A 45,232-nucleotide genomic window follows, 5' to 3' on the forward strand; every position below is an offset into this window, starting at 1 on the left:
TCTCGCCGCACTCGATCTCGATCTCGATCTTGCGCGGCGCGCGGTACGGCGCACATCGCCGACGCGGTTGAAGCCCGGGCGCGAAGGGATGAACCGAGATTCCATCGAACGATGCAAGCGCCGGGCCGCGTCCGGACCTCACCGTCAGAACGTGAGCACGATCCGTCTCCATGATCCGGCACACCGCGGCCAGCGTCAGCCTCGCTCTGCAGGCGGGGCCGGACCTCAAAGTCGTTTCCGATCAGCTCGGCCACTCCTCCGTCCTGACCGCCGACACCTACATCAGCGTCCTGTCAGCGACCTAGCGCGATATCTCAGCATTCCGAGGCGTGCCGTGCTCCCGGGAAGCGGCTTTCGCCCAGTGGCTGACGACGTGCTCAACGGAGCCTTAGCGTTTCGGCCAGAACCAGAGCGGCGAGTCGAGCAGGCCCTGCCCGGGCAGCACCGTCTCCCCGTTCACCTTTTGCAACTCGACCATCCCCACGTCCCCGCGCAGCTTCGACGCCGCGCGCCCGATGGCCTCGATCAGGCTGCCGGAGTGGGAGACCACAATGATCTGGCTGCGTTCCGACACCGTCGCGATGAGTGCGCCCAGCGGCTCAAGCAGATCCGGGTGCAGGCTGGTCTCCGGCTCGTTGAAGACCAGCAGGTCCGCCGGCCGCGGGGAGAGCAGTGCGGCGACGAGCAGCAGGTAGCGAAGCGTGCCGTCGGACAATTCCGCAGCGCCGAGCGGCCGTAGCAGGCCGCGCTGCCACAACCGGAGCGAGAACCGGCCGTCCGCCTCGACCTCGATCTGCAGGCGGCTGCCCGGGAACGCGCCGTCGAGCGCCTCTTCCAGTTGCGCCCGCCGGCCGGTCGCGACAATGGTCTGCAGCGCCGCGGCCAGATCGGCGCCGTCGTGCGCCAGCACCGGCGTGCGCGTGCCGATCTGCGGAGCCCGGGCCGGGGCGTCAGCGTCGGTGCGGAAGTGGTCGTAGAAACGCCAGGAGCGGATCCGGTCCCGGATGCGGAACAGTTCCGGGGCGGCTTCGGGGTCGGCGAACTCACTGAGCATGCTGTCGAACGGCGCGATCGGATAAGGCTTCGGGGACCACTTCCCGTCGGCCGCGCGGATCTTGACGGCGTTGTTGTGCCGTTCGACGAGCGAACTGGCCGGGCGAAGGACCGGACCGCTCCAGACTGCTTCGGTCTTGATCGCCGGGTCCAGGTTGAACTTGGCTACCTCCGGGTCCCCGCTCGGAATGGGCAATCCCAGGTCGACTGCGTAGCCGAACTCGTCACCGCCGAAACCAAGCCGCAGCCCGATCGGGGCGGTGCGCACCGTGCCCTGAGTCTTGCGGTCCGGCTTGGTGCCCTGCTCCGGTCCGGCCCACAGCGTGGAGCGCAGACCGCCCTCGCGCGCCAGCGCCGCCACCGCTCCATTGCGCGAGACGTCGGCCAACAACCGTACGGCCCGGTACAGACTCGACTTACCGCTACCGTTGGCGCCAGCAACCACGGTCAGCCGGCCGATCGGGATGCACAGGTTGCGCAGGGAGCGGTAGTTCTCCACAGCCAGCGTGGTTATCACGCCCTCGACCGTAGGCGAAGACACAGACAGCCGCCCAGCGACCGTCAAACCAGCAGAACCGGCGGCATCACACTGACCGCGCGGGATGTGCCACCGCACCGGCAATCCGACCGAGCTGCGCCATGACCGCCATGGCAGCCGCACGCCCGACCGAAGTGGCGCGCATCGCTATCGGATCCAGCGGTGGTCCCGTCGGCTGAAGGCGATCACTAAGCCGACGACCACGGCGACGATCACGATGCCGAGCAGCGGCGAGAAGATCGGCAAGGTGCTCTCCTGATCCGGTGGCGGGATGTGCGGGCACTATCACTACGCGGAGCAGTACCGGCCGGCCGTCCAACAGCCGCCCCTGCCGTAGCGCCTCGGGCTCCTGGAGCCAGGCGCAGTGGTCGAGAGCAGGCGCACCGCCGACGCCAGCGGCGTCGCTAGTCTCGGCAACCTGCCGGTGAACCTCGGCCACGAACTGAACGGAAAGCACGTCGCCGTGCACCTGGACGGACACCTGATGCACGTCGTGCACGAGGGGGTGCTGGCCAAGACCCTGCCGGCCCCGATCGACGCAAATCGACGCGCCACAATGCGCGGAGCCAGACAAGGACGCGAACAACAACCCCGGAGGAATTCGACGGCTAGCTCGGGGAAACCGAGTCCGAGCTCCGGCTCCTCCGTAAGCCCCGCAGTCGTGCTGTGAGCTGGCCAAGCGCCGCATAGCGCACCCCCCGGCCGAGCGCCCCTTCACCCGGATCACCACGCTGCAGGAGCAGACCGCACCTGCCGGGGAATTGGCTGGGGGCCTGATAGAAGCTGGCTGGTGCGGGTGAAGGGGCGGCTCGGACGGATGGACTGAAGGTTCCTAAGGCCCCTTATGAGCCCAGGTGGGCCTTCAGATCGCTCGCGTACTTCGCATAACCCGCGGTGTTCGGGTGGAACGAGTCGTTGGCACCGAGGCCGACGATGGTGTTCTCCCACGGATCGGCGGTGCACAGCTCGTGGCCCTTGAACGCGTCGCGCTCGTCGAGGTGGTCGATGCCGGCGTTGTTCGCCGCCGTGACGATGACGTCGTCCAGGTGGTTGAGCGCCGCGCGCAGCAGGTCGAGCTGTTTCTGGCTGGTGATGATCTGCTCGGGCCGAGGCCAGTCCTTGCAGGCGTTCGTGTTCGTGCCTGCATTGCCGGTCGCGGGATAGATCTGCGGGTAGGTCACGGCGACGACCCTGGCGTTAGGGGCGTCCGCCTGGATGTCTGTGTAAAGGCTCGTCAACGAGCCCGCCTGATCGTCGATCAGCTGGCTGAAATTCTCGGTGCCGCCGTTGTAGTCCTTGTTGGTGAGCTTGTCGATGAAGCACGCGTCGATGGCGGAGGTCGTGTTGGTCGGGCCGGTGCCATAGCAGCCGGTGATCAGGTCGGCGAAGTCGACGTTGTTGATGCCCAGGCTGACCGTGACCAGGGTCGTGCCGCTGCCGAGCGCGAGGTCTTGGGCGAGCTCGCCGGCGTCGGGAACGTTCATCGAGTTCACCGGGGTGTCGGCGTTGTAAAACTCCCCAATGACCGCACCCGAGCAGGCGACGTTGTCAACCATGTGGTAGTAGTTTGATATATGAGTGTACTGTCCCGAATATGAGCTGTCGGACCGGTGGCACTGGTTCCCCACCGAGTTGGTCTCGTTGGTGTAGTTCTGGGTACCCTCGCCGGACGACAGGGAGTCGCCCAGATTTACGTAGTGATAGACGGCGCCGCCGGTCAGCGAGATGGACGGGCTGTCGGGGCCGGGGTACGCGCCGCCGTTGAGGTTGATGCGCACGTAGGCGTGCACGTTCGTCGTGGCGGTGAGGTCACCCGTCGGGTTCCCGGTGATGTGCCCGGTGGAGCACGGCATCTGACTGCCGCCGCTCAGCTGGTGGTTGTGGTCGTCCCAGCTCTGCACTTCGAGGCTGCACGTGGTCGGGAATGGCGTGGAGTTGACGTAGATGTCAGGGTAGGCCGTGGTTCCGGTGTGCTGGTCGTTGACGCAGACGCCGATGGAAAAGCCCTGCGTTGTGACCGTATTGCAGCCGCCCTGGCCGGAAACGCCCTGCCGCAGCCGGATCGACGGACTGTTGCCCGCGGCGAAGTGCGCGCCGTTCAGGTCCAGCCGCGCATAGCCGTGCACGGTGGCCGCGGAGGACGGCGCGGCGCTGTTGCCCCTTTAGTGACCTGCGGTGCAGGCGACCTGCTTGTCCGAGTATTGATGGTTGTTGTCGTCCCAGACCTGAATGTGGATGTCGCAGGTCGAGGGGCTCGGCACGTAGTTCACGTACGCGTCCGGGAAGCCGGCGGTTCCGGTATTCCGGTCGCTGATGCAGCTGCCGATGTTGAAGCCCTCGGACCAGGCGGTGGTGCAGCCGCCCTGGCTGGCGTGCGCGGCGGTGGCGCCGAACAGTCCGCTTTCTCACTTCTCGATTCGGTAGTGCAGGTGGGTGACGCCGGGCGCGGGCACGGCTTCGACAAGGCTGAGCCGGATGTGCTCGGGCAGTTCCTGGAAGAGGCGGCGCCCAGCGCCGAGAAGCACGGGAACCTGGTGGAGGATCACCTCGTCGACCAGTCCGGCGCGCAACGCGCCCGTGGTGACGCCGCCGCCCATGAGCGCGATGTCCCGGTCGCCGGCGACGGCGCGGGCATGCTCGACGCCGGTTTCGATGGAGGTGACGAAGGTCTGCTGGTCAGTCGACTCGGGCGGCGGTGGCCGGTGGCTGACCACGATGAGCGGGGCCGTCGGATGCGGACTGCCGGATCCGCCGAATCCGTCGGAATCGTCGTAGGTGTTGCGGCCCGCGACGACGGCGCCGATGCGCTCCGCGATGTCGTCGAAGATCGAGCGGCTCAGCTCGGACAGCTTGAAGCCGCCGAACGTCCGGCTCGGCACGTCGCCGCTGCCATACCAGTCGAACAGGATCCCGCCGTCGCCGAGTCCGCGTTCGGGACCGGGATCGCGGCCGGTGATGAAGCCGTCGACGGAGACCGCCAGTGCGGTGAAGACCTTGTCCATCGTGACATGCCCTTCCGGATTCGCACGCAACCGCTTGATCGCTTCACGTTAAGGCGGCACGTGCGCGGCGGCTTGAACAAATCGTGCGCGCCCGCAGGGGACGGTCTCGCTAGCCTGACCATGTGGACCGCGCGCAGGAGTACGGGGAGCGCTCACCGCTGCCTGCCCTGGCAGCGCGGGTCCGCACGGTCTGGATCCAGCGCACTGGCTCGCAGCCGGTCGTCCAGCGCCATCTGCCTACCGGCGGCGTCGAGTTGCAGTGCCCGCTCGGTCGCACACCACGGATCCTCGGCCCGCTCACCCGTGCGAAGGTCGAGCACCTGCCGCCGGACCTGACGATCGTGGGCGCCCGGTTCTGGCCGGGGGCAGCGTCGCCGCTGCTCGGCGTGCCCGCTGACGAACTGCTCGACCAACTCGTGCCGTTCGACGAGGTGGGAAGCGAAGTGCCGGACCTGGCGGCCCGGCTGGCCGAAGCACCCGGGCCGGACGCGGCGCTGCAAGTCCTGCAGTTCGACCTCGTGCGCCGCCAGACACGCACGCCGCCGCCGGACGCGCTCGTGGCCGAGGCGGTACGGCGGCTGATGCCGTGGCAGCCCACCGGAATCAGGCGGCTGACAGATGACCTGTCGATCTCTGAGAGCCAACTGCGCCGCCGATTCCTGGCCGAGGTCGGTATCGGGCCGAAGACGCTGCAACGCACGCTGCGCTTCCAGGGCTACCTCGCGCTCGCCCAAGCGGCGACGCACGGCATCCGGGTGTCCGACCTGGCGGCGGAGGTGGGTTATGCGGACCATGCACATCTGAGCCGGGAATGCCTGCGGCTGACCGGCCTGACCCCGCGAGAGTTGCTCGGTGGCGCGGTCGACCGCTGCGGCTGCGGGCACGACCACGCGGCGTCATACGGACCGTTCCTATCCGCACGTCCGCGAGCCGCGCTGATGGGCTGACGCGGGGACGGCGACGCCCGACGGCTGACGGCTCACGGCTAAGGACGCACTTTTCGTTCAAGCCGATACGCCCGCCTGGCTCTAGCGTCCGACGCGTGCGCGAATTGTCTTCCTTGCAGGCGGCCCTCGACGGAGAGCTGATCACGCCGGACTCGGTCGGATACGAATCCGCCAGCCGCCCGGCACTGGCCCGATTTCGTGACGTGCGCCCGATCGCCGTCGTCAGATGTGCCTCCGCGCAGGACGTGACGCGCACGCTCGCCTTAGCGCGGCGCACCGGCACACACGTCGTGCCACGCGGCGGCGGCCATTGCTTCGCGGGTCGGTCGTCGACAACGGGTCTCGTCCTCGACCTGAGCCATCTTGACTCCGTGACCATTCAACCCGGCGGCCTGACCAGGAGCGATCCCGCCGCACAGTGCCGGCCGGCTGTGGCCCCACGGTCGGGATCGCCGGCCTCACGCTCGGCGGCGGGCTGGGCCTGATGGGGCGGCTCCATGGCCTGACCTGCGATGCGCTGCGCGGCGCCCAAGTAGTGCTGGCCGACGGCCGGATCGTTGACTGCGACCGGGATCGGGAACCGGAGTTGTTCTGGGCGCTGCGCGGTGCCGGGGGCGGACAGTTCGGCGTGGTCACTTCCCTGCTGTTCGCCACGGTCGCCGAACCCTTAGCCACGCGGTTCGAGGCGCGCTGGTCCGAGGCAGCGGCCGCCGGCGTCGCCGCCGCATGGCAGAGCTGGGCACCCGAGGCCCCGGACGAGGTGGCAGCCAACCTGAGCCTCATCGCCGAGCCGGGCCGCCCGCTACACGTCGTCGTCTTCGGGGCCGCGCTGGGCCAACCCGACCTCGCCCTCGCGTTGCTTGAGAGCCTGGCTGATCGGGTGGGCGCCGAGCCCGAGATACGGCGCGACGTCTTGGCCTGGCGCGACCTGAAGCGATCGTTCGCCGACCACGAGCCGCCCGGTGCAGTGCTGGCAACCAGTCGTTCGGAGTTCTTCTCCCGCCCGATGCCGACTTCAGCGATCGCCGCACTGATCGACGAACTTATGTCCGGCACTCCGGGTCGGCGCGAGCTCAACTTCACCGCCATGGGAGGCGCCTACAACCGCGCGGCGCCCGACGCGACCGCGTTCGTCCACCGCGGCGAGAGGTTCCTGCTGGAGCATGTCGCCCACGACGGCGACCAATGGCTGGACCGATCCTGGGCTCTCGCGCATGCCTTCGGTTCCGGCCGCGTCTACCCGAACTTCCCCGACTCCGCTCTCGATGACTGGGCGAATGCCTACCACGGCGAAAACGCTGAGCGTCTTCGGGCGATCAAACGCAGCTACGACCCTGAGAGGCTCTTCCGCTTCCCACAGGCCGTCTGAAGGCGTACGAAGCCGCGCGGCGGTCGGCACGCCTGCCAGAGCGGTGGTCGCGGCCATCGCGAAGATTGTCGAGGCGATCGGCTCCAGCGGATACCGCTACTTCCGCTCGTACACGGGCACCAGCCTCAGCGGCTCCTGGAGCCCGTAGGCCGCCAGCGAGAGCAACCCCTTCGCCGGCAAGGCCAACAGCGGCGCCACCTGGACCAACGACATCAGCCACGGCGATCTGGTGTGCACCAACCCGACCAGACCATGACCAGCACTGAAGGCGAAGTGACCGCCGCCGGGCGCAAGCGGCGGCAAGAAGCGTCGTCCGGAAGTGTCCGCCCCTCTTGCTTGGACGGTTCCACGCAAGCAGGGGCGGATCATCCCAACAACCAGCCACTCCTCCATCGTCCTGACCGCCGTCACCTACATCAGCGCCACACCGGCCCGCGCACGAATCAGGCCACCACAATCACCAGCGGGCACGAAATCGCCGACCGTGACACCCACCAACAGGCCGACGATCAACAACCACATCGACACCCAGCCCACCGCCGCGCCCCCGATCCGATCCCGGGACTGCCGGGAAGGCGGTTAACGCCGCCTGACACGCCACTCCACCAACAAGCGAGTACGAACGTCGACACGGGCCGAAATGCGGTGCGCCGGATTCGGGCCGGCGCCACGGAAGGCCACAGACAACGCCGGATGGACGGCGAAGCCGTCCGAATCATGCATGATCACGGGACCCAGCGGAGGCCCATCGGCGGGCATTGACTCGCCCAGCGGCGCGAAAGAGCAGGCCAGACAGTGGGGCGCGTGGGACTCGAACCCACAACCTACGGATTAAAAGTCCGCTACTCTGCCATTGAGCTAGCGCCCCTTGGCGCCAAGCGTAGCCAACTCCCAGGGCCGTTGGGTAACGAGTTGCGGACGGCGCGGCAACGTCGCAGATGTGGCGTCGGGCGGCGTAGCGCGGGTGGTGCGGCGTGGCGGCCTTGGCGGGGCGGCGTCGCGGCCGCGGCGGCTGGGCGGCGGCAGCTGCGGTTGGCGAGCAGCACAGGCAAGCGGGGGCCAAGCTTGGGCGCGGTGAGTGTCGTCGGCGTCGTGAGTGCGGTGGGTGTGGTGGGTGCGTGCTGCATGCTGGCCGATCGCGAGTCGCTTGGGGGACTCGTTTGGGCGACTCGCCCGGGTGAGCGGGCCCGATGGGGGTCGTGCAATCGTTTTGCCGAGGCTGGCACCTGTCCCGTATGCTCTACAGGTCCCCAACGGACAGACGTCCGGGGGAAACCGGGCCTCGTAAGAGGGCTCGGCCCCATCGTCTAGCGGCCTAGGACACCGCCCTTTCAAGGCGGCGGCGCGGGTTCGAATCCCGTTGGGGCTACGACCGGAAACGGTTGGGACGGACGGTCATGGCAGCCGCGAGCGGCGTGCTAGGATCGCCGGGCCGAACAAGCAAGGTCCTGTGGAGCAGCTAGGAGTGCTCGTCACCCTGTCAAGGTGAAGGTCGCGGGTTCGAATCCCGTCAGGACCGCTCGGAGCAGCCGGGCGTTGCGGATCATCTCCGTGGCGCCCGTCGGCATCCGGGGCCAGGTAGCTCAGTTGGTACGAGCGACCGCCTGAAAAGCGGTAGGTCGGCGGTTCGACCCCGCCCCTGGCCACAATCCGAACGACACGAGTAGCCCAAGCGTCAAACGCTTGGGCTACTTTGGTGAGTAGGGCGGGGCGGGAACACCACCGGTGAGCTGGCAGTTCATTCTTCCGTTGTACCTCTGAAACGCTCGGGAACCGTGGGCGACACGATCTGACGGTTAGTCACGCTAGAATTCCCGCCCATGACCTCATCGCGTCCGATCGCGAATCAAGCCGGCGATCTTGCTCGCAAGCTCCTCGACGAGGGATTCGCAGTCTGCCGCCTGGACGCCGCCGGACGCCGAAGCGTGAGCGAGTTGTACGCGCTGTCGACGGAATTCTTCCATCAAGACGTGCCGGTGAAATCCCGACATCTCGTGTCGAATCTCAGCAACGGCTATCGGCCGCTCATGAGCTCGCATTCGGGATCACCGGATCGGCCGGATCTGAGCGAATCGTTCTTGTACTGGCCGCATCGGCGAGAAGCGATTCCGTCACACGATCAAATCGCACCATTCCTCGACGCGCTAGAAGCCTATCGGCGGTCCGTCGCGGAGATCACGCATGCCGTGCTCGGGGGCCTGCGCGCGCATTACAACTACTCACACGCGTTGCCTTTTGAGCAGGCGTCGGTCGTGCAGATCAACTCATTCGGGATGCACACCGAAGAGCAGTTGCTCGTGCATAAGCATGAGGACGGCGTCCTGTTCACCATCATCTGGGCGAGCACGGAGGGCCTCGAAGGCTTCGTCGACGGCGAGGTCAAGGCCTTCAAACTCGCTCCGGATGAGGCACTGATCATGCCGGGCAGCGTCCTCACCTGCATGACCGGGGGCGAAATCCAGCCTTTCTACCACCAGGCCCGCAACTTCGGATACACGGAACGCAAGTCGTTCATGTTTTTCGTCTGCCCGGACACCGACGACACCATTCACCCGTTCACCGTCAACGACACGAACCGGGGCTGCGACATCAGGTCGCTGGTGATCAACAATCCGCAGATGTTCGGGCTCGCCGAGGATTTCCTGCAGTAACGCGGCTGGCCTGGCTGACCTGGCCTGGCGTGGTCTCAGGAGACCGGCCAGCGTTCCGCGAACGACTCGATCAGACGGAACCTGTCGATGAGCAGGGCCAGGTCCCGGGCGGCGAACGTGAAACTGCTGGCGATCCACTCTCCGGCCGCGTTATGTCGCGGCTCGAGGCCGCAGCGCTCATCCCAGATGACCATGTTGAGGCGCAGAATCGGCGGCAACTGGTGTTCCGGGACTCGGAGTACCTGCACACCCGCCTGGTGCTGCGCCATGGCGACGACGTCGAGCGGGCCGGTCCAGTCCCGGTAGATGAAGATGCGCTTGATGGTCACGCCCCGCTTCAGCGCCTCGACGTTGAGCCGCCAATAGTTGCGGCTGAGGCTGGGAGAGAGCCACCAAGCGATGTCGTCGCCGGAACTCGTGGCCAAAAGACTCTCCCGCAACTGCTCGGTGAGAGCGTGGACGGGGGAATTCGGCGACTCGTCCGCATCCGGGGTGACATAGTGTCCGCGCTGGAGCTCTTCCAGGCGTATTCGGCAATCCTCGAAGGCCTTTCGAGCGAGATCGACCGCCATCGTCTCGCCGTAGACCTCTTCCACGTAGGTATATGCGCCGATCGCGTGGTCCAGCAGCCCCGGCATCCAGGCGATCGCCTCCATTTTCTCGAACATCCGCTGCTGACGGGTCACGTGCTCTTGTTCCTCGCGCTCGCGCAGCAGCGATTCCACCTGAAGAGTAATCGTGGTTCCACTGAGGCCGGCGAACGTGGCGATCGCCGTGTTCAGGTCGGTCCTGAAATAGAAGAAGGCGCCGAGCACCGTGGAGAGGATCACGCCGATGCCGAGCGTCCACGCCTTCGACCTTCTGAGCTTTCCACGATCCATTCCGCTCCTCTTCACGGTGCGGCAGCCGAACCCTGCGGCGCCCCCTTGTTTTCGTACCCATATTCGAGGTGCGGGGCACGGCCTCGGATCAGTGCTCTGTGCGTGCTGGCTCCGTGGTGGGCATTGCCCCAGGCGGGTGAGAAGAGTCGGGACCGGGCCGGCACGGTTTCCGCTGCTCGCACTGTGCTGGTGTCTGTCTCAGACTCTTTAGTGCTAGTCAGACTTGTTAGTACACATGGGTTGCATTGCGTGACGTGGCGACGCCTCGGCGGTTGCTCAGTGCGGATCCGGTCGCGTCTTCCGAATCGCGGGGACCGGGCCCGTTCACACCGTTCATTCTGGAGGAACCCCCATGCGCAAGCTGTTCGCGTTCGCGACGATCACCGGGGTCGCGCTCGCCACCCCGCTGATGGCCTCTGCCCCGGCGATGGCCGACGACGACGGTCCGCTGATCACCGTTGGCGAGGGCGCGTGCGTGGCCCCGTGGCACTGGGACGGCCCCCTCAACGTCCTGACCCACGACACCTACTACACCGCGTGCAACGCCCAGTCCGTGCACGAGCACAAGCCGGGCGAGATCGCCGGCGTGCTGGACGACTCGTGCATCGCGCCGTGGTACTGGACCGGCCCGGGCGACGTGCTGACCGGCTTCTTCGACGGTCCGGACGCGGGCGAGTACAACGCCTGCAACGGCAGCAACATGCCGTAAGGCAGACGGGACCAGGGCACACGCCCGCACGACGACCTTGGATTGCGGCCCGGCCGTTAATCCAAGGTCGTTTCCGTTTTGGGCACCTATGCTTGACGGGTTATGGCAAGCGCGCGTTCCCTCCCCTCCTCCGTCGCAGATGTAGGCGCAGACGGTGCTGCTTCGAGTACACGCCAAAACGCTTCGAGCGCACTCGACGACCTGCGCGCGCGGCTCGGCGAGGTCTCGCTGCGGGATGAGGTACGGCTGCGCCGCCGCCTGGACGGGGCACGCAAGGCGCGGCGGCCCGAGGCGATAGCCGGGATTCGGGCGCAGATCACGGAGCAGATCGACGCGGCCGCGGCTCGGGTCGAGGCGCGGCGGGCGAACGTGCCGGCGGTCAGCTATCCGGAGCAGTTGCCGGTCAGCCAGAAGAAGGACGAGATCCTGGCCGCGATCCGGGACCACCAGGTGGTGATCATCGCGGGGGAGACCGGCTCCGGAAAGACCACCCAGCTGCCGAAGATCTGCCTTGAGCTGGGACGCGGCGTACGCGGCGTCATCGGGCACACCCAGCCGCGGCGGCTGGCGGCACGCACCGTCGCCGAGCGGATCGCCGAGGAGCTCAAGACGACATTGGGCACGGCGGTCGGCTACAAGGTCCGGTTCACCGACCACAGCAGCGACCAGACCAACATCAAGCTGATGACGGACGGCATCCTGCTGGCCGAGCTGCAACACGACCGCGACCTGCTGCAGTACGACACGCTCATCATCGACGAGGCGCACGAGCGAAGCCTGAACATTGACTTCATCCTCGGGTATCTGAAGCAGCTGCTGCCTCGGCGGCCCGACCTCAAGGTGATCATCACCTCGGCGACGATCGATCCGGAGCGGTTCGCGGAGCACTTTGCGAGCGTGAAGCAGGGGCAGGAGCAAGGACAGGCCGTAAAAGCACCGATCGTCGAAGTGTCGGGGCGGACATACCCCGTCAAGGTGCGCTACCGGCCGATCGTTGACCTCGAGGATCCGGACGGCGACACGGACCGGGACCAGATCCAGGCGATCTGCGACGCAGTCGAGGAGCTCGAGCGCGAGGCGCCGGGCGACGTGCTGGTCTTCCTCAGCGGAGAGCGGGAGATCCGGGACACCGCCGACGCGCTGGGGCGGATGAACCTGCGCAACACCGAGGTGCTGCCGCTGTACGCGCGCCTCTCGACCGCGGAGCAGCACCGGGTCTTCCAGCCGCACGCAGGCCGGCGGATCGTGCTGGCGACGAACGTGGCGGAGACGTCGCTGACGGTACCGGGGATCAAGTACGTGATCGATCCCGGGACCGCGCGGATCTCGCGCTACAGCCACCGGCTCAAGGTGCAGCGACTCCCGATCGAGCCGGTCTCGCAGGCTTCTGCGAACCAGCGCGCGGGGCGGTGCGGACGTACTTCAGATGGCATCTGCATCCGGCTCTACTCGGAGACGGACTTCGCGTCGCGCCCGCAGTTCACCGAGCCTGAGATTCTGCGGACGAACTTGGCGTCGGTGATCTTGCAGATGACCTCGATCGGGCTGGGGGACATCGCGGCATTCCCGTTCGTGGAGGCGCCGGACCGCCGCAACGTGCGCGACGGGATGGACCTGCTACACGAGCTCGGCGCGATCGAGGCGCCCGAGCCCGGAGCGCAGCCGAAGCTCACCGACGTCGGACGCAAACTGGCCCGGCTGCCCGTGGACCCGCGACTGGCGCGTATGGTCATCGAGGCAACGCGCACGGGCTGCGTCAACGAGGTGCTGGTGATTGCGGCCGCGTTGTCCATCCAGGACCCGAGGGAGCGGCCAGCCGACAAGCAGCAGGCTGCGACGCAGTCACACGCCCGCTTCGTGGACAAGGAACAGCAGTCCGACTTCCTGACCTACCTGCGGCTGTGGGACTACCTGCGCGAGAAGCAGCGCGAGCTTTCCTCCAACCAGTTCCGCAAGCTCTGCAAGAACGAGTTCCTGCACTACCTGCGCGTACGCGAATGGCAGGACCTGCATTCGCAGCTGCGACAGGTGGCCAAGGATCTCGGGGCGACGGCCAATTCAGCGGCAGCCGACGCGGAGTTGGTGCATAAGGCCGTACTGAGCGGGTTGTTATCGCACATTGGGACGTTCGAGCCCGAGAAGCGAGAGTACGTCGGGGCGCGTAACGCACGGTTCGCTGTCTTTCCCGGCTCGTCGCTGTTCAAGAAGTCGCCGCGTTGGCTGATGGCGGCGGAGCTCGTCGAGACCTCGCGGCTGTGGGCGCGCATCGCCGCGCGCATCGAGCCCGAGTGGGCCGAGGACCTGGCCGCCCACCTGGTCAAACGCAGCTACAGCGAGCCGCACTGGTCGCGCGATCAGGGCGCGGTGCTCGCCTACGAAAAAGTCACCCTCTACGGGCTGCCGATCGTCGCCCAGCGCCGGGTCAACTACGGTCGCATCGACCCCGAGCTGAGCCGCGAGCTGTTCATCCGGCACGCGCTCGTGCAGGGCGAGTGGCGCACGCACCACGAGTTCTTCGCGCGCAACCGCAAGCTGCTCGAAGAGGTCGAGGAGCTGGAGAACCGGGCCCGGCGGCGTGACATCGCCGTGCACGACGACATCATCTTCGCCTTCTACGACCAGCGGGTGGGCAAGGACGTGGTCTCGGCCGCGCACTTCGACCGCTGGTGGAAGCAGACCAAGCGGGAGAAGCCCGAGCTGCTGGACTTCGACCGGGCGATGCTGGTCAACGAGAGCGCCGGGGCGGTGCTCGAGGAGGATTATCCGGACGTCTGGCGGCAGGGCCGGCTGCGGTTCAAGCTGACCTACCAGTTCGAGCCGGGGGCCGATGCGGACGGTGTCACGGTGCATATCCCGTTGGCGGTGCTGAACCAGGTGGAGCCGGCCGGCTTCGACTGGCAGATCCCGGGCCTGCGCGAGGAACTGGTCACCGAGCTGATCCGCTCGCTGCCCAAGCCGATCCGGCGCAGCTTCGTGCCGGCGCCCAACTACGCCAAGGCGCTGCTCGAGCGGCTGCCGGCGCGCGAGGGCTCGCTGCTGGACGGCCTCGAACGGGAGATGCGCCGGATGGGCGCGCCGGGTCTCGAGCGCTCGGACTGGGACCTGGATCGGGTGCCGGAGCACCTGAAGATGACTTTCCGGGTCGTCGACGAGCGCGGGAAGAAGCTGGCCGAGGACAAGGACCTGGAGGCGCTCAAGCTGCGGCTGAAGGCGAAGGTGCGCGAGTCGATCTCGGCCGCAGCCGACGACCTGGAGCGCACCGGCCTGCGGACCTGGGACTTCGGCACTCTCTCGCGCACCTTCGAGGAGCGGCGGCACGGCGTCGCGATGAAGGCCTATCCGGCGCTGGTGGACGAGGGCGGCTCGGTCGGCATCAAGCTGCTGGACACCGCCGAGGAGCAGGAAGCGGCGATGCGGCTGGGCACGCGCCGGCTGCTCCTGCTGAACGTGGTCTCGCCGACCCGCTCGATGCTCGCGGTGCTGGACAACCGGGAGAAGCTGGCGCTGGGCACGAACCCGTACGGGCCGGTGCCGAAGCTGTTCGAGGATTGCGTGGCGTGCGCGGCCGATTATCTGATCGATCGACACGGCGGACCGGCCTGGGACGCCGAGGGCTTCGCACAGCTGCGCGACAAGGTGCGCGCGGAACTGGCCGAGACCGCGGAGAGTGTGGTCAAGCTCGCGGCGCAGATCCTGGCCGCGTCTCACGAGTTGGACCGGCGGTTGCGCGGCGCGGCGAGCCTGTCGTTGCTTCCGTCGCTCAACGATGCGCGCGGTCAGCTGGCCCGCCTGGTACGGCCCGGGTTCATCTCGGAGACCGGTTACGAGCAGCTGGCTCAGTTACCGCGCTACCTGCGCGCCCTTAGCTATCGGCTGGACAAGATGGCCGACGATCCGTACCGCGATCAGGCCAATCTGGCGAAGATGCAGCAACTCGAGGAGGAGTACGAGGCGGCGCTGGCCCGGGTACCGCGCGGACGCCGTCCCGACGCACAACTGCTGCAGGCGCGCTGGATGCTTGAGGAGTTGCGGGTAAGCCTGTTCGCACAGCAGTTGGGGACGGCTTACCCGGTCTCGGAGAAGCGCGTGCGCAAGGCGCTGGGTTCCTGACGATCGCCGCCCTCCGCTTCCCCCAGCACCGGCGTCGTGGCAGCGCGAAGCCGGCCCGCGCGGTGTCTCCCGCGCGGACCGGCTTTGTCTTTCCCGTGTGTAGCCGGTGCTCCCGTAGCGGCTTTCAGCCCTCGGTGCGCTGCGCCGGGATGCCGGCCAGCAGCGCCCGAACCTCGGCCTCACGGTAACGGCGGTGCCCGCCGAGCGTGCGGATCGAGGTGAGCTTGCCGGCCTTCGCCCAGCGGGTCACCGTCTTCGGGTCCACCCGGAACATCGTCGCGACCTCAGCCGGGGTCAGCAGCGGCTCCGCCTCAGGCGTACGCGCGGTCATGAACGGCCTCCTCCAAGTGAACGGGACGCTCCACGCGCCCCGATTCGGTTGGATCCTCCCCGATGGCCCGTCATGCCCGTGCTGTCCGCTTTTGGGCGTGTCGGTGATCGGACGAACGTCTTGTCGTTCAAGAACTAGAACTACACCATCCGGAGCGGTTTGGCGGCGAAGTCTATGAAATCGATACACAGGACCCACAACTTCGCCGAAACGCCCGAGCCTGTCATTTGCGGACAGTAGCGACACGGTGACGGGTCGTCACGCGCAGTACTCCCGTGCGAATCCCCAGCCCCGAACCGGACAAGTCATGACAGGATATGGATCCGCACGGCCTGGGGGAAGCCCCGGTGCGCACCGAACGGCTCAAGCGGCTCTACGCTGGGCGCAGGCTTGACTGCGCACTCGAAAAGGAGTCCCGAGCAGTGACCAACACCGTCGCCACAAGCGCCCCGGTAACCACGCCTTCCCCCTCACCCTTCCAGACCGACGGTCCCGAGCAGGTCGTGTACTGCCACGACGAACCCAGCGGGCTGCGTGCGATCATCGCGATCCACTCGACCGCGCTCGGCCCGGCCCTCGGCGGAACCCGCTTCTACCCGTACCCGAACGAGGCCGAAGCCCTGGCCGACGTGCTGAACCTGGCCCGCGGCATGGCCTACAAGAACGCCCTGGCCGGCCTGGACCTCGGCGGCGGCAAGGCGGTGATCATCGGGAACCCGGCCACCGACAAGACCGAGGCGCTGCTGCGCGCCTACGGCCGTTTCGTGCAGTCCCTCGGCGGCCGCTACTACACCGCCTGCGACGTCGGCACCTACGTCCCGGACATGGACCTGGTCGCCCGCGAGTGCGACTTCGTGACCGGCCGCTCGCCGGAGAACGGCGGCGCCGGCGACTCGTCGATCCTGACCGCGTTCGGCGTCTTCCAGGGCATGCGCGCCTGCGCCCAGGCCACCTGGAACGAGCCGACGCTGGCGGACCGCCGGGTCGGAATCGCCGGGGTGGGCAAGGTCGGTAGGCATCTGATCGCCCACCTGCTCGAGGACGGGGCGCGGATCACGGTCACCGACGTGAACTCGGCCGCGCTCGACTGGGTCCGCCGCAACCACCCCGAGGTCAAGATCGTCGACTCCACCGACGAGCTGATCAGGGCGGGTATCGACGTCTACGCGCCGTGCGCGCTCGGCGGTGCGCTGGACGACGAGACAGTCGCCGCCCTGTCCGCGTCGATCGTCTGCGGGGCCGCGAACAACCAGCTGGCGCACCCCGGCATCGACAAGGCGCTCGCCGACCGCGGGGTCCTGTACGCCCCGGACTACCTGGTCAACGCCGGCGGCGTGATCCAGGTCGGCGACGAGGCGGCGCACCTGCACCGCGGCGGCTTCTCCTTCGAACGCGCGCGCAAGCGGGCCGAGGGGATCTTCGACACGATGCTGAACATCCTGAAGCTGTCGGGTGAAGAGGGCGTGCCGCCGGCCGCGGCCGCCGACCGGCTCGCCGAGAACCGGATGCGGAACGTGTCGCGACTGCGCGGAATCCTCCTGCCGGAAGCGGCGCACGCGCGCCGCAGCTAGCCGGAATGGGCGGTTTGCGTGCATCGGGCCGCGGCCCACTCGGCCGAGGCCCGATGACCGCTGGGTGACCGCCGAGACACCGTTCGTGCGCGGCGCCGGACCGGGCGATCCTCGGATCCGGCGCCCCCGCGGCTTCGCGGGACGTAGTCGGACGCCGCAGCGTCCGTGTGCCAAATCGACCTGATACGCCGCCGCACTGTATCCTCGTGCGAGGTGTCCCTTCCCCGCTGATTCAAATCGCGGCTCGCGTGGCGTACCGATCCGGCGGGGAACCAGGTACCTTTGACTTTGTGACCGGTCCCGCGATCCCCACCGAGGCGCCGGTCGCAGAAGTGACTGCTGTCATTGATCATGTGTCGAGACCCGGGGCCGAGAGCGCCCCGTCGTTGAGGGGGTCGAGCCAATGGGGCGCGGCCGGGCCAAGGCCAAGCAGACGAGGGTCGCCCGCCAGCTGAAGTACAGCGGCGGTGCGACGGATTTGGATCGTTTGCGGTCTGAACTGGGCGTCGGGGATTCGCGGAGGAACGGCGCCGAGGAGCACGACCTCGACGAGCGCTACGCGACCTGGGCGGACCAGGACGACGAAGACGACGACGAGGAAGCGGAAGAGGACGAGGAGGACGAGAGTCCTTACCGGCCTCAGGGGAGCAACGGCAGCCGTCATCGCGCCGGTTAGTCGACCTTCAAGGCGCTCGACTCGAGTCGAGCGCCTGCTTTTTGCTCAGAACCCGCGCTTCTAGGCACCGTTCCGGTTGCCGTCCCGGCGGTCAGATGACCGCCGTTACCGCACCGCCATGTTCGCCGTACGGCTGGAGCGATACGCGTGCGTTAGATCGGTCACATCGCGGATCGGATCTGAGGCGGGGTCAGCTCGCGTAGTTGCCGTTCAGGGCGGCGCTTCCCGGTGCGTCAGCGCTGCCACCCCGCTCGATTACACCGAGCAGCCAAGCGTCCTGTTCCAGATCCCGCAGCGCTGCCAGCGTCGCGTCCGCCGTGTCGGCCGGGACGACTGCGACCATGCCGACACCCATGTTCAAGGTGCGCTCCAGTTCCTCGCCGGCCATCTGCCCGACCGCGCCGACCAGCTCGAATACCGGGGCCGGGCGCCAGGTCGAGCGGTCGAGCCGGGCGTGCAGGCCGGCCGGGATCACCCGGGCCAGGTTCGCGGCCAGGCCGCCGCCGGTGATGTGCGCGTAGGCGTGCACTTCGACCCGCCGGGCGAGTTCCAGGCAGGTCAGCGCGTAGATCCTGGTCGGCTCCAGCAGTTCCTCGCCGAGGGTCCGGCCGAACTCGGGCACCTGGCGGTCCAGTGACCAGCCGGCCTGGTTCAGCAGCACGTGCCGGACCAAGGAGTATCCGTTCGAGTGCAGCCCCGAGGAGGCCAGCGCGATCACCGCATCGCCCTCCCGGATGCGCTCGGGGCCGAGCAGCGCGTCCGCCTCGACGACGCCCGTGGCAGCGCCCGCGACGTCGTACTCATCGGGGTCGAGCAGACCGGGGTGCTCGGCGGTCTCCCCGCCGACCAGTGCGCAGCCCGCCTGCACACACGCCTCTGCGATACCGCGGACGATCGCTGCGATCCGCTCGGGCACGACTTTGCCGGTGGCGATGTAGTCGGTCATGAACAGCGGCTCGGCGCCGCACACCACCAGGTCGTCCACGACCATGCCGACCAGGTCGAAGCCGATGGTGTGGTGCACGTCCATCCGCTGCGCGATGGCCACCTTGGTGCCGACGCCGTCGGTGGAGGTGGCCAGCAGCGGCCGCCGGTACGCCGTCAGCTTCGAGGCGTCGAACAGGCCGGCGAAGCCGCCGAGACCGCCGAGCACCTCGGGCCGGGTCGCCTTGGCGACCCACTGCTTCATCAGCTCGACCGCGCGGTCGCCGGCCTCGATGTCGACGCCGGCCGCCGCGTAGGTGGCGCCGCCGGGACGGGGGTTGTCGGTCACGGTGGTTCCTTCGTCGGCCGCGAACGGCGCGGTCACGGTCAGGGGGCGGGCGGCGCGAGCCGCGGATCGGTGTGTGAGCGGGCGGGTGTCGGGCGGCCGCGGTCAGGGCCGGGCGAGGGCGGAGGCCGCCGCGGCGGGGACCTCGAGCAGGTGCTTGCCGAGCTGTTCCGGGTTGGGCAGCTCGACCGGGTAGACGCCGTCGAAGCAGGCGCGGCACAGGCGTTCGGTCGGGATCGTGGTCGCCTCGACCATGCCCTCGATGGAGATGTAGCCGAGCGAGTCGGCGCCCAGGGACGCGGCGATCTCCTCGGTGCTCAGGCCATTGGCGATCAGCTCGGCGCGGGTGGCGAAGTCGATGCCGTAGAAGCACGGCCACTTCACCGGCGGCGAGGAGATCCGGACGTGTACTTCCTTCGCGCCCGCCTCACGCAGCATCCGGACGAGCGCGCGCTGCGTGTTACCGCGCACGATCGAATCGTCGACCACGATCAGGCGCTTGCCTTCGATGACCTCGCGCAGCGGGTTGAGCTTGAGGCGGATGCCCAGCTGACGGATCGTCTGGCTCGGCTGGATGAAGGTGCGTCCGACGTAGGCGTTCTTGACCAGGCCCTGGCCGTACGGGATGCCGGACTGCTCGGCGTATCCGATCGCGGCGGGGGTGCCGGACTCGGGGGTCGGGATCACCAGGTCGGCCTCGACCGGGTGCTCCCGGGCCAGCCGGCGGCCCATCTCGACGCGCGAGGCGTTGACAGAGCGTCCGGCGATCGCGGTGTCGGGGCGGGCCAGGTAGACGTACTCGAAGACGCAGCCCTTGGGGTCCGGCACCGCGAAGCGGCGGCTGCGCAGTCCGTTCTCGTCGATGGCGATCAGCTCGCCGGGCTCGACCTCGCGCACGTACGCGGCGCCGACGATGTCGAGCGCGGCGGTCTCGCTGGCCACGACGTAGCCGCGTTCCAGCCGGCCGAGCACCAGCGGCCGGATGCCCTGCGGGTCCCGGGCGGCGTAGAGGGTGGTCTCGTCCATGAAGACGAGGGAGAAGGCGCCGCGCACCTGGGGCAGGATGTCGGCGGCGGCGTCCTCGATCGACCGGCCGGTCTGGCTGGCCAGCAGCTCGGTCATCAGGTCGCTGTCCGAGGTGGCGCCGCGGTCCTTGCCGATCAGCTCGCCGTTGGCCCGGGCCTCGGAGACCAGGCGGGCCAGCTCGGCGGTGTTGGTGAGGTTGCCGTTGTGGCCGAGCGCGAGCGCGCCGTGGCCGGTGGCGCGGAAGGTCGGCTGGGCGTTCTCCCAGACCGAGGAGCCGGTGGTGGAGTAGCGGGTGTGGCCGATCGCGAGGTGGCCCTGCAGCGAGCCGAGCGTGGCCTCGTCGAAGACCTGGGAGACCAGGCCCATGTCCTTGTAGACCAGGATCTGGGTGCCGTTGGACACCGCGATGCCGGCTGATTCCTGGCCGCGGTGCTGCAGGGCGTAGAGGCCGAAGTAGCTGAGCTTGGCGACTTCCTCCCCCGGAGCCCACACCCCGAACACCCCGCAGGCGTCCTGCGGGCCTTTTTCGTGGGGGAAGGTTTCGTGAGAGAGACGTCCGTCAGGGCGAGTCACGCTTCCAGCTTACGTGATCGGCGAGCGCTTTCAGACCGTCGGTTGATACCGCTGGTAGACCGTCGGTTTATATCGCAACGTCAACCCCATGCGACCGGGCACCGGGGCGCGACCTGCTTTCATCCCATCGTGTCGGACAGTGCTCGGTCGCTCACGGGAAAGGCAGGTAGGCGGACAGGTCGCTGCGCGGCCCGCTGGCGCTGATCCGGCCGGTGGCGACGCCTTCCGCCCAATCCAGTTCGCCGAGCGCCAGGTCGAGCCAGGTGGCGGCGTCGAGTTCGACGACGTTCGGGGGCGTGCCCCGGGTGTGCCGCGGCCCTTCGATGCACTGCACGGCGACGAACGGCGGCACCCGCAGCTCGACGGCGTGGCCGGGGCTGCGCTCGGCGAAGGCCCGCACGCTGGTCTTGATGAGCGCGCTGAGCGCCGCCCGGTCGCCGGGGACGAGCCCGGCGCGGGCGGCGCTCAGCTCCTGACGGTCCATCAGCTGATCGTGCCTAACCGAAGAGCGCCGGGAAGGTGCCGGTGTGCGCGCGGCGCAGCTCCTCCAGCGGGATGGAGAACTGGCCCTGCACCTCCACGGCGTCGCCGTCGACGACGCCGATGCGTGCGACCGGAAGTCCGCGGAACCGGCACATGTCGGTGAACCTCAGCTCCTCGCTGCGCGGCACGGCGACGACGGCGCGGCCGGCGGACTCGGAGAAGAGGGCGACGAACGGGTCGAGTTCGTCGGGCAGCACGATCCGGGCACCGTGGCCGCCGCGAAGCGCCGACTCGACGATCGCCTGGATCAGCCCGCCGTCGGACAGGTCGTGCGCGGCCGAGAGCATCCCGTCGCGGGAACCGGCGATCAGCACCTCGGCGAGCAGCCGCTCGCGTTCCAGGTCGACCTTGGGCGGCAGGCCGCCGAGGTGGCCGTGCACGACGTGCGCCCACTCCGAGCCGCCGAACTCGTCGCGGGTGTCGCCGAGCAGCAGCAGGATGTCACCCTCGGCCTCGAAGGCGAGGCGGGTGCGTCGGGTGACATCGTCGATCACGCCCAGGACGCCGACGATCGGGGTGGGGTGGATCGCCTGATTGTTGGTCTGGTTGTAGAAGGAGACGTTTCCTCCGGTGACCGGGGTGCCGAGCACCTGGCAGGCGTCGGCCAGACCGCGGGTCGCCTCGGCGAACTGCCACATGACCTCGGGGTCCTCCGGGGAGCCGAAGTTGAGGCAGTCGGTCACGGCGAGCGGCCTGGCGCCGGTGGCGGCCACGTTGCGGTAGGCCTCGGCGAGCGCGAGCTGCGCGCCGGCGTACGGGTCGAGCTTGGTGTAGCGGCCGTTCCCGTCGGTGGACAGCGCGATGCCGAGGTTCGATTCCTCGTCGAGGCGCAGCATCCCGGAGTCCTCGCCGTGCGCGAGGACCGTGTTGCCGCGTACCCGGTGGTCGTACTGCTCGACCACCCAGCGCTTGTCCGCGAGGTTCGGGCTGGCCAGCAGCCGCAGCACGGTCTCGCGCAGCTCCTCGCCGGTCTTCGGGCGGCTGAGCGAGTCGGGCACGGCGGCCTGGAGGCCGTCCTGCCAGTCCGGGCGGTGGTAGGGACGGTGGTAGACCGGGCCCTGGTGCGCGAGGGTGCGCGGATCGACGTCGACGATCGTCTCGCCGTGCCAGGTCATCCGCAGCCGGCCGGTGTCGGTGACCGTGCCGATGACGGTCGCGGTGACGTCCCACTTCTCGCAGAGCGCGAAGAAGCGCTCGACGTTGGCGGGGGTGACCACCGCCATCATGCGCTCCTGGGACTCGCTCATCAGGATCTCTTCGGGCACCAGCGTGGCGTCCCGCAGCGGGGCGAGGTCGAGCTGGACGTCCATGCCGCCGACGCCCGCGCTCACCATCCCGGCGGCGGCGAGCTCGGTGGTCGCACAGGACAGTCCGGCCGCGCCGAGGTCCTGGATGCCGACCACGAGGTCCTCGGCGAAGATCTCCAGGCAGCACTCGATCAGCACCTTCTCCATGAAGGGGTCGCCGACCTGGACTGAGGGACGCTTGGAGGGGCGGCCGTCATCGAAGGTGGCCGAGGCGAGCACCGAGGCCCCGCCGATCCCGTCCCCGCCGGTGCGCGCGCCGAACAGCACCACCTTGTTGCCGGGTCCGTGCGCCTGGGCGAGCTTGATCTCGCTCTTCTTCATGACGCCGACCGCGAGCGCGTTCACCAGCGGGTTGCCCGCATAGCAGGGGTCGAAGACGACCTCGCCGCCGATGTTGGGCAGGCCGAGCGAGTTGCCATAGCCGCCGATGCCGCGCACCACGCCTGGAAGCACCCGGTGCGTGTCCGCGGCGTCGGCCGCGCCGAAACGCAGCGGGTCCATGACCGCGATCGGCCGGGCACCCATGGTCAGGATGTCGCGGACGATGCCGCCGACGCCGGTGGCCGCGCCCTGATACGGCTCGACGTACGAGGGGTGGTTGTGCGACTCGATCTTGAAAGTGACGGCCAGGTCGCCGCCGACGTCCACGACTCCGGCGTTCTCGCCCGGCCCGACCAGCAGGAAGTCGACCTCCGGCGCCTTCTCGCCGAACTGCTTGAGGTGCACCTTCGAGGACTTGTAGGAGCAGTGCTCGGACCACATGACCGAGTACATCGCCAGCTCCGAGGAGGTGGGCCGGCGGCCCAGGATCTCCCGGATGCGGTCGTATTCGTCGGGCTTTACGCCGAGCGCCCCGTAGGGCTGCTCGACCTCAGGCGTCGCTGCGGCGTTCTCGACGGTGTCGACCGTGTAGTGCTGCGGGGCGCTCTGCGCGGGCTGAGTAGTCATCAGGCGGCCACCAGCTGCTTGAGGATCGAGGTGAAGAAGGGCAGTCCATCGGTCGCGGGGCCCGGATAGGGCCCGGTCAGCTCTTCGACGGCGTGCTCCGGGTGCGGCATCAGGCCAACGACGTTGCCGGCGGCGTTGGCGATCCCGGCGATGTCACGGGCCGAGCCGTTCGGGTTGTCGAGGTAGCGTGCGATGACCCGGCCCTCGGCTTCGAGCTCGTCGAGCGTGTGCTCGTCGGCGGTGAACCGGCCCTCGCCGTTCTTGATCGGGATCACGATCTCCTGGCCGACGGAGTAGTCGGCGGTCCACGCGGTGGCCGTGGACTCGACGCGCAGCCGCTCGTCGCGGTTGATGAAGAGCAGGCCGCCGTTGCGGATGAGGGCGCCGGGCAGCAGGTGCGATTCGCAGAGCACCTGGAAGCCGTTGCAAATGCCGAGCACGGGCAGGCCTTCCCGTGCGCCGGCGATCACCGCTTCCATGACCGGCGAGAAGCGTGCGATGGCTCCGGCGCGCAGGTAGTCGCCGTAGGAGAACCCGCCCGGCAGGATGACGGCGTCGACCTGACGCAGGTCGGCGTCGCGGTGCCAGAGCGCGACCGGCTCGGCGCCGACGAGGGCGACCGCCCGCAGCGCGTCCTGGTCGTCCTGGCTGCCGGGGAAAGTGACCACACCGATGCGTGCGGACATCAGCCGGCCGTCCGCTCGGCCGAGGTCGAGGTTGCCGCCGCAGGCGCAGCCGTAGCCGAGTCCACGGCGCCGTCGAAGCGCACCTCGTACTGCTCGATCACCGTGTTGGCGAGCAGCTTCTCGGCGATCTCGCGGGCCCGGGCCAGCGCGGCGTCGTTCGCCGGGCCGTCCAGTTCGATCTCGAAGCGCTTGCCCTGGCGCACGTCCACGATGCCGTCGAAGCCCAGCCGAGGCAGTGCCCGCTGCACGGCCTGTCCCTGGGGATCGAGAATTTCCGGCTTTAGCATGACATCGACCACGACACGTGCCATGTGCACTCCCACTGGTGTCAGCAACGGCTCTCGGCAGCCCACGGCCGCGGGCTGTCCTGCTGTTGGCGGTAGGACAAAGCCTACCTGGGCGCGGCCGATGGCCCTGCCGTGCTGATCCCAGTCGGCAGGGTACGGACGACCGCTCGGATGGATGAGCGGGTGGCCCGATAGGCGGGCGGCCGGATCGGCGACCAACGGCGCCGCTAGCCGCGGACGCCCCGGTGCTGCCAGACCCCAGACTCGTGCGCCCGGGACCAAACGGCGCCGCTAGCCGCGGACCACCCCAGCGCTGCCAAACCCCAGACTCGTGCGCCCAGGCGGCAGCGCTGGGGTCGCTGCGGAGACCCGCGCCGCGCCGCTACTGGAAGCGGCGGCCGGTCAGGCGCTCGTAAGCCTCGACGTACCGGTCCCGGGTGCGCTCCACCACCTCAGGCGGCAGCGGGGGCGGGGGCTGGTCGGACTTCGGGTCCCAGCCGGACTCCGGGGAGGTCAGCCAGTCGCGCACGAACTGCTTGTCGAACGACGGCTGCGACCGCCCGGGCTGCCACTGGTCGACCGGCCAGAACCGGGACGAGTCGGGCGTCAGTACTTCGTCGGCGAGCACGATCGTGCCGTCGGCCCGCCTGCCGAACTCGAACTTGGTGTCCGCGAGGACGATCCCGCGGTCCAGCGCGATGTCCCGGGCGGCCGAATACACGGTCAGCGTGAGGCGGCGCAGTTCCTCGGCGACCGCCGCGCCTGTGCGCTCGACGACCTCCGCAAAGGAGATGTTCTCGTCGTGCTCGCCCAGATCGGCCTTGGCCGCAGGGGTGAACAGCGGCTCGTCCAGCCGTGAGCCGTCCACCAGCCCTTCGGGGAGCGGGAGTCCGCACACTGTGCCGGACACCCGGTACTCGGCGAGACCCGAGCCGGCCAGGTAACCGCGGGCCACACACTCGATCAGGAGCATGTCGAGCCGCTCGCAGAGCATCGACCGGCCGCGCAGCGCGTCCGCGGCACCGGCGAGTTCGGCCGGGTACTGCTCGGGATCAGCCGAGATCACATGATTCGGGACCAGGTCCGCCAGGCGCTCGAACCACCAGAGCGAAAGCTGGGTCAGGATCCGGCCCTTGTCCGGGATCGGCGTCTCCAGCACGTAGTCGAAAGCCGAGATCCGGTCGGAGGCGACCAGGAGCAGCCGATCGCCGACTGCATAGAGCTCGCGGATCTTGCCGGAGCCGAGGTGCACCGCGCCGGGGATTGTGATGCCGCTGGCCGTCGGCGTGGTGCTTTTCGTGGCAGCGGTCGTGGTCGCGGCCGCGGCGCTTGTTGCTTGGCCGGTCGGGTCGGGAGCGGAGCCGGACGTCGCGGAGGGGGGAGTCGTCGCCATGTCAGCTCAGCTCCGCCAGCCGGTCGAACATGCCGGACAGGTTCGCGACGAAACGCTCGGGGCGGCACACCTCGTCGAGCCGGGCCTCGTCGATCTTCAGGCCCGCCGTCGCCGCCTCCTCGCGCAGCGTCTCGCGGAACGGGCGCCCGGTCTCCCAGGTCTTCATGGCCGCGCGCTGGGTGAGCGGGTACGCCTCGGTGTCGCGGGCCAGCCCCATCTCGACCAGCTCCAGCAGCACGGCGGAGGTGTAGATCAGCCCGCCGGTGGACTCGAGGTTCGCCTTCATCCGGTCGGCGTCCACCACCAGCCCGCTCATCAGGCGGATCGTCAGATTGAGCATGTAGTCGAGCCCGATGGAGGCGTCCGGCAGCGCGACCCGCTCGGTCGAGGAGTGCGAGATGTCCCGCTCGTGCCACAGCGGAATACCCTCCATGACCGGCACGACCTGGGCGCGCACGATACGCGCCAGGCCGGCCAGCCGCTCCGACATGATCGGGTTCTTCTTGTGCGGCATCGCGGAGGAGCCCTTCTGGCCCTTGCCGAAGGGTTCCCAGAGCTCCCGCACCTCGGTGCGCTGCCCGTGCCGCACCTCCAGGGCGATGGCCTCGAGCACGGTGGCCATGACCGCCAGCGCGCTGACCCACTCGGAGATCCCGTCCCGGATGACCACCTGGGTCGAGACCTCCGCCGCCTTCAGCCCGAGCTTGTCCGCGACGTACCGTTCCACGGCCGGATCGATATTCGAGTACGTACCGACCGCTCCGGAGATCGCCATCACACCCACGGCCGCGCGCGCGGCGCGGATCCGGTCACGCGACCGCGCGACCGCGAAGGCGAAGTCCGCCACCCGGTGGCCCCATACGTCCGGCTCGCCGTGGATGCCGTGCGTGCGCCCGACGCGCAGCGTGCCGCGGTGCACGAGGGCGTGGTCGCGAAGCACCGCCACCAAGCGGTCCGCCTTCTCCAGGAGCAGATCGCTCGCCTCCACCAGTTGGAGGGCGAGAGCGGTGTCGAGCAGGTCGGAGGAGGTCATCCCGAAGTGCACGTAGGCGGCCGCCTCGCGCGGTTCGGTGTTGTCGGCCCAGGCGGAGAGGAACGCGATCACGTCGTGCTGGGTGACTGCCTCGATCTCGGCGACCGCCTCCGGTGTCGGGGCGGGTGCTTTGCGCACGGCTTCCAGCGCATCGGCCGGCACCGTTCCTGCGGCGGCGTGCGCTTCCATGACCAGGGTCTCGACCTGGCACCACAGCTCGTATTTGTGGGCCTCGCTCCACACGCGGCCCATTTCCGGGAGGGTGTACCGTCCGATCACGGCGGACTGCTCCTTATCAACGGATTCAGCGGGACAGACCTGGCCCGCCGAAGTCCATTCTCCATGAGCGCAAGTGGCCGCGCGGATTTCGTCGCGAAGCTGTGGATAAGGGCTGTGGATAACTGATTCGCCCCGCGGGGCGTGCAGGCGGCGGCGGAGAAGGCCGTGGCCTGCGACTCAGGTTCGAAGGCCGCCCGCGTGCGCGATCCAATCCCGTAGCGCGGCGAAATCGGCGTTGTCCAGCAGGCCGTGGACGAGTTCGTCGACGGGCACCACGCGCCCGGCCCGATCGCGCAGGATCACGCCGTCGAGCCAGTCGACATCCCACTGCGCGAGATCAAGGTCGACCATTCCGCACTGCACCACGGCGCGCAGGCCGGCGGCGAGTTCGCCGGCGCCGTGCGGCCCGGCGTCGGCCTCAAGCAGCGCGCGGACCTTCGCTATCAACGGATGATCCGGAGCGTCCGCCGCCTCCGCGCGCAGCGCCGGCTCGGCAACCTCGGCCACGTAACGCGACCACGGCAGCGGCTGGTCGATCCGCTTCCCTTCGTAAACGAGAGGCGCGAGCGCTGACACGGCACGGTCCACCTCGCCCGGCTCGTCGAGCAGGTCACAGGCCGGGCGTTCGGTGAGCCGGTCCGCGAGGCCGAGCCCGACCCGGTCGCGCTGGCCGAGTTCGGTGAGCGCGGCCACCAGCGCGGCATTCAGCGTCTCCGGCGCCCGTCCGCGGTGCCAGGCCGGCATGGCGAGCCTGGTCAGCAGTCGATCCCAGCCGACGGCGACCAGACCGGCCTGCTCGTGGGCGTAGACGCGGCTCGCCGGTTCGACGATGCGCGCCCGTTCGGCCGCCGCCGCCCCGATCGCTCGCTCCATGGCCTCGGCGCGGATCCGGCAGGCCTCGGCCACCGCGACGATCACGGAACGCGGCCACGGCGGGCAGCCGTGGACCTCGGCGATATCGAGTCGGCGGACGAGCCTGCGCGCTTTGCCGATGAGGGTGTCGTGCGCCGCGTCCATGCCAGCCAGCACCGGAGCGAGCAGCCCACGCAGTTCGCTGACCCGCAGCCACCACAGGAACGGCGCGCCGATGACCAGGACCGGGCCCTCCGGCCGTGGTTCGAGCCAGGCGTCGCAGTCCGGGGACAGCTCAAGACCGACCGGCTCACTCACCCCGAGAGCTGCCGTGACCTGGCGTACCGCGAGCATCAGTTCGCCGTAACCGCCGTCCTCCGGAGCGACCGTAGGTGAAAGCGGCGGCACGATGCGATGGAAACGCAGCAGTGGCCACACGCAGAGCGCGGCTATCAGCGCTGTGACGAGTAGGCCGATAAGGAGTGGCAGGACGGAAAGGGCAGCGGCGGATATGGCACCGGCGGCCGCGATCCAGCAACCCGCGGCCAGCCGGCAGATCCGCGTAATGGCGCGGGCCTGACGGACGGCGCTGGTCGAGGCCGCGGTCAACCGTGCTCACCCCGAATCGTGAACGCGGGATCGCCGAGCCGCCGGCCGGGACACCGCGGGTCGGCCGACACCGGCCCGGCCCACTCAACACCCCGGTCGCGCCGCCGATCAGCCAGCGCGATCCTTGCGATGGCCGAGCGCGTGAAACGCTCCCTGCTTCGCAGCGTAGCGCCGGCCGAGAATTGTGGGCATGCGGGCCGTCGGCTTTTCCGCTCGTTCGGGTGAGGTTCTTGATCCGACTGAACCGCGTGGTCAGAGGCGTAACCACAGAGCATCTACGGACGGTTGCGGATCTGTCACGGAACGCTGATCAGACCCGAGATCGCTTTGGCCGCGATGTCCGTCCGGTGGTGTCCACCGGACAGCTGGATTTGGCCAAGCGCGGCGTACGCCAGATCCCGAGCACTCGCAAGATCGGCCGCCCGGCCCGTCACGGCGAGCACTCGGCCGCCGGATGCCACCAGCTCTCCCGCATCATTCGTTGCGGTACCGGCGTGATACACGGTCACCGCACCGGTTGCCTCGGCTTCGTCGGTGCCCGTGATCCGATCGCCGCCGCGAGGCGTGCCCGGGTAGCCAGCTGCGGCAAGGACAACGGTGACTGCGGCGCCGTCGTGCCACTGAAGCGGCTCGACCTCACCCAGCGTTCCCGTCGCCGCATGGTGCAGCAATTGCGCGAGCGGACTCTTGAGCAGTGGCAGAACGACCTGCGTCTCTGGGTCGCCGAAGCGCGCGTTGAACTCGATGACTCGCACGCCGCGCTTCGTGAGAGCAAGCCCTGCGTAGAGGAGTCCGACGAACGGCGTGCCTTGGCGGCGCAACTCATCCACGGTGGGCTGAAGGACACGCTCAAGGACGTCTGCAACCAGGTTCTCCGGCGCCCAGGGCAGCGGCGAGTAGGCGCCCATGCCGCCGGTGTTCGGTCCCGCGTCGTCGTCGCCGACTCGCTTGAAGTCCTGAGCTGGCTGCAGCGGCAAGACCGTGGTGCCGTCGGTCAGCGCGAAGAGCGAGACCTCCGGTCCGTCGAGATACTCCTCGATCACGACGCGGCCGCACGCGTTGGCGTGCGCGAGTGCGGCGTCTCTGTCTTCCGTCACCACGACGCCCTTACCCGCCGCGAGTGCATCGTCCTTGACGACGTAAGGCGGACCGAAGGCGTCCAACGCACGCGCGGCTTCCTCAGGCTTCGAACACACGAAGGCTTCGGCGGTCGGTACGCCGGCCGCGGCCATCACGTCCTTCGAGAACGCCTTCGAGCCCTCAAGTTGGGCGGCCGCCTTTGAAGGACCGAAGACGGCGATGCCTGCCGCGCGTACGGCATCTGCGACCCCTGCTACAAGCGGTGCCTCCGGGCCGACGACGACGAGGTCAGCGCCGAGCTCAACGGCAAGTTCCGCCACCGCGTCCGGATCGAGTGGGTTCACCGGGCGCAGCTCGGCGACCGCGGCGATGCCGGGATTGCCGGGGGCGCAGTACAGCGCGGTCACGGACTCGTCGAGGCTTAGCGCGTGGCAGATGGCGTGCTCGCGTCCGCCGCCACCGATGACCAGGATCTTCACGCACCCACCCTATAAGCCACCGGGCTTGACGCAGGCCGTCCGGGCGCGCATAAGGTCAACGGCATGGAACTTCAGGACGCGATCCGCAAGCGCAGGATGGTCCGTACCTTCGACTCCAGTCGCCCGGTGCCTGAGAAGGCGTTGGAGCGGATCCTGCACAACGGAACGCGGGCACCCTCGGCGGGTTTTTCGCAGGGTCAGGCGTGGCTCGTGCTGCGTGACGCGGACCTGGAGAAGTTCTGGCAGTTCGGCTCGGACGCGGTGTCCGACTCAGTGCGTACCGCGCCGCTGGTCATCATTCCGTTCTCTTGCAAGCGCGTATACCTTGACCGTTACGCACAGCCGGATAAGGGGTGGACGGACCGCGACGAGTCACGGTGGCCGGTTCCGTTCTGGCATATCGACACTGGAATGGCGGCAATGCTGCAACTGCTCACTGTGGTCGACGAAGGCCTGGGGGCGCTTTATTTCGGGATCGTGCCCGAGCAGGTCCAACCGTTCAAGAACGCGTTCGGGGTGCCGGACGACTACGAGCCGATCGGTGCCATCGCGATCGGTTACGACGCGGAGACCGAGAAGCGTGACCTGCGTGCGCGCCGCAGCCCGATCGAGAGCATGGTGCATTACGGGACGTGGTCGCGTTGAGCAGTGCGATGGCCAAGACGACGGCGCCCAAGTTCGCGTTATTCGACCTCGACAACACCCTCGTGGACCAGAGCGGCGCGCTGCGTGAGTGGGCCGAGCACTTTGTCGCGGACCGCGGGCTGGACCCGGCCGCGGTGGACTTCCTCGCGGTGAAGAGCTCGATCGCGGCGACCTGGACCGAGTACGCGGCCGACTTCAAGCGCCACTTCCAACTGGCGGACAGCGTCGAGCAACTGGTCCGCGACGTGACCGAGACGTATCCGCGTTACTTCGCACTGGATGATGCGGTAGCGGAGGGGTTGCGGCTGCTACGCGCCGACGGCTGGCGTTTAGGCATCGTCACCAACGGCGCGACGATCATGCAGAGTGCGAAGATCGACCAGGTGGGGCTGCGTGACTTGGTCGACGGCGTGTTCATCTCGGAGGCGGAAGGCTCCCGCAAGCCGGAACGGCGGATCTTCGAGCAGGCGGCGGCCAAGCTGGGAGTGCAGCTGGGTCAGCGCAACGGCTGGATGGTCGGCGACACGCTGGACGCTGACGTGGCGGGCGGAGTGGGCGCCGGCCTGCGGACGATTTGGCTGCAGGGCGACTATGCGCTGACCACGGCAGATCCCCAGCCACACCACATCTGCGCCTCGATCGCCGACGCCCTCAAGCTGCTCGCCGACGCCTGACCGGCCGGCCGGAACGATCCGCGACCACGGCTGCGACCGCGACCGCAATCGGAGCGGAGGCCATCGCGATTGTCGGTGCGGGCGGCGAGACTTGTAGCCATGGCAACCTGGGAGCAGTTCGCGCAGGCGGAACCGGAGTTCGCGGCGGCCGTGTGGGCACGTTTCGCCACGACGAAGCACCACGTGCTCGCGACGTTGCGCCAGGACGGCTCGCCGCGAGTCAGCGGCACCGAAGTGAACCTCGTCGGGCCCAACCTCACCATCGGCTCGATGCTCAACGCGATGAAGGCCCTCGATCTGCGCCGGGACGGCCGCTTCGCCCTGCACGCCAATCCGGGCGACGGATCGATGGCCGGCGGCGACGCGAAGCTCGCGGGGACAGCCACCGAGATCACCGATCCGCAGCTCAAGCGCGCCGCCCTCGACGGCATGGAAGGCGACCCGGGCCCGTTCCACCTCTTCCACCTCGACCTCACCCAGGTCGTGCTCACCTCGCTGGCCCCGACCAACGACTACCTGCGCATCCAGACCTGGCATCCCGGTGAGGCGATCCGGGAGGAGCGCCGCTGACCCGGCAATCGTCCAGGCAACGCGCAGAGCAGACCCGAGGAAGAGCGTAGACCGGAGGAACAATGTCGTACCCCACCGAGGCACAGAGCGGCACGGCCCGATACCGCGCGGCCGCGGACGTCGAGCAGGTCAACTTCAAGTCAGGCGCGTCGACGCGCTTCGTCGCACCTGGTTCAGTCACCAACGGCCAGTTCGGCCTGTTCGAGTGGAACCTGCCAGAGAACGGCGGTGGCCCAGATCCGCACTTCCACAAGACCTTCTCCGAGTCCTTCTATGTGCGGAGCGGAACGGTCGGCCTCTTCGACGGCGAGCGGTGGGTCAGCGCGCGCCCAGGCGATTTCCTCTACGTCCCGCAGAACGGCATCCACGCGTTCCGCAACGACGGGGACTCGCCGGCGTCGATGCTCATCCTCTTCGCTCCGGCTCCGCCTCGGGAAAAGTACTTCCGCGAACTGGCCGAGGTCGCCGAGTCCGGCCGTACCCTTTCGTACGACGAGTGGACGGAGCTCTTCGCGAGGCACGACCAGTACCGCGCCGAGTAAGCGCGTAGGCAGCGTAGGCAAGAACAACACAACAGACGGGAACGGGATCCGCAATGAGCACACCTATGCCCCCAGGCGATCCCGGCGTAGGACCAGGCTGGGGCTCGTCGTCCGGGTCCGGACCGTGGGACGCGCCCCCGCCGGGCTGGCAGAACGCGAACTCCGGCTCCTACTCCTACCCGGGCGTGCCTCAGGCCGGCGGTCCCGCGATGACGCTGGTGACCATCGGCGACATCATGTGCACCCAGACGGAAGTGATCACGCCGAGCGGACGAGCTCCCATCGGCCGGGTCACCTGGTCGTTCACTGACATGTCGCGCACCACCAAGTCGATCCCGACCTGGGCGATCGTGTGCACCGTGATCTTCTTTTTCTTCTGCCTGCTGGGCCTGCTCTTCCTCCTCGCGAAGGAGGAGCGCACCGAGGGCTTCGCGCAGGTCGTGGTCCAGGGCCCGGGCCTGCTGCATCAGGTGCAGCTGCCGGTCTCGTCGGTAGCGCAGCTCTACGACATCAACGCGCGCGTCGGTTACGCCCGCGGCCTGTCCATTGCGGCCCAGTCAGCAGGCTGAGAAAAGCGAGCTGGGCAAGCAGAAAGGCCAGGCGGTCCGTTACCGGACTGACCTGGCCTGTCGCTGTGGAGCGGGTGACGGGAATCGAACCCGCGCTGTCAGCTTGGGAAGCTGATGTTCTACCATTGAACTACACCCGCAGGAGCTGGCTGCTGTGGCCTGCCCTTCGGGGGCGGGCCGAGGGCCAGGTTACCAGATGGCGACGCCGCGTGGCGTTGCATCGGCGGCCGGGGTGGCGCGGGGCGCGGACTGGTTGGTCGGGTCGCGGATGGCGCGATACGGTCGGTGGGTGTTGCTCTCAGACAAGGACCTGCGCTCCGAAATCGGGGCAGGACGGGTGCGGGTCGAGCCGTTCGACGACTCGATGGTGCAGCCGTCGTCGATCGACGTGCGGTTGGACCGGTTCTTCCGGGTGTTCGAGAACCACCGGTACCCGCACATCGACCCGGCGCAGGAGCAGCCGGACCTGACGCGGCTGGTCGAGCCCGAAGGGGACGAGCCGTTCATCCTGCACCCGGGGGAGTTCGTGCTGGGGTCGACCTACGAGGTCATCACCCTGCCGGACGACATCGCGTCGCGGCTGGAGGGCAAGTCGAGCTTGGGGCGGCTGGGGCTGCTTACGCACTCCACGGCGGGGTTCATCGACCCGGGGTTCTCAGGGCATGTGACGCTGGAGCTGTCGAACGTCGCGACGCTGCCGATCAAGCTGTGGCCGGGGATGAAGATCGGGCAGCTGTGCATGTTCAGGCTGTCCTCTCCCGCCGAGCATCCGTACGGGTCGGCGGTGTACGGATCGCGGTACCAGGGGCAGCGAGGGCCGACGCCGTCGCGGTCGTACTTGAACTTTCATCGCACGAAGGTGTCTTGAGGCGCTGGTGTCTTGAGGCGCTGAAGATCGAGAAGTGAAGCGGGGATGGGGCAGCCATGCGTTGGCCTATGGGCGCCGAGGACGCGGACGTGGTGACGGTGTACGCACCGCGGCTTGCAGATCCGGACGAGGTGTTGGCGGCGGTCAGTGCGCTTGGAACCGGTGACACGTTCTGCGCGATGGTGCCCGAGGACAGCGCCGGCTCCGAGGAGTTCGGGGCGGGGGAACCGGGCTACAGCGCGACGATTTCGGACACGGTGGCCACGTTCGTCCTGGAAGTGACGCAGGATCCGCTGTTCGGGGAACTGCCCGCGGCGTTGTCCGATTCCGGCTGGGATGCCTCGCTGCTGACGAGCTATCAGGTCTCGGTCGCGTCGCTGGGTCCCGGCTCGGACCGGCTGCGTTATCGGCTGGCGAAGACGCTGATGGAGGTGACCAGCGGCGTGTTGGTCGGGGCGGACGGCACGCAGATCGGCGTGGAGTCCCTGGCGGACGCGACGTGGGGCTCGCTCTGGTAGCGCAACGGTTGAGCCGATACGGGTGATTTATCGGCCTGCGCTCCGCGTTCCCATATGTCGCGCTGCGACAGTGAGGCCATGGAGCGTTGGAGCCTGAGCTTGTCCCGGGTCACCGGGCCGCTGCACGCGCGCGCGGTTCCGGGTCTGCGGCGGCCCGAGGAGCGGCCTGCCGATCCGGAGCGGCTGCTGAGCGACAATCCGGTGCTGCTGCTGGCCGGGCCGCGCACCGCCGCGTCGATCGAGGCGCTGGTACGCACGTGGAATCCGACACCGACGCGCGATGAGCACGGCGTGCTGCACGTTGCGGACGGGGTGCGTTGGCACGGGCCGTTCCGTCTGGATCCGACGCTGGCCGCGCAGTCGGAACTGCCCGGCGGTTGGTCAACCGGTTACGTAGCCGAGGCTCCCAGGCGCCGGGCGCGCATCCCGGACGGCCGCAACGCGGAAGCGCTGCGCAGGCGGTACCCGCGCGACATCCCGACCGGACCGGAGGCACTGGCGTGGTCTCTGGTGACCGGACTTGCCCGGCTGCTCGGCGGCGCGGCGCGCCTGCCAGGCTGCCCGCCCTATGTCGCGGAGCCACACGAGACCGTGTACTGCGTATACGGGCACGAAGCGCTCCCCTGGCAGGTGCTGCGTTCGGTACTCGGTCTGGCGATCCCGGACCTGGGACGAAACGGCGCCCTTGCGGCTAACGATTACTCCCTTGACCGGCCCGGCGCACTGGAGATTCGCGTGCAGCCGTTCGGTGCCGACGAGTTCCTCCCATACGCGCTCCGCTCTCGTGCGGACGACGGATGGCCGCACACGGTGTACCGCTTCAGCTGTGTGAAACAGGCGACGGCGGCTGAGACGGCGTCATTGATCGAGCGTGTGCGTAACGCCGCGGTGCTGCTGGCCGAGGTGATCGGTGGGGTGTTACTGGATGAGGATGGGTTTCCGGTCAACGCGTGAGTAGCGCTGCGTGCGTGAGCAGCGCTGGGTGCGTGAGCAGTGAGTGCGTAAGCAGTGAGTGCGTGAGCGGTCACCGCGTCAGCTAGCGCGGGACCTGCACGATGCACACGGCGGGGACGCCACACGTCAGTGACCCGGCGACCATGCCGGTGACGAGTGAACTGGAGCCCTTGATCGTGACGTTCGCCGGCCAGGCCGACACATCGACTGGTCCAGTCAGATTGCTGATTGCGACGTTCGCCTGATCGAGTCGCAGTGCGTTACCCACACGTATGTTGACGCGCGTGTCAGGAGGCGTGGTCAGCAGGACGTTCGCCATGCACAGCGAGTCGGGGCAACGCACAGACACGAACAGCGTCCCTGCGATCACACTCACCGCGCGCTGCGGACTGTCGAAGATGGTCGACCTGTCGGTCTCGTCCAGAGCCACCTCGCGCTGCGTGCTCGGCGAGCCTGTCACAGCCACCGATCCGTCACCGTCAACGACGACATCGACCTCGTATATGTGCTGATAGGTCGCGTTCGAGCGGCTGGTGTGCGTAACCCGATGCAGCCCGACGTCCGCGACGTACCCGAGCGCTGCGAGGACCGCGAGCGTCAGGATGATGACGAACAGGGCACGGAAGAGGGCTGCGAACCACAGCCGCACGCGGCCACGCTCGGTGGCCGCTTCCGGCGCCGCGGACTCGGGCGCTCGCGACTCGACCGACATGACCGGACCTCCACACGCGGGAACTCACAAGGCAACTGCGGAGCCTAGCGAATCTGACGCCGTGTGACAGCGGGACCGTGGTGGAAGCTCGGTCAGGTAGACGACTGAGATGCCCGGTGTGAGGGTTCTGGATTACGCGGAGGTGGACGACCCTGACGGCGCGCCGACCGAGGCCAGGGTGTCGGCTTCGTGTGCGTCCGGCTGCTTGACCGAGCGCAGCAGCAGTTGTGAGACGTCGACCACTTCCATCGACTCCGGCACCTCGCCGGACTGCTTGCGCGCGGTGATCGAGTCGCCGAGCATCACCAGGCAGTACGGGCAGGCTGTGGAGATGACGTCCGGGTTGGTGGACAGCGCCTCGTCCACCCGCTCGGTGTTGATCCGCTTGCCGATCCGCTCCTCCATCCACATCCGCGCGCCGCCCGCGCCGCAGCAGAAGCCGCGCTCCTTGCAGCGGTGCATCTCGGTGTTGCGCAGGCCGGGCACCTTGGCGATGATCTCGCGCGGCGGCGTGTAGACCTTGTTGTGCCGGCCGAGGTAGCACGGGTCGTGGTAGGTGATGTTCTGGTCGACCGGCGTCACCGGAGTCAGCCGGCCCTCGCTCACCAGGCGGTCGAGCAGCTGGGTGTGGTGGATGACCTCGAACTTGCCGCCGAGCTGCGGGTACTCGTTGGCAAGCGAGTTGAAGCAGTGCGGGCAGGTGGCCACGATCTTCTTCACCGGAGCGTCACCGAAGGCCTCGTTGAGCACTTCGACGTTCTGCTGCGCGAGCATCTGGAACAGGAACTCGTTGCCGAGGCGGCGGGCCGGGTCGCCGGTGCAGCTTTCGCCGCTGCCCAGGACGGCGAACTTCACGCCGGCGATGTGCAGCAGTTCGGCGAACGCCTTGGTGGTCTTCTTGGCACGGTCCTCAAGGGCGCCCGCGCAGCCCACCCAGTACAGGTACTCGGTCTCGGCAAGGTCCTCGATCGTCTCGCCGAGAACCGGGACCTCGAAGTCCACCTCGGAGATCCAGTCGAGGCGCTTCTTCGCGGGCATGCCCCACGGATTGCCCTTGTTCTCCAGGTTCTTGAGCATCGCGCCCGCCTCGGACGGGAACGAGGACTCGATCATCACCTGGTAGCGACGCATGTCGACGATGTGGTCCACGTGCTCGATGTCGACAGGGCACTGTTCGACGCACGCACCGCACGTCGTGCAGGACCACAACGCCTCAGCGGCGATGACCGCGTTGTCCTCGGGCGAGCCGACGAAAGGGCGCTCCAGCTCTGCGAGAGCGGAGGCGGGTACCGCAGCGAGCTGATCGGCGCTCGCCTTCTCGTTGCCCTCGGCGTCCATACCGCCCCCGGCAAGCAGATAGGGCGCCTTGGCGTGTGCGTGGTCGCGCAGTGAAAGCACGACCAGCTTCGGGGAGAGCGGCTTGCCCGTGTTCCATGCCGGGCACTGGTCCTGGCAGCGGCCGCACTCGGTGCACGTGGAGAAGTCCAGCAGGCCCTTCCAGGTGAAGTCCTCGACCTTGCCCACGCCGAAGACGTCGTCCTCCTTGGGATCCTCGAAGTCGATCGGCACCCCGTTGGACAGCATCGGGTTCAGCGCGCCCAGCGCGGTGCCGCCGTCCGCCTTCTTCTTGAACCAGATGTTGAGGAAGGCCAGGAAGCGGTGCCAGGCCACGCCCATGTTCGCGTTGAGCGAGATCGTGATCATCCAGGCGAAGGAGATCACGATCTTGAGCGTGGCGAACAAGTAGACCAGGTTCTCCAGGGTGCCGGCCGACGCCCCGGCGAACAGCCGGGAGACCGGGTAGGAGAAGAAGAAGTGGATCGAGAACCGGCCGCCGTCCTCCAGCACGTTCTCCACGCCGCGCAGCGCGAAGATGCACAGCAGCACGCCGAGGATCGTGTACTCGACGTAGTACGCCTGCCACATCACCGAGCCGTAGAAGCGCGACGTGCGCTCATCGGACTTGCGGCTCGGCCGGATGGCCAGCCGGACGATCATCAGCGCCACGATGCCGATCAGACCGAGGAAGCTGAACAGCTCGGTGACGAACTCGTACGGCCACCAGCGGCCGATCAACGGGAGCTGGAAGCGGGGGTCGAAGAGCTGGCCGAACGCCGTCACCAGGGTGAAGAACAGCAGGCCGAAGGAGACCATGACGGCCCAGTGCGCCGCGCCGATCCAGCGCTTGCCGCGCCGGGCGAGGCGGGTGTGGCCCAGGAACTCGCGCACCAGGTTCTTGGTGCGGGCGACCGGATCGCCGGTGCGGCCGGGGGCCGGCTGCCCGGCCGTGATCAGCCGGTACATCCGGGTGAGCACGCGTGCGAACAGCGCGAGGCCGACCGCGGCTATGCCGAGGGAGATGATGATCGCGGCGATGTGCATGGTTGAGCCGAGCTCCTGTATCGGTGCCGGGTGGTCCGTGAAACGCAGTCCTGAGCGCGCTAGGCGTCGCTTGGAGATCGAAAACAACTCTACTCGCCAGTAACTTATGGCGTGAACCCGGCTCGGCGTGCCCTTGGTCACGCTTCAGCGGTAGAAGCCGCGCGCCTCGCTGAGTGATTCGTGCGCTTCGAGGCGGCTCTGGGTGCGCTCGGGTGCCGCGTCGGCTATCGCCTGGACCAGCAGCGACGCGAGCACCATGGGCGCGGCGTGCGAGTCGAAGACCAGCCGGGAGCCGACGCCGGCCGGCAGCAGCACGTCGGCCGACCCGGCGAACGGGACCAGCGGATTGTCCGTGACCAGGACGACCTTGAGCCCGAGCTCGCGGGCGTGGTCGATCGCGGTGAGGGCCTCCTGCGCGTAGCGGGGCAGCAGGAAGGCGACCATCCACGTGGCGCCCGCCTGGCGGGCCTGCAGCAGCGCGTCGTCGGCCGCGGTGCCCGCGGACGAGATCAGCCGGACGTCCGGGTGGATCCGCTGCGCGCTGTACGCGAAGTAGTGCGCGACCGAGAGGGAGAGGCGCAGGCCCAGGACGACCAGCGGGTTCGAGCCGGCCAGCAGCCGGCCGGTCTCGATCAGGCGGTCGGGGGCCGCGGCGAGGCGCTGCAAGGCGTCGAGATTGGTCTGCTCGGCGGCGATCGCGGCCTGGAACTCGTTGCGGCGCACCTCCTCCGGGGACTCGCCGACCGAGCCGAGCACGATGCCCTTGAGCGCGTCACGCAGCGCCGGGTAGCCGGAGAAGCCGAGCGCGGTGGCGAAGCGGGTGACCGAGGGCTGGCTCACCCCGACCCGCTCGGCCAGGTCCACGCTGGACATGAACACGACCTCGGCCAGATGGTCGATGAGGAACTGGCCGATCCGGCGCTGCGCGGGGGAAAGGCGGCGTCCGTCGAGCAGGCCGAGTACCTGCTCGGTGGAGCTGCCGGCCGCGCTGACAGCCGGGTCGAGGAACCCTGTCGGGTCGGGCATCACCGCCGCCACGCCTGTCACCTCCGTTCGCGACCGTCCTTGTGATTGGTACCGGTCCTGGCGCCCTCGCACGTATGTTGCGCTGAACAATGGATCGGCCGACCAGCATAGGTCAGTCGTCGTCGTGCAGGCGCTGGGTTTTCTCCCTGCGTTCTATCGCAGAGCACCGACAGCTTCTTCGACTGCTGCGAGCACTGAGCCGTCACATACCGCGTCCTCGGCTGCCCTCAGCTCGATGGAGAGGTATCGATCCGGTCCCGGACCGCTGACACCGCGCTGCCTGAGTACGGCAATCGCGGCTGCGGTACCCGGCGCCGGCTTGAGCGGCGCGCGCATGTCCAGGGCGCGAGCTGCGGTAACCAGCTCGATGGTGAGGATGCGGGTGAGGTTGTCCAGCGCGGTACGCAGCTTGCGCGCCGCGGACCAGCCCATCGACACGTGGTCCTCCTGCATCGCGGAGGACGGGATCGAGTCGACGCTGGCCGGATTGGCCAGACGCTTATTCTCGGAGACCAGGGCGGCCTGGGTGTACTGAGCGATCATCAGTCCGGAGTCCACGCCGGGGTCGTCGGCCAGGAACGGCGGCAGGCCGTGCGAGCGGGCGACGTCGAGCATCCGGTCCGTGCGCCGCTCGGCGATCGAGCCGACCTCGGCGGCGGCGATGGCGAGGAAGTCCAGGACGAAGGCCACCGGGGCGCCGTGGAAGTTCCCGTTGGACTCCACCCTGTCCTCACCGAGGAGCACGACCGGGTTGTCGATGATTGAGGCGAGTTCGCGTTCGGCGACGAGGGTCGCGTGCGCGAGCGTGTCACGGGCAGCGCCGGCTACCTGAGGCGCACAGCGCAGTGAGTAAGCATCCTGCACGCGGTTACAGTCGGGGCCGCGGTGGGAGGCGACCACGCCTGAGTCCTTAAGCAGAGTCAGGAGATTCGCGGCGGATGCGGCCTGGCCGGGATGCGGTCGGATGGCGTGCAACTCGGGGAGGAAGACCCGGTCGGTACCGAGCTGCGCTTCCACACTCATCGCGGCGGTCACGTCGGCGAGCTTGAGCAGCCGGTCGAAGTCACGCAGCGCGAGGACGAGCATGCCGAGCATGCCGTCGGTGCCGTTGATCAGCGCCAGGCCTTCCTTAGGCTCCAGCACCAGCGGCGTGATGTCGTGCTCCGCGAGCACCGGCGCGGCATCCGCCGGCTTGCCGTCCTCGTCGATGACTTCGCCCTCGCCCATCAGGACGAGCGCGACGTGCGCGAGGGGGGAAAGGTCGCCCGAGCAGCCAAGGGAGCCGTACTCGCGGACCGCGGGCGTGATGCCGCTGTTCAGCAGCGCGGCCATGGTCTCGGCGACGACCGGACGTACGCCGGTGTGCCCGCTCACGAGCGTCTTGAGGCGCAGCAGCATGAGCGCGCGCACGACCTCGGGCTCGACGAGAGCGCCCATGCCGGCCGCGTGCGAACGGATCAGTGACCGCTGCAACGCGGCCCGCGACTCGGGGTCGATGTGCCGGGTGGCCAGCGCGCCGAAGCCAGTGGAGATCCCGTAGGCGGGGGTGGGCGCGGCGGCGAGTTTGTCCACAGTGGAGCGGCCTTGGCCGAGGGCCGCCAGGGCGGCGGGCGACAACTCGACCCGCGCACCGTGCCGGGCGACCGCCTCGATCTCGGCGAAGGACAGGTCGGTGTGGCCGATGGCACCCGGGCCGAGCTGGACCGTCGTGGTCATGGGCTGCTCCTGCGACTGTGACTGTGACTGTGACTGTGACTGTGACAACGAACAGTATTGAATGAAGTCATGCGGTTGACCGCAGCTATGAATGATTGCATAACATACCTCGGGGTTCACCGGCCACGGCTGCGGGCACGAGTACTGCGTGACGCCTAGCGACGCCCCGGCCTGCTCCTCTACCCCGAACTGATCCGTATCCCGCAAGAGAGGGAGCTCGCGCATGACCGGTCCGCATACGGTACGCGCCCCCCGCGGCACCAGCCTGAACACGCTCGGCTGGCCGCAGGAGGCCGCCTACCGGATGCTCCAGAACAACCTCGACCCCGAGGTAGCCGAGCATCCCGAGGAACTGGTCGTCTACGGCGGTACCGGCAAGGCGGCGCGCAACTGGGCTTCATTCGACGCACTGCTGCGTACCCTCACGACGCTGCGCGAAGACGAGACGATGCTCGTGCAGTCCGGAAAGCCGGTCGGCGTCATGCGCACGCACGAGTGGGCGCCGCGCGTCCTGCTGGCCAACTCCAACCTGGTCGGCGACTGGGCGAACTGGGACGAGTTCCGCCGCCTCGACGCGCTCGGCCTGATCATGTACGGGCAGATGACCGCGGGCTCCTGGATCTACATCGGTACGCAAGGCATCCTGCAAGGCACCTACGAGACCTTCGCGGCGGTGGCGGCGAGCCGGTTCGGCGGTTCGCTCGCCGGAACCATCACGCTTACGGCCGGGCTCGGTGGGATGGGCGGCGCGCAGCCGCTGGCCGTGACCATGAACGACGGCGTCGCGATCTGCATCGACTGCGACCCGCGCGCGATCACCCGCCGGATTGAGCATCGGTACCTGGACGTTAAGGCGGACTCGCTCGATCACGCGCTCCAATTGGCGGTCGAGGCCCGTGACGCACGCCGACCGCTGTCCATCGGTGTGTTGGGTAACGCGGCGGATCTCGTACCGGAGCTGCTGGCGCGTAACGCACCAATCGACATCGTCACTGATCAGACCTCCGCACATGACCCGCTCGCGTACCTGCCGCTGGGCGTGGACTTCAGCGATATGAAGTCGTTCGCGCTCGACAAGCCCGAGGAGTTCGTGCAGCGGGCGCGCGAGTCCATGGCCAGGCACGTCGAGGCGATGGTCGGCTTCCAGGACGCCGGGGCCGAGGTGTTCGACTACGGCAACTCGATCCGCGGCGAGGCGAAGCTGGCCGGATACCAGCGCGCCTTCGACTTCGCCGGCTTCGTGCCGAAGTACATCAGGCCGCTGTTCTGCGAGGGCAAGGGCCCGTTCCGCTGGGCGGCGCTCTCCGGCGATCCGGCCGACATCGCGGTCACCGACCGCGCCGTGCTGGACCTGTTCCCCGAGAACGAGTCCCTCGCCCGCTGGATCCGGATGGCCGGGGAGCGGGTGCACTACCAGGGCCTGCCCGCGCGGATCTGCTGGCTCGGCTACGGCGAGCGGCATCAGGCCGGGCTGCGGTTCAACGAGCTGGTCGGCTCCGGCGAGATCCAGGCGCCGATCGTGATCGGCCGCGACCACCTGGACTGCGGCTCGGTGGCCTCGCCGTATCGGGAGACCGAGGCGATGCTGGACGGCTCGGACGCGATCGCGGACTGGCCGCTGCTCAACGCGATGGTCAACGTCGCCTCGGGCGCTTCCTGGGTGTCGATCCACCACGGTGGCGGGGTCGGCATGGGCCGATCGATCCACGCCGGCCAGGTCTCCGTGGCCGACGGATCGGCGCTGGCCGCCGCCAAGCTGGAGCGGGTGCTGACCAACGATCCGGGCATGGGCGTGATCCGCCACGTGGACGCCGGTTACGACCGCGCGGTCGAGGTCGCCGAGGAGCGCTCAGTTCGCATCCCGATGCGAGAAGGCGCCGACACGGTCAAGGACGCCTCCAACAAGGACGCCGCCGGGGACGGCGCGTGAACGAGGTCGCGGAGGCGACCGGCTTCGCAGAACTCTGGTCTTCGCTGGCGGATCTCGGCCGCGACCGAACCACCGGCGGCTATCGGCGCTTCGCCTGGACGAGCGCGGACCTCGCGTGCCGTGACTGGTTCGCGTCGCAGGCTGCTGATCGAGGCCTGACGGTCGAGGTCGATCGCAACGGCAATCAATGGGCCTGGTGGCTGCCGGACAGCGGTGCGTCAAGCACAGACGTGGGCACTGAGCCGCGGCGCGGTAACGCGTTGGCGATTGGTTCACACCTGGATTCGGTACCGGACGGCGGCGCGTTCGACGGTCCTCTCGGCGTCATCAGCTCCCTGGCCGCAGTCGACCTGTTGCGTGCGCGCGGCTGGCAGCCTGAGCGGCCGGTCGTGATCGCCAACTTCGCTGACGAGGAGGGGGCACGCTTCGGGATCGCCTGCGCCGGTTCCCGGTTGCTGACCGGGCAGCTGGACGCGGCCAAGGCTCGCTCACTACGCGACGGCGGCGGCGTGCGGCTGGCGGATGCGATGGAGGCGGCGGGTCAGGATCCCGACGCGCTGGGCCGCGACGACGAGCGGCTTGCCGATATCTCAGAGTTCGTCGAGTTGCACATCGAGCAGGGCCGCTGGCTGATCGACCACGACGCCCCGGTCGGCGTCGCCTCCTCGATCTGGCCGCATGGCCGGTGGCGCTTCGACTTCACCGGCGAGGCCAACCACGCCGGCACGACCGCGCTCGACGATCGCCGCGACCCCATGCTGACCTACGCGAACACGGTCCTCTCCGCCCGCAAGAAGGCCAGGCTCGGCGGCACGCTGGCAACTTTCGGCAAAGTGAGTGTCGAGCCCAACGGCACCAACGCGATCCCGTCACGAGTCCGCGCCTGGCTGGACAGCCGCGCCCCAGATGAGGCGGCACTGGACGCCGTCGTCGAGCAGATCGCCGCCGCCGCGCGCGAACGCGCCGAGCGCGACGGGACCGCGCTGGAGGTTGTCAACGAGTCACGCACGGCTATCGTCGAGTTCGACCACGGATTGCGCGACAAGATCCGCAAGACGCTGACCGGCGTCTTCGGCCCGGTACCGCAGCTGCCCACGGGCGCCGGGCACGACGCGGGAATCCTGGCCGCCGAGCTGCCGACCGCGATGCTCTTCGTGCGCAACCCCAGCGGGCTTTCCCACACCCCCGCCGAGCACGCCGAGACAGCGGACTGCCTCACCGGCGTCGCCGCGCTGGCTGAGGTCGTCGCGCAGCTCGCCGGAGTGCGACCTGGGACAAACCGGGGATCAGGGGCTTGAGGCGGTGACGACGGGATGACCGAGACGGGAACGCGCGACAGAAAGCCGCAAGGCGCTGAGAAGCAGCGATGGCACGCCGAGGCCGCCTATGTGGCGGGCATGGTGGAAACGGACGTGCTCATTGAGACAGAGGGCGACCGCATTACGGCCGTCACGCCCGGGGTTCGGGCGCCTGCCGATGCGGTACATCTTCCAGGGTTGACGCTCCCAGGGCTGGCGAACGCACACTCGCATGCGTTCCATCGTGCGCTCCGCGGACGAACGCAGATAGGAGAGGGCACGTTCTGGACGTGGCGCGAGCAGATGTACGAGGCCGTCGCCGGTCTTAATCCGGATACGTACTTCGAGCTCGCAGTCGGCGTGTTCACGGAGATGGCGCTGGCCGGGATCACCTCGGTCGGAGAGTTCCACTACGCGCACCACGACCACGGCGGCGCGCAGTACGCCGACCCGAACGCCATGGGCCACGCCCTGATTCAAGCCGCGCGCACGGCCGGCATCCGGATCACGTTGCTGGACACCTGCTACCTGACCGGTGGCCTGCACGCGACCGTCAATCGGACCGCGCTGAACAACACGCAGAAGCGTTTCTCCGACGGCGACGCGGAGAAGTGGGCCGCGCGCG

General features: G+C 68.5%; 39 protein-coding genes, 5 tRNA genes and 1 pseudogene. 24 read left to right on the plus strand and 21 right to left on the minus strand.

What is annotated here, in order from left to right; all coding sequences use genetic code 11:
* The first annotated feature begins 170 nt into the window (after positions 1–170).
* Positions 171–305: a hypothetical protein gene (locus tag VFA06_RS04085; protein ID WP_324839025.1), complete on the plus strand. Its 135-nt coding sequence runs from the start codon at positions 171–173 to the stop codon at positions 303–305.
* An 83-nt stretch (positions 306–388) separates the two neighbouring features.
* On the opposite strand, the gene VFA06_RS04090 is transcribed toward VFA06_RS04085, so the two are convergent.
* From VFA06_RS04090 to VFA06_RS04100, 3 genes are all read right to left on the minus strand, one after another.
* Positions 389–1,570: an AAA family ATPase gene (locus tag VFA06_RS04090; RefSeq protein ID WP_324839026.1), complete on the minus strand. Its 1,182-nt coding sequence runs from the start codon at positions 1,568–1,570 to the stop codon at positions 389–391.
* A gap of 863 nt (positions 1,571–2,433) precedes the next feature.
* Complete coding sequence (locus VFA06_RS04095; protein WP_324839027.1) at positions 2,434–3,717, minus strand: SGNH/GDSL hydrolase family protein; 1,284 nt, start codon at positions 3,715–3,717, stop codon at positions 2,434–2,436.
* Positions 3,718–3,996: 279 nt separating this feature from the next.
* The gene (locus VFA06_RS04100; protein WP_324839028.1) at positions 3,997–4,593 is read right to left on the minus strand and encodes a dihydrofolate reductase family protein; all 597 of its coding nucleotides are present in this window, start codon (positions 4,591–4,593) and stop codon (positions 3,997–3,999) included.
* 122 nt (positions 4,594–4,715) lie between these two features.
* Here VFA06_RS04100 and VFA06_RS04105 point away from each other — a divergent pair, with 122 nt between their 5' ends.
* The 4 genes and pseudogenes from VFA06_RS04105 to VFA06_RS25825 form a co-directional block, all read left to right on the plus strand.
* Positions 4,716–5,540: a helix-turn-helix transcriptional regulator gene (locus VFA06_RS04105; RefSeq protein ID WP_324839029.1), complete on the plus strand. Its 825-nt coding sequence runs from the start codon at positions 4,716–4,718 to the stop codon at positions 5,538–5,540.
* Positions 5,541–5,785: 245 nt separating this feature from the next.
* Positions 5,786–6,025, plus strand: a complete 240-nt coding sequence (locus VFA06_RS25820) for an FAD-binding protein (RefSeq protein WP_349260044.1) — start codon at positions 5,786–5,788, stop codon at positions 6,023–6,025.
* A gap of 50 nt (positions 6,026–6,075) precedes the next feature.
* The gene (locus tag VFA06_RS04110; protein WP_349260045.1) at positions 6,076–6,909 is read left to right on the plus strand and encodes a BBE domain-containing protein; all 834 of its coding nucleotides are present in this window, start codon (positions 6,076–6,078) and stop codon (positions 6,907–6,909) included.
* A gap of 64 nt (positions 6,910–6,973) precedes the next feature.
* Positions 6,974–7,153 (plus strand): annotated as a pseudogene (locus tag VFA06_RS25825) (non-reducing end alpha-L-arabinofuranosidase family hydrolase); the annotation flags it as partial.
* A gap of 552 nt (positions 7,154–7,705) precedes the next feature.
* On the opposite strand, the gene VFA06_RS04120 reads toward VFA06_RS25825, so the two are convergent.
* Positions 7,706–7,777: transfer RNA gene (locus VFA06_RS04120), tRNA-Lys, on the minus strand.
* A gap of 428 nt (positions 7,778–8,205) precedes the next feature.
* On the opposite strand from VFA06_RS04120, the gene VFA06_RS04125 reads away from it, so the two are divergent.
* From VFA06_RS04125 to VFA06_RS04140, 4 genes are all read left to right on the plus strand, one after another.
* Positions 8,206–8,278: transfer RNA gene (locus VFA06_RS04125), tRNA-Glu, on the plus strand.
* A 75-nt stretch (positions 8,279–8,353) separates the two neighbouring features.
* A tRNA-Asp gene (locus tag VFA06_RS04130) sits at positions 8,354–8,428 on the plus strand.
* Positions 8,429–8,481: 53 nt separating this feature from the next.
* Positions 8,482–8,555, plus strand: a tRNA-Phe gene (locus tag VFA06_RS04135).
* A gap of 174 nt (positions 8,556–8,729) precedes the next feature.
* Complete coding sequence (locus tag VFA06_RS04140; protein ID WP_324839031.1) at positions 8,730–9,560, plus strand: 2OG-Fe(II) oxygenase family protein; 831 nt, start codon at positions 8,730–8,732, stop codon at positions 9,558–9,560.
* 35 nt (positions 9,561–9,595) lie between these two features.
* Here the strand turns inward: VFA06_RS04140 and VFA06_RS04145 are convergent, their stop codons facing one another.
* Positions 9,596–10,441 carry a hypothetical protein gene (locus VFA06_RS04145; protein ID WP_324839032.1) on the minus strand — a complete coding sequence of 282 codons (846 nt, stop codon included), beginning with the start codon at positions 10,439–10,441 and terminating at the stop codon, positions 9,596–9,598.
* Positions 10,442–10,793: 352 nt separating this feature from the next.
* Between VFA06_RS04145 and VFA06_RS04150 the strand changes: the two genes are divergently transcribed.
* Positions 10,794–11,150 carry a hypothetical protein gene (locus VFA06_RS04150; RefSeq protein ID WP_324839033.1) on the plus strand — a complete coding sequence of 119 codons (357 nt, stop codon included), beginning with the start codon at positions 10,794–10,796 and terminating at the stop codon, positions 11,148–11,150.
* Positions 11,151–11,252: 102 nt separating this feature from the next.
* Complete coding sequence (gene hrpA, locus VFA06_RS04155) at positions 11,253–15,260, plus strand: ATP-dependent RNA helicase HrpA (protein ID WP_324839034.1); 4,008 nt, start codon at positions 11,253–11,255, stop codon at positions 15,258–15,260.
* Positions 15,261–15,384: 124 nt separating this feature from the next.
* On the opposite strand, the gene bldC is transcribed toward hrpA, so the two are convergent.
* Complete coding sequence (gene bldC, locus VFA06_RS04160) at positions 15,385–15,591, minus strand: developmental transcriptional regulator BldC (RefSeq protein ID WP_324839035.1); 207 nt, start codon at positions 15,589–15,591, stop codon at positions 15,385–15,387.
* Between the two features lie 503 nt (positions 15,592–16,094).
* Here bldC and VFA06_RS04165 point away from each other — a divergent pair.
* Together VFA06_RS04165 and VFA06_RS04170 are read left to right on the plus strand one after the other, a co-directional pair.
* Positions 16,095–17,162, plus strand: a complete 1,068-nt coding sequence (locus VFA06_RS04165) for a Glu/Leu/Phe/Val family dehydrogenase (RefSeq protein WP_414639822.1) — start codon at positions 16,095–16,097, stop codon at positions 17,160–17,162.
* 403 nt (positions 17,163–17,565) lie between these two features.
* Entirely contained in the window at positions 17,566–17,838 is a 273-nt protein-coding gene (locus VFA06_RS04170; protein WP_324839037.1) for a DUF3073 domain-containing protein, read from the plus strand.
* A gap of 190 nt (positions 17,839–18,028) precedes the next feature.
* Here the strand turns inward: VFA06_RS04170 and purM are convergent, their stop codons facing one another.
* From purM to purD, 10 genes are all read right to left on the minus strand, one after another.
* Positions 18,029–19,111 (minus strand): phosphoribosylformylglycinamidine cyclo-ligase, encoded by a 1,083-nt coding sequence (gene purM / locus VFA06_RS04175; RefSeq protein WP_324839038.1) that lies wholly within the window; start codon positions 19,109–19,111, stop codon positions 18,029–18,031.
* A 102-nt stretch (positions 19,112–19,213) separates the two neighbouring features.
* The gene (purF, locus tag VFA06_RS04180; protein WP_324839039.1) at positions 19,214–20,707 is read right to left on the minus strand and encodes an amidophosphoribosyltransferase; all 1,494 of its coding nucleotides are present in this window, start codon (positions 20,705–20,707) and stop codon (positions 19,214–19,216) included.
* Between the two features lie 151 nt (positions 20,708–20,858).
* Complete coding sequence (locus VFA06_RS04185) at positions 20,859–21,191, minus strand: sterol carrier family protein (protein ID WP_324839040.1); 333 nt, start codon at positions 21,189–21,191, stop codon at positions 20,859–20,861.
* 13 nt (positions 21,192–21,204) lie between these two features.
* Positions 21,205–23,505: a phosphoribosylformylglycinamidine synthase subunit PurL gene (purL, locus tag VFA06_RS04190; protein ID WP_324839041.1), complete on the minus strand. Its 2,301-nt coding sequence runs from the start codon at positions 23,503–23,505 to the stop codon at positions 21,205–21,207.
* Positions 23,505–24,191 (minus strand): phosphoribosylformylglycinamidine synthase subunit PurQ, encoded by a 687-nt coding sequence (gene purQ / locus VFA06_RS04195; protein WP_324839042.1) that lies wholly within the window; start codon positions 24,189–24,191, stop codon positions 23,505–23,507. Before purQ ends, purL begins: the two co-directional genes overlap by 1 nt.
* A complete protein-coding gene (gene purS, locus VFA06_RS04200) occupies positions 24,191–24,502 on the minus strand; it encodes a phosphoribosylformylglycinamidine synthase subunit PurS (protein WP_324839043.1) in 312 nt (103 codons plus the stop codon). Before purS ends, purQ begins: the two co-directional genes overlap by 1 nt.
* 358 nt (positions 24,503–24,860) lie before the next feature.
* Positions 24,861–25,871 carry a phosphoribosylaminoimidazolesuccinocarboxamide synthase gene (locus VFA06_RS04205; protein WP_324839044.1) on the minus strand — a complete coding sequence of 337 codons (1,011 nt, stop codon included), beginning with the start codon at positions 25,869–25,871 and terminating at the stop codon, positions 24,861–24,863.
* 1 nt (position 25,872) lies between these two features.
* Positions 25,873–27,183 carry an adenylosuccinate lyase gene (purB, locus tag VFA06_RS04210; RefSeq protein WP_324839045.1) on the minus strand — a complete coding sequence of 437 codons (1,311 nt, stop codon included), beginning with the start codon at positions 27,181–27,183 and terminating at the stop codon, positions 25,873–25,875.
* A gap of 177 nt (positions 27,184–27,360) precedes the next feature.
* On the minus strand, positions 27,361–28,443 hold the full coding sequence (locus VFA06_RS04215) for a hypothetical protein (RefSeq protein ID WP_324839046.1): 1,083 nt from the start codon (positions 28,441–28,443) through the stop codon (positions 27,361–27,363).
* Positions 28,444–28,940: 497 nt separating this feature from the next.
* A complete protein-coding gene (gene purD / locus VFA06_RS04220) occupies positions 28,941–30,203 on the minus strand; it encodes a phosphoribosylamine--glycine ligase (RefSeq protein WP_324839047.1) in 1,263 nt (420 codons plus the stop codon).
* Between the two features lie 63 nt (positions 30,204–30,266).
* Here purD and VFA06_RS04225 point away from each other — a divergent pair, with 63 nt between their 5' ends.
* The 5 genes from VFA06_RS04225 (at position 30,267) to VFA06_RS04245 (ending at position 33,203) form a co-directional block, all read left to right on the plus strand.
* Positions 30,267–30,848 (plus strand): nitroreductase family protein, encoded by a 582-nt coding sequence (locus tag VFA06_RS04225; RefSeq protein WP_324839048.1) that lies wholly within the window; start codon positions 30,267–30,269, stop codon positions 30,846–30,848.
* Between the two features lie 8 nt (positions 30,849–30,856).
* Positions 30,857–31,522, plus strand: coding sequence for an HAD family hydrolase (locus VFA06_RS04230; protein ID WP_324839049.1), 666 nt, complete (start codon positions 30,857–30,859; stop codon positions 31,520–31,522).
* A 99-nt stretch (positions 31,523–31,621) separates the two neighbouring features.
* Complete coding sequence (locus VFA06_RS04235; RefSeq protein WP_324839050.1) at positions 31,622–32,092, plus strand: pyridoxamine 5'-phosphate oxidase family protein; 471 nt, start codon at positions 31,622–31,624, stop codon at positions 32,090–32,092.
* Positions 32,093–32,154: 62 nt separating this feature from the next.
* Complete coding sequence (locus VFA06_RS04240; protein WP_324839051.1) at positions 32,155–32,634, plus strand: cupin domain-containing protein; 480 nt, start codon at positions 32,155–32,157, stop codon at positions 32,632–32,634.
* 53 nt (positions 32,635–32,687) lie between these two features.
* Positions 32,688–33,203, plus strand: coding sequence for a hypothetical protein (locus VFA06_RS04245; RefSeq protein WP_324839052.1), 516 nt, complete (start codon positions 32,688–32,690; stop codon positions 33,201–33,203).
* 66 nt (positions 33,204–33,269) lie between these two features.
* Here the strand turns inward: VFA06_RS04245 and VFA06_RS04250 are convergent.
* Positions 33,270–33,343: transfer RNA gene (locus VFA06_RS04250), tRNA-Gly, on the minus strand.
* 149 nt (positions 33,344–33,492) lie between these two features.
* On the opposite strand from VFA06_RS04250, the gene dcd reads away from it, so the two are divergent.
* From dcd to VFA06_RS04265, 3 genes are all read left to right on the plus strand, one after another.
* Complete coding sequence (gene dcd, locus VFA06_RS04255; protein ID WP_324839053.1) at positions 33,493–34,071, plus strand: dCTP deaminase; 579 nt, start codon at positions 33,493–33,495, stop codon at positions 34,069–34,071.
* A gap of 56 nt (positions 34,072–34,127) precedes the next feature.
* Positions 34,128–34,589 carry a hypothetical protein gene (locus VFA06_RS04260; RefSeq protein WP_324839054.1) on the plus strand — a complete coding sequence of 154 codons (462 nt, stop codon included), beginning with the start codon at positions 34,128–34,130 and terminating at the stop codon, positions 34,587–34,589.
* Between the two features lie 78 nt (positions 34,590–34,667).
* Positions 34,668–35,543 (plus strand): hypothetical protein, encoded by an 876-nt coding sequence (locus tag VFA06_RS04265; RefSeq protein WP_324839055.1) that lies wholly within the window; start codon positions 34,668–34,670, stop codon positions 35,541–35,543.
* A gap of 82 nt (positions 35,544–35,625) precedes the next feature.
* Here the strand turns inward: VFA06_RS04265 and VFA06_RS04270 are convergent, their stop codons facing one another.
* From VFA06_RS04270 to hutH, 4 genes are all read right to left on the minus strand, one after another.
* The gene (locus VFA06_RS04270) at positions 35,626–36,255 is read right to left on the minus strand and encodes a hypothetical protein (protein WP_324839056.1); all 630 of its coding nucleotides are present in this window, start codon (positions 36,253–36,255) and stop codon (positions 35,626–35,628) included.
* Positions 36,256–36,387: 132 nt separating this feature from the next.
* Entirely contained in the window at positions 36,388–38,637 is a 2,250-nt protein-coding gene (locus VFA06_RS04275) for a (Fe-S)-binding protein (protein ID WP_324839057.1), read from the minus strand.
* A gap of 144 nt (positions 38,638–38,781) precedes the next feature.
* Positions 38,782–39,663 (minus strand): MurR/RpiR family transcriptional regulator, encoded by an 882-nt coding sequence (locus VFA06_RS04280; protein ID WP_349260046.1) that lies wholly within the window; start codon positions 39,661–39,663, stop codon positions 38,782–38,784.
* 153 nt (positions 39,664–39,816) lie between these two features.
* On the minus strand, positions 39,817–41,379 hold the full coding sequence (hutH, locus tag VFA06_RS04285; protein WP_324839059.1) for a histidine ammonia-lyase: 1,563 nt from the start codon (positions 41,377–41,379) through the stop codon (positions 39,817–39,819).
* A 223-nt stretch (positions 41,380–41,602) separates the two neighbouring features.
* Here hutH and hutU point away from each other — a divergent pair, with 223 nt between their 5' ends.
* From hutU to VFA06_RS04300, 3 genes are all read left to right on the plus strand, one after another.
* Entirely contained in the window at positions 41,603–43,309 is a 1,707-nt protein-coding gene (gene hutU, locus VFA06_RS04290) for a urocanate hydratase (RefSeq protein ID WP_324839060.1), read from the plus strand.
* Positions 43,306–44,607: an allantoate amidohydrolase gene (locus tag VFA06_RS04295; RefSeq protein WP_324839061.1), complete on the plus strand. Its 1,302-nt coding sequence runs from the start codon at positions 43,306–43,308 to the stop codon at positions 44,605–44,607. The genes hutU and VFA06_RS04295 overlap by 4 nt, the downstream gene beginning before the upstream one ends.
* A 99-nt stretch (positions 44,608–44,706) precedes the next feature.
* On the plus strand, positions 44,707–45,232 hold a 526-nt coding region (locus VFA06_RS04300; RefSeq protein ID WP_324839062.1), incomplete at its 3' end, for an amidohydrolase family protein.

The sequence above is a fragment of the Actinocrinis sp. genome (assembly GCF_035653575.1).
Lineage (GTDB): Bacteria > Actinomycetota > Actinomycetes > Streptomycetales > Catenulisporaceae > Actinocrinis.

What these genes read in the sequence shown, in the direction of transcription:
- VFA06_RS04085 (WP_324839025.1), top strand. Translation starts at nt 171, where the DNA reads ATGATCCGGCACACCGCGGCCAGCGTCAGCCTCGCTCTGCAGGCGGGG.
- VFA06_RS04100 (WP_324839028.1), bottom strand. Translation starts at nt 4,593, where the DNA reads ATGGACAAGGTCTTCACCGCACTGGCGGTCTCCGTCGACGGCTTCATC.
- VFA06_RS04140 (WP_324839031.1), top strand. Translation starts at nt 8,730, where the DNA reads ATGACCTCATCGCGTCCGATCGCGAATCAAGCCGGCGATCTTGCTCGC.
- VFA06_RS04145 (WP_324839032.1), bottom strand. Translation starts at nt 10,441, where the DNA reads ATGGATCGTGGAAAGCTCAGAAGGTCGAAGGCGTGGACGCTCGGCATC.
- VFA06_RS04150 (WP_324839033.1), top strand. Translation starts at nt 10,794, where the DNA reads ATGCGCAAGCTGTTCGCGTTCGCGACGATCACCGGGGTCGCGCTCGCC.
- hrpA (WP_324839034.1), top strand. Translation starts at nt 11,253, where the DNA reads ATGGCAAGCGCGCGTTCCCTCCCCTCCTCCGTCGCAGATGTAGGCGCA.
- bldC (WP_324839035.1), bottom strand. Translation starts at nt 15,591, where the DNA reads ATGACCGCGCGTACGCCTGAGGCGGAGCCGCTGCTGACCCCGGCTGAG.
- VFA06_RS04170 (WP_324839037.1), top strand. Translation starts at nt 17,566, where the DNA reads ATGGGGCGCGGCCGGGCCAAGGCCAAGCAGACGAGGGTCGCCCGCCAG.
- VFA06_RS04185 (WP_324839040.1), bottom strand. Translation starts at nt 21,191, where the DNA reads ATGGACCGTCAGGAGCTGAGCGCCGCCCGCGCCGGGCTCGTCCCCGGC.
- purL (WP_324839041.1), bottom strand. Translation starts at nt 23,505, where the DNA reads ATGACTACTCAGCCCGCGCAGAGCGCCCCGCAGCACTACACGGTCGAC.
- purQ (WP_324839042.1), bottom strand. Translation starts at nt 24,191, where the DNA reads ATGTCCGCACGCATCGGTGTGGTCACTTTCCCCGGCAGCCAGGACGAC.
- purS (WP_324839043.1), bottom strand. Translation starts at nt 24,502, where the DNA reads ATGGCACGTGTCGTGGTCGATGTCATGCTAAAGCCGGAAATTCTCGAT.
- VFA06_RS04205 (WP_324839044.1), bottom strand. Translation starts at nt 25,871, where the DNA reads ATGGCGACGACTCCCCCCTCCGCGACGTCCGGCTCCGCTCCCGACCCG.
- VFA06_RS04225 (WP_324839048.1), top strand. Translation starts at nt 30,267, where the DNA reads ATGGAACTTCAGGACGCGATCCGCAAGCGCAGGATGGTCCGTACCTTC.
- VFA06_RS04230 (WP_324839049.1), top strand. Translation starts at nt 30,857, where the DNA reads ATGGCCAAGACGACGGCGCCCAAGTTCGCGTTATTCGACCTCGACAAC.
- VFA06_RS04235 (WP_324839050.1), top strand. Translation starts at nt 31,622, where the DNA reads ATGGCAACCTGGGAGCAGTTCGCGCAGGCGGAACCGGAGTTCGCGGCG.
- VFA06_RS04240 (WP_324839051.1), top strand. Translation starts at nt 32,155, where the DNA reads ATGTCGTACCCCACCGAGGCACAGAGCGGCACGGCCCGATACCGCGCG.
- VFA06_RS04245 (WP_324839052.1), top strand. Translation starts at nt 32,688, where the DNA reads ATGAGCACACCTATGCCCCCAGGCGATCCCGGCGTAGGACCAGGCTGG.
- VFA06_RS04260 (WP_324839054.1), top strand. Translation starts at nt 34,128, where the DNA reads ATGCGTTGGCCTATGGGCGCCGAGGACGCGGACGTGGTGACGGTGTAC.
- VFA06_RS04265 (WP_324839055.1), top strand. Translation starts at nt 34,668, where the DNA reads ATGGAGCGTTGGAGCCTGAGCTTGTCCCGGGTCACCGGGCCGCTGCAC.
- VFA06_RS04270 (WP_324839056.1), bottom strand. Translation starts at nt 36,255, where the DNA reads ATGTCGGTCGAGTCGCGAGCGCCCGAGTCCGCGGCGCCGGAAGCGGCC.
- VFA06_RS04275 (WP_324839057.1), bottom strand. Translation starts at nt 38,637, where the DNA reads ATGCACATCGCCGCGATCATCATCTCCCTCGGCATAGCCGCGGTCGGC.
- VFA06_RS04280 (WP_349260046.1), bottom strand. Translation starts at nt 39,663, where the DNA reads ATGCCCGACCCGACAGGGTTCCTCGACCCGGCTGTCAGCGCGGCCGGC.
- hutH (WP_324839059.1), bottom strand. Translation starts at nt 41,379, where the DNA reads ATGACCACGACGGTCCAGCTCGGCCCGGGTGCCATCGGCCACACCGAC.
- hutU (WP_324839060.1), top strand. Translation starts at nt 41,603, where the DNA reads ATGACCGGTCCGCATACGGTACGCGCCCCCCGCGGCACCAGCCTGAAC.